This is a genomic window from Flavobacterium hibisci (genome assembly GCF_020026925.1).
Classification (GTDB): Bacteria; Bacteroidota; Bacteroidia; order Flavobacteriales; family Flavobacteriaceae; genus Flavobacterium; species Flavobacterium hibisci.
The window spans coordinates 115,344-173,014 of the sequence record NZ_JAIQDW010000003.1 but is presented as its reverse complement, the minus strand read 5'-3'; the positions used below and the strand labels follow the sequence as shown (position 1 = coordinate 173,014).

Below are 57,671 nucleotides of genomic sequence, written 5' to 3'. Positions count from 1 at the left end.
CAAGCATCAAATTTGAATTCTTCAATTGCATCCAAAAGTGTTGTAGTTTGCAAGCTGTTACGGCTTGAATATTTTCCAGTTTCTTCCACTACTTTTCCTTCATCAATGGCATCCTGAACATTACGAACGATTAATTCTAAGCCTAATTCTTCTACCAATTTATCTCTGAAAGCAATTGTTTCAGGGAAATTGTGTCCTGTATCAACATGTAATAGAGGAAACGGAATCTTAGCAGGGAAAAATGCTTTTTGCGCCAAACGTACTAATGTAATAGAATCTTTTCCGCCTGAGAAAAGTAAAACCGGTTTGTCAAACTGAGAAACAACTTCTCTAAAGATGTATATCGCTTCACTTTCTAAAGCATTTGTTTTTAATACTGAACTCATTTTTGATATTTTATTTGATATTTTATGTGTTTCAAGTTTTAGGTTTCAAGTTTCTTAAACCAGATCTAATACTTTCCACTTTTATTCTATTCTTTCGCTTCTTGCTTCTCTATTCTTTCTTAATACCGTGCAAACCACATTCTTTGTGACTTGATTCCCAATACCATCTTCCAGCCCTGATATCTTCTCCCGGAAAAATAGCTCTCGTACAAGGTGCACAACCGATACTTACAAAGCCTTTTTTATGTAATGCATTTTGAGGTACATTGTTTTCCTGTAAATAATCTTCAACTTCCTGCAAAGACCATTTTAATAACGGATTGAATTTAATAATATCAAAACCTCCATCATATTCAAACAGACTCAACTCTTGTCGGTTCTCGGATTGTTCTGCTCTCAAACCTGTAATCCAAACTGCATTTCCTGCCAAAGCTTTTCGCAACGGAACCACTTTTCGGATAAAACAGCATTCTTTTCTGTTTTCAACCGAATCGTAAAAGCTGTTTGGCCCTTTTGTTTTAAGCAAATTTTCAACAGATGCTGCTTCTGGAAAAAACACTTCAATTGGTCTTTTGTATTTTTTTAATGTTTTATGAAAAACATCATAAGTTTCCTGAAACAATCTTCCTGTGTCTAAAGTAAACACCGTAATATCTGTGTTACTTTTTGCAATTAAATCCGTAATTACCTGATCTTCCTGACCAAAAGATGTAGAGAAAATTACTTTTCCCGGATATTCTTCAGCCAGAAAAGCAAAAGTCTCTTCAATTGAAAAATCTTTCGTTTTATCTAACAGTGATTGTATAATTGTCGCACTCATAATTCTCTTTCCTTCCTAAAAAAAATTTACAATAATTTAGATAATGTTTTTAAACTCAACAAAATAATTAATATTCCTACTGCAATCATCATTGGTTTTCTTTTGATTTTGTTAACCAAATAAGCAGCTAATGGAGCAGCTAGAACACCTCCTAAAATCAATCCTATAATGATTTGCCATCCCGCAATTCCTCCGAAAAGCATAAATGTAATTCCGCTTGCAAATGAAACCGCAAATTCTGCTGCATTTACAGAACCAATAGTATAACGTGGGTTTCTGCCTCTTCCTAATAAAGTTGAAGTAACAATTGGTCCCCATCCGCCACCTCCTACAGAATCCATAAAACCTCCAAAAGTCGCCAGAATTCCTAATTTTTTCGTTTTCTTTTTAACGATACTTTTTCTTGAGGCTTTTCTAATGATTATCAAAGCCAAAACAATCATATAAACAGCAATAAACGGCTTTATAAAATCACCATCAATAACATCCGACAACAAATATGCTCCTGTTACGGAACCTAAAACACCAGGTATCAATAAGTTTTTTACTAGTTTTTTATTGATATTTCCAAATTTATGATGCGATATTGCAGATGCTCCTGTCGTAAACATTTCAGCTACGTGAACTCCTGTGCTACTAATTACAGGCGGAACACCATAAGCCAGTAAAAATGAAGTTGAAGTCGCGCCATAACCCATTCCTAAAGTACCATCTACCAATTGTGCAAATACACCGATAGCAAAAAAAACTAAAAACTCCTGATTAAAACCTCCCACAAATCCATCCCATGAAAACTCCGCATGGTGATTATAAATTAGTGTACTTAGCAAACCTATTAATAAAACAACAGGTATCCCTATCCATAATTTTTCTTTTATAGATGCATAAAATGTAACATCTGCATTACTAATTTTTAATTCTTTCTCCATAATTACTGGGTTTCCTTGCCAAAATCCATTACCCTATCGGGTTAGTAGATTGAAAAGCAAAATTACTACTTATTTCTAAATATCAAAACAATTCTTTAACTTTTTACACTTCTAAACTTCTTAAAATCAAATTTTAAGGATATTTTAATAGGTTAATAAATAAATTCAACAAATCTAAAATCATATATCGCTGTTTTTAAGACACATATACTTAAAATTATTTAAAGTTTCAAAGATACACTTTTAAAGCCTACCATTTCCATAGGATAATTATAAAATTGTTTCTATTTTTGCGCCAAACTTTTATTTATGGATTTTCAGATAGGTTTAGTTATTGCAGGTTTAGTTGTTGGCTTTGTAGTAGGCCTGACAGGTGTTGGAGGTGGCTCTTTAATGACACCTATTTTATTATATTTTGGTATTCCGCCAACAAAAGCCGTGGGTACCGATTTACTTTATGCGGCTTTTACTAAAATGGGCGGTGTATTTGTACATAATAAAAAAAGCAATATAAACTGGTCGATTACCGGATGGTTAACCTTAGGCAGTGTTCCGGCAGCCTTACTGACTTTATGGATCCTAAATAATATTAAAACTGATATTGAAACTGTGAATCAGGTTATTAAAAAAAGTTTAGGCTGGGCGTTACTTTTCACCTCTGTAGCTATTATATTTAAACAAAAGATATTAAAGTTTTCTCAAAAACATGCCGGCGATAAATTTCACAGCGAAAGCACCACTCAAAATATGCTAACCATAGGAATTGGCGTTTTGCTAGGCGCGACAGTAACTTTGACCTCTATTGGTGCGGGCGCATTGGGAACCGTTACATTATTTTTTCTTTATCCTTTATTGCCAACACCTCGATTAGTAGGAACTGAAATTGCGCATGCTGTTCCGTTAACATTAGTTGCAGGCGTTGGACATGCCTCAATGGGAAATCTGGATTTAATATTGTTAGGACAGTTATTATTAGGATCTCTGCCAGGAATTTTTATAGGAAGTATGCTGAGCGGCAAAGTTCCGGATCAATTTCTTAGAAACGCAATTGCAGTCATGCTTTTTTTAGCAGGATATAAATTGATTTTTTAGATTAAAACATTATATATAAAAAATGACCATTTCTGAAATTTTTAGAAATGGTCATTCTTTTATTATTAATTCTGTAAAATTAAAATGCAATATCTGCCAAAGAATTGCTTTCCAGTATTTTGAGTGTATTGTCACGAACTTCGGTCATCAGACGTCTTGCGGCACAAGTAGTCTCATCATCGCAATCATCGCATTTTTCATAAAAATTATGGCTTGCACAAGGCAACAGAGCTATTGGACCTTCCAGAATACGATAGACTTTTGCCATGCTGATGTCTTTAGGTTCTTTAATCAGATAATAACCGCCGCCTTTTCCTTTTTTGGCGCCCAAAAAACCAGAGTTTCTTAACAGCAACAAAATACTTTCCAGGAATTTAATTGAAATATGTTCGTTTTTGGCTATCTCAGCAATTTGAACCGGCTCATTATTTTCACGTCTGGCCAAATATGTCAAAGCTTTAATTCCGTATTTTGTTTTCTTTGAAAGCATTTTTAAGATTTAGATTGTAAACTGCTTTTAATTTTTTATTATTCGCTTAGCTAAATAAGCAGCCCACTTTTTTATGCATCAAAAATAAGCTTTTTAAATGGAAAAAAACATAAGGTAAAATGTTAAATACTACAATACCTATCAAATTACTTCTTTACTTCCAATTAAATTAAATTCATGAAATAACTTTACTTCATTTTCTAAATCTTTTTTGTTTACAACATAGGTATTAGAAATAGAGTCATGCCAGCCTCTGCTTCCTAAAAAGGAAAAGCCGTCAAAAGGAATTAACCGGCATAATGTTCTTTTAAGAATAATTCCGAACGAAGGTTTTTCTCCATTTTCATCTACAACAACAGTTCCTGTAATTAATTTACCCAAAGATCTTCCAAAAAGACCTTCAGTAAGTGAATAATAAAAAATAGAAATTACCACAAAAATCAATTGCCCTTCCCAATCACTCAAATTCCCCATCCACAATAAGAATTCATTTAAATCCAAAAGACTTGCCAGGACAGCAAAAATAAAAGACAAAGCAAAGATTAAAGCAATGATGACAACAATATCTAAAATATAGTTTAGAAAACGGCTTCCGCTAGAAGCTAATAATTTGTCATCAAGAATATAAGTAGAGTTACTCATGAGTTAGGTATTTGTTATTTGTTAGTATAAACTTCGTATAAAAAACAAAAATATACTTTTTGTAATAACAAACACTAAAATCAAATGACGATTTAATAGTAAAAATTACCATTAAAATCGTCATTTCTATAATTGAAATAATTACCTAAGGAATTCAAAATCAGGAAAGGGCTTGCTCTAAATCAGCAATAACGTCTTTTACTGTTTCCAAACCTACAGAAACGCGCACTAAACCTTCCGTAATTCCAACAGCTAGTTTCTCTTCCAAAGATAATTTGCTGTGTGTAGTTGATGCCGGATGAGTAACAATTGTTTTTACATCACCGATATTTGCTGAAAGTGAGCACAATTGAATTTTATCCAAAAATTTACGTCCTGCTTCGATTCCGCCTTTAATTTCAAATGCAATAATGTTACCTCCTAAAAGCATTTGCTTTTTGGCAATTTCATATTTTGGGTGTGATTTCAAGAACGGATATTTCACACTGTTTACATTTGGGTGACTTTCTAAAAATTCGGCAACTTTTAAGGCATTTTCGCAATGTCTGTCAACACGAACAGCCAAAGTCTCTAAACTTTTTGACAATACCCATGCATTAAACGGAGACATTGCCGGACCTGTATTTCTTGAAAACAAATATATTTTACGAATTAACTCCGCATCACCAACTGCAACACCTCCTAAAACACGTCCTTGTCCATCTATTAATTTTGTAGCAGAATGCACTACGATATGCGCTCCGTATTTAATTGGCTGTTGAATATATGGCGTAGCAAAACAGTTGTCAATTATTAAAATCAGATTATGTTTTTTGGCTATTTGCCCTAATAACTCTAAATCAATTACATCAACACCCGGATTTGTTGGTGTTTCAGCGTATAAAATTTTAGTATTTGGCTTAATAAAACCTTCAATAGTTTCCGGCTTGTTGATATCAAAATAGGTTGTTTCAATATTCCATTTTGGGAAATAAGTCATAAACAACGCATGAGTCGATCCAAAAACGCTTCCCGCAGAAACAATATGATCACCAGATTCCAGCAAAGCAGCAAAAGTGGAATAAATTGCAGCCATTCCGGTTGCGGAAGCATATCCTGCCTCAGCACCTTCCATAGCGCAAACCTTATCTACAAACTCTGTTGTGTTTGGATTACTGAAACGGGAGTAAATATTCCGTACTTTTTCTTCAGTGAAAGACGCTCTCATATCTTCTGCATCTTCAAATACAAAACTTGAAGATAAATACAAAGGGGTTGAATGTTCCTGATATTGCGATTTCTCTAAATGTGTTCTGATGGCCTGGGTTTCAAAACCAAATTCTTCTGTATTCATTGTGTGTTGTTTTTTGTTTTTTTGTTTCAGGTTTCAGGTTTCAGGTTTTAAAAACAGAAATCTTAACTAAAACAAGTCAATTATTTATGCGTAATCTGAACATTTTCTAATTATCTAATTGACTAATTATTTAATTTATAAAGCTTCGTTGTTCAAGACAACTTTGTATTTAATTGTTGCAGTCGGTTCAACTGTTTTGGCAACTGAACAGTATTTCTCGAAAGAAAGTTGCGCTGCTTTTTTTGCCTTTTCTGGATTGATTTCTCCTTCTAAATAAAAAACCACATCGATTTCTTTAAAAGGTTTTGCTTCTTCGATTTGAACTCTTGTTCCTTCAACCTCAGCATTAAAAGAAGTGATTTCCTGACGCTGTTTTTTTAAGATTGAAATCATATCGATAGCACTGCATCCTGCAACTCCCATTAATACCAATTCCATTGGACTTGCACCTAAGTCGCTTCCGCCAAATTCGGCTCTGCTGTCAACGTCAACTACATGTCCGCGTTCATTTTTTACTTTAAAATGAAATGCGTCATTTACTCTGTTTAAAGTTACTTTCATTGTGTTTTTATTTTTTTTGTTTTTTATTCAATACTATGTGATTGTCTTTATTAGCTGTTGTTATATTGAGCAAGAAGTACTAACTCCTGCTCTTTGATTATTATTCTTTACACTCTCCAAAACTTTGTTTTTCATTGAGACATCACAACAAATGTGTCTTAGATAAAAGTTATTAGAAAAATCTAAAACAGATAATCTTGGCGATCCTTTTACAGTTAAAGAAGTCAATTGATTTGACTCACAATGTAAATAATTCAAATCTTTCATCCCAATAACATTTAGATTTATTAGTTTATTTGAATGACAATATAAGGCCGTTATGGTATTTATTCCTGTAAGGTCTAAGGAGGTTAATTGATTAGAATAACAACTTAAATAAATTAATTTTTTTAACCCTTGAACATTCAAATCCGTTAATTCATTCTCAAAAGCCATTAAAAGCTCCAGACTTTCTAATCCTCTAAGATCTAAGCTTTTTAATTTATTTTCACGACAAGTTAAATCTCTTAAAGATCTTAAGCCCTTTAAATTTAAATTCTTTAATTGATTGGCACTGCAATCTAGATTGGTAAGAGAACTAAAACCATCAACATTCAAAGTTTCAATTCTATTATAACAGCATATCAATTTTTTTAAAACATCAGATTTCTCAATATTTAGAGAATTTAATTGATTTTCGGCACAAAATAAATTTTCTAAATTCACCAAACCTTTTATATTCAAACTAGTAAGCTTATTTGTTGAACAATCTAAATGTTCTAAAATTAAGCACTTTTGAATCTCTAATATTTGTAACTGATTATTATAACATTCTAGTTTCTTTAATTTTTCTAATCCATTTAGATTCAAAGAAGTCAACTCGTTGCCTATACATTTTAAGGCATTTAAATTCTTAAAGTTCTCAATCCCTTCCAGATTTGAAATGTTCGCATTTATAAGTACTAATTCAAAAACATCTTCAGCCTCATTAGCCTGAATTTCACCATCGTCATTCTGATCTATTTTTAGAGATTTATTATTTTTATCTTTCGCTATATAGCTCGAAGTCGATGATTCTAAAAGTTTTGCTTTAAAATTGGCATCAACAATTTTTATCTTTTGTGCAGAAACAGAAAAAAGGTTAAAAACTAAAACTAAAAAACAAAAAGATATTTTCATAATTATTTATTGGCTTCCAAATTAAATTCTATAAATCAATTACCCTTTATCCGATAATCTCAAAATATCTCCAAAAACTCCTCTCGCAGTTACCGCAGAACCTGCTCCGGCGCCCTGAATTACAATTGGTCTGTCTCCGTAAGATTCTGTGTAAATTTCGAAGAAAGAATCGGAACCTTTTAATCCTCCAAGCGCTGTGTCAGAAGGCACTGAAACTAATTTTACTTCCAGATTTCCTTTGTCATTTTGCAAATCACCAGACAATTCGCCAATGTATCTTAATACGTGATTTGGTTTTTGCTCAGCTTTAATTTTATCATAAATCGGGTCGAATTCTTTCAGTTTGGTTAAGAAATCTGAAACATTTCCTTCACGTAAATGTTCCGGAATTAAATTCTGAATAGAGATTTCTTCAAATTCATTCTGCAAATCTAATTCCCTTGCCAAAATCAATAATTTTCTTCCCACGTCATTTCCACATAAATCTTCACGCGGGTCAGGTTCAGTATAACCATTATCAATTGCCTCTTGTAAAATTTCGCTGAACGGAGCATTTTTCGCAGAGAAATTATTAAATAAATAGCTCAATGTACCAGAGAAAACACCTTTTATCTTAGTGATATTCTCACCAGAAAGATGCAGTAATTTTATCGTATCAATTAAGGGTAAACCTGCACCAACATTGGTTTCGTACAAATAGTTCTTTTGGTTTTCTGCCAGAACTTTTCTTAATTCTTTATAAAAACCATAACTCAGTGTATTAGCCACTTTGTTAGAAGAAATTAAATCGAAACTGCTTTCTGCAAACTTGATATAATTTTCTACAAATGAAGCACTTGCCGTGTTATCAATCGCAATTAAGTTCTCTAAATGGTATTTGTCTGCATAGTCAATAATATCCTGAATCGTATAATCAAGTCCTTTGTTCTGGATTTCATTTTTCCAGTCCGAAGTCAAACCATTTTTATCTAAAATTAGTTTTTTAGAATTTGCGATAGCAAAAACATTCAATTTAATCCCTTTACGTTTTTCGATGGCATCCGCCGATTCTAAAATTTGGTTGATCAAAGTTCCGCCTACTAATCCGTGACCAAAGACAGCGATATTAATTTTCTTGGAAACCCCAAAAATCTCTCCGTGAATTACGTTTAACGCTTTATTCAGTTCTGATTTTTTAACCACCAAACTCACGTTTTTGCCCGTAACGGTGTTGTTAAATAATATCGGAACAATTTTATTCTTGATTAAAGCGGTGTAAGGCTTATGAAAAGTACTCAAATCCTGTCCAATAATCGAAATAACTGAAACATTATCGGTTACTGTAATCTGGTTCACATCTTTCGAATAAAAGTCATTTTCAAATTCTTTCTCCAGTTCAACCATTGCTGTAGTTGCTTTATCAGTCGCCACAACAAGCCCGATTCCTCTTTCTGAAGAACCCTGCGAAATAATGCTTACACTGATATTGTTATCGCCCATTACTTTAAAAATTCGGGCATCAACTCCTGCCTTTCCAAGGAGTCCGCGACCTTCAAGATTTAAAAGGGAAACGTTTTCAAGAACCGAAAGTGTCTTGATTCCTTCTTTAGCCGAATCAGAAGTGATTAAAGTGCCGCGATTTTCATGATTGAATGTGTTTAGGATTCGAAGAGGAATATTTTTTTCCAACAAAGGAATAATCGTTTTGGCATGCAGAATTGTTGCCCCAAAATTGGCTAATTCATTTGCTTCATTGAATGATAAAAATTCGATTTTTTTAGCATCTTCAACTAAATCCGGATTTGCGGTATAAATTCCGTCAACATGCGTAAAGTTTTGTAATTCTTCTGCATTCAAATAATTAGCAATTAGGGAAGCCGTGTAATTACTGCCGTTTCTTCCTAAAGTTGTAGTGTCATTATTATTATTCGAACCAATAAAACCAGTTATGATATTCACCTTTTTATCGTGTTCTTTAAAATAATTAACCACATTTTTTTTGGAAAGCTGTTCCAAAGGCTGCGCATCACCAAATTTAGAATCTGTTTTAAGCAAATCCCTTGAATCGGTAAAATTTGCCGGAATACCTTTTTCTACCAAAATAGCGGTTAATAATTTAGCCGAAAGCAATTCGCCTTTAGACAAAATCTGATCTTTGATTTTGTTACTATAATCGCCAATCAGACTTACCCCTTCATAAAGTTTATCCAGAATGGTAAACTCTTCGGATAAATCAACCTGAGGATAATCTGAAATTTGGTAGGTTTTAAAATTTTCTAATAATCGTTTGTAGTCGCCGTTTTTAGCAGCAATTTTTAAAATATATTCCAGTTCATCTGTAGCGTTTCCTCTTGCAGAAACTACTACGGCAATTTTTTCGCCCTGATTTACTTTCTCGGCAATGATTGAGACAACTTTGTTAAGTCCTTCTCCGTTTGATAATGATTTACCACCAAATTTTAATATCTTCATTGTATCTTGTTATTATTTCTGCTAAAAAATAGCAGCAAGTAAATTATCTAATTGTTTGTACTCGATTAAAAAAGCGTCATGGCCGTGCACCGAATTTATTTCGCTGTAAAAAACATTTTCCTTGAACTTTTTTAATTCATTATAGGTTTCCAGATTTTCTTTTGGTGTAAAAAACAAATCTGAATCGATTGCAATAATGTGAATAGCTGCCGATGTTTTAGAGAGAAGCGTTTCAAAATCATCACTATTTCTCGTAATATCTATGGTTTTCAGCAACTGGTTCATCAGTTTATAAGAGGAAAGCTGATAACGTTGCTGCAACTTTTTACCATGATGTGCCAGCCAGCTTTCTATATTAAAAATCAAAAGATCCTGATTAATTGTGCGCTGAAATTTTTCTTTGAATGATTCTGGAGAACGATAACATAACATCGCATGAATTCTGGCATCTTCAATTGGTTTTGACGAATGGTTCAGGATTTGTTCCTGTAAAAAACAGTTGGCAATCATCCAGTCTGTCGATTTCCAGTCGGTTGCAATAGGAATTAATTTTTTGGTGATGTTTGGAGCCAATGCCAGCATTTCCCATGCAATTCCGCCACCAACTGACCCCCCTATAATAGCATAAAGCTGTTCAATATTCAAAGTTTCGATTCCCTTCAAAAAGATTCGGGCAACATCCCTTGCCGTAAAATCCTGATAATTTTCAATACTGAAAGAATCGCTTCCGTTACCCGGAACGTTAAAAGCTAAAACGGAATATTTAGTCGTGTCGATTGTTTTTCCTTCTCCAATTAAATCATTCCACCAGCCATTTTCACCAGTAACCTGCGCATTTCCTGTTAAGGCATGATTGACCAGAATAATGGGAGCACTGTGTAATGGCAAACCAAAAAGTGCAAAACTTAAGGGTAATGAATTATATAAAGCACCACTTTCAGTAGTGAAATCTTTTAATATGATAGGGTTTGGTATACTTTCCAATTTCAAATCTTTTATTTTTTGATTTGTATATGGAAATATTAGAAAGAAAGTCTAGAACGAAACTAGAAAAACTCTTATTGTTATCTTTCCACGTTGGGCGTGGTAGAATGCAGCACCTTCTTCGCTTTACCGAAGGGTTGCTAAGGATTCATCGGGTCTAATCCCTCGTCCTTTCTTTATAACATTTCAATACGTTTCTGAACTTAACGGTGCAAATTAACTACTAATTTCTTAAACAAACAAATTTATCTCAACAGATTCTTTCGCTTATTCAATATATCACAAACAAAAACTATTGTACGCAAAAAATTACCGAACAAAAATGCCCAGTAAAATTAAGCAGGTATTACCTATTTGAAATGCTTTTTATTTTAGATGAAAAGCGTTTCATTTTCTTTAGAATACATTAAAAACAATAAAGAGTCCGGATTTTTCTTTTCAGTTTTAGTATTGTTTTCAGTAACTCCAAATCTTGGATGTATCAATTCATTTTTTGGCGGCGGGTTATTTTTTTTAGTCCTTATGTTTTTCAATGTAGAAATCTTTTTTGCCAGGTAGTTCAAAGTGCTCATGATATTAGTGTTTAGTTTGTTTATTTATATTGAATTATTTTTTTCTCTTTTATTAAGTCTTTTAAAACAAAAGACCCTTTTGGTTTCAGATGCCAAAAGGGTCAAGTTATTTTAACTTACAATACTTTTGGAATCAACAGACGCATACACGAATAGCTGCGACACTGAACATCTTGTTCATCTGAAGGGACTTATTCATCTGTGATTTATTTGTTATTTTTAAAAATTCTAGCATTTGTCGTATAATTAAAAAAGCCTCTCAAAATATTTTGGGAGGCTTTGCTATATTTGATATTGTTCTTACAATTTTAAGCAATAGACACCCAAACGGTTTCTTTCGAAATGGCGCAAAACATTTTATAGGAATTAAACATATCTTCAGTAGTTTTTGGGTTTAACAAATATGCGAAAGTTTTTTTTATTTACCAAATATTTACGCACAAATTCAATAAAAAAACAATTTTTTAACGTTAAAAACATCTTACAAAAATTACATCGTTTGAAATCCACGTTAAAACTTACAAATTACTTCATTCGTTCATTAGCTTTCTCCATAAATCAGTCTTTCAAAGAACATTGTTATATGAATACCTTTCTAAATTATGCTTAAAAATGTAATTCAAAAAAAAATCACCTTTGGTAAATGAATACCAGAGGTAATTTTCAAACAAAAAACAAAAAAACTTTAATTTTTATTAAAGACTGTATTATGTGATTTGGCAACAGTTGCAAAAACGGTTTTCAAATCTGCAATTAAATCTTCTATATCTTCAATACCTACTGAAAGACGGATTAAATCTTTTGAAACTCCTGTTTCCAGCTGCTCTTCATCTGTTAATTGCTGATGAGTAGTACTGGCCGGATGAATAATAAGTGATTTCGTGTCACCAATGTTTGCCAAAAGCGAGAATAACTTTGTTTCATCAACAACTTGTTTGGCCGCTTCGTAACCTCCCTGCAAACCAAAAGTAATGATGCCGCTCTGACCTTCTGGTAAATATTCCTGTGCTAAATCATAATATTTACTCGATTTTAATCCCGGATAATTTACCCAGACCACCTGATCTTGTTTCTCCAACCATTCCGCTAAAGCCAACGCATTTTCGCTATGTTTTTTAATTCGGATTGGCAAAGTTTCCAGTCCCTGAAGAATTTGAAAAGCATTGAACGGACTCAAAGCTGATCCAAAGTCGCGTAATCCTTCAATTCTTGCTTTTGCGATAAAGGCTGCATTTCCAAGGGCTTCGTGATAAACCAATCCGTGATATCCGAGTGAAGGTTCTGTAAATTCAGGAAATTTTCCGTTAGACCAGTCAAAAGTTCCGGCGTCGATAATAACACCACCCAGTGAAGTTCCGTTACCTGAAAGATATTTCGTCAGTGAATGAATGACTATGTCTGCTCCGTGCTCAATTGGGTTTAACAAATAAGGAGTTGCGACTGTATTATCTACAATAAAAGGGACTTTGAAGTTTTTGGCTTCCGCAGAAATTGCTTTTAGATCTAATACATCTAATTTTGGATTTCCAAGTGATTCAACAAAAAATGCCCTGGTATTTTCTTTTGCCGCTTTTGTAAAGTTTTCTGCTCTTGAAGGATCTACAAAAGTAGTTGTAATTCCTAAACGCGGCAAAGTGACTTTTAAAAGATTATAGGTACCTCCGTACAAACTATTTGACGCTACAATATGATCGCCTGATTTGAGCAGAGTCAATAAAGTTGTAGCAATAGCTGCTGCCCCTGAAGCTGTCACGACTGCCCCGATTCCGCCTTCAAGCGAAGACAGTCTTTGCTCTAACACGTCATTAGTCGGATTATTTAATCTTGTATAAATAAATCCCGCCTCTACCAAACCAAATAAATTGGCAGCATGGTCCGAATTATTAAAAACATAGGATGATGACTGGTAAATTGGTACTGCTCTTGTCCCAGCGTTTTTAGTAACGTCATGTCCTGCGTGTAGTGCGTTTGTTGCGAATTTTTGTGTGCTCATGATTTCTTAGTTTTTTAGATTATTATTCTTATTTTTTATTATTATTTTATTGTAATTGATTTTTGGGATTGAATATATTAAATGAAAAGATTTTCATTTTCTGCAGAATACATATGCGCAAGAAGTGAATTTGCTTCATTAGAATACAACTTGCCTTTTTTCAAACTGAAATTTGATTTTTGATTTTGAACTATTCCAAGAATATTTTTGGGTTTAATTGATCTTAAGATTCTATATATAATTTTCATGATTTTTAATTTTAAATTAACGGAATAAAAAAAGCCCTTTCGGATGGTGGCCGAAAGGGCTATAGTAGGAACTATAACAAAGATTTATCTTTACTTTCAGCAGCAGCAGTGCAGGATACACATAGGCATCATACAACATATCATTATTTTATTTGCTACTGAATTACTCATTTTTATTTTATATTTTATTTTCTAGTTAAACTCAAAAAAAAACCTCTACAAATTGCAGAGGTCTTATTGTTATTTTTAGTTTTTTAATTCTAAACAATAGTGTACCCCTCGGAAGTTTCCGAGATCATGCAACACATTTTTTTAGTAATTAAATTCATTTCTCTTATTGTTTGTACTGCAAATTTGAGAACTTTTTTTCAAACCGCCAAACAAAAAGCAAATTAATTTCAATTACCCTATCAATTTAATATACTAATGTTAAATTTATATCTAAAAAAATAAAAAAAGTTGAACTTTAATTTGCAAATCAAAATGGTTTTGTACTTTTGCACGCGAATACAGAGGAAAAATTTGAACTGATTGCAACCTCTTCATAATGAAATGGTTCGTTATGAATACTGAAAAACAGATTTCGGTAGTAAAAAATGCTAAAGCAGAAACTCTTCTTTAGACATTTTCAGCAATTATTTTCCTCGCTTAATTTTAATTTAATACATTATTATGGCTTATTTATTTACGTCAGAATCTGTTAGTGAAGGGCATCCAGACAAAGTTGCAGATCAAATTTCGGATGCATTAATTGATAACTTCTTAGCATTTGATGCTGACTCAAAAGTTGCATGTGAAACTTTAGTTACAACTGGTCAGGTAATTTTGGCCGGAGAAGTAAAATCGAATACGTATCTTGATGTACAGCAAATCGCGCGTGAAGTAATCCGTAAAATTGGATATACTAAAAGTGAATATATGTTTGAGGCGAATTCGTGTGGAATTCTTTCAGCAATTCACGAGCAGTCTGCAGACATCAACCAAGGTGTTGACAGAGCTAAACCAGAAGAGCAAGGTGCAGGAGATCAGGGAATGATGTTTGGTTATGCAACTAATGAAACTGAAAACTATATGCCATTGGCGCTTGATCTGTCTCATAAATTATTACAGGAATTAGCTATTTTAAGACGTGAAAATAAGGAAATCACTTATTTACGTCCTGATGCTAAATCTCAGGTAACCTTAGAATACAGTGACGATAACAAACCAACCCGCATTGATGCAATTGTAATATCGACACAACATGACGATTTTGACGAAGAAGCTGCAATGTTAGCTAAAATCAAAAAAGATGTTATCGAGATTTTGATTCCTAGAATCATTGCTAAAAACCCGGAACACGCTCATTTATTCAACGATAAAATCAACTACCATATTAATCCAACAGGAAAATTCGTTATTGGAGGACCTCACGGAGATACTGGTTTAACAGGAAGAAAAATTATCGTTGATACCTACGGTGGAAAAGGTGCTCACGGTGGTGGTGCTTTCTCTGGAAAAGATCCAAGTAAAGTAGATAGAAGTGCTGCTTATGCAACTCGTCATATCGCTAAAAATTTAGTTGCTGCTGGTGTTGCTGATGAAATTTTAGTTCAGGTTTCTTACGCCATTGGAGTTGCTGAACCAATGGGAATTTTCATTGAAACTTATGGCACATCAAAAGTAAATTTAACTAATGGTGAAATTGCTAAGAAAGTAGAAGAGTTATTTGACATGCGTCCTTACTTTATCGAACAAAGATTAAAATTAAGAAACCCAATTTACAGTGAAACTGCTGCTTATGGACACATGGGACGTAAACCAGAAACGGTTACTAAAACTTTCTCTGCTCCAGGAGGAAATGAAAAGACAGTTACTGTTGAATTGTTTACATGGGAAAAACTTGATTTTGTAGATAAAGTAAAAGCTGCTTTTGGATTGTAAAATCAGATTATTCAGACTGACTTAAATCGCTAGATTCTTTTTAGTCATAAACATAAAAAACCCCGATTTCTAATTTTTAGATTCGGGGTTTATTTTTATGTGAATAAATCTAGAATTTCTATTAACTCTTTTTAGCCCTGATGGGAACGGCATCCTTTTTCTCGCTGCTGCCAGCGAGGAAAAGATATAGTGGACAGCAGGATTAGCTTCTACTACAACTACAAATTATATTTCATAGAAAAAATGATGTATCTCGGCTGGACTGTGTATTGAGAAACTCTTGTTGAGAACTGCGAAAAGTTGTCATCATTGAGATATTTGGTGTTTAACAAGTTGGTAGCTGCAATTTTATATTCCCATTTGCTGTTTTTCTTCTGATAAATCAAACTGGCGCTCAAAAAATCATATTCGTTATCAACTGATTTGTTTCCGTTGTAGTAATGATAGAATTCATACTCAGAAACGAAAGAAAAACTATCCAGAAAATAATAGTCTAATTTTGCAAACGGCTTATCGGTATAAAAAGTCGAGCCGCTGTATTTGTTGATCAGCATATTATAACCAAACTCAATATTGGGCAGATTTTTATAATTCGTAGAAGCTTTTATAGTATAACTTTGAGTAAAACTCTCTGTTGTTGCAGGCTCTCCATTTTGTCTATTATTGAATTTTGACCAATTAAGACTTGCAGTTGCTGAAGCTTTGTAATTTTTTAAAAATGAACGTCCATAATTTCCCATTCCGGAAAGGGTTTCGTCTGCCAAATTAGAATTATATGGTACTGATGACTGGTTTATTCCTTCGAAATCGGCTTCAGTTTTTATAGCATCTACTTTTCTGGTATAGGTTGCATTAGCAAAAATGTTCTCAAAATTGAACATATTATATTTGAAGTAGCGGAGCGAATGTACTTGCGAAGTTGCATTTTCGAGGGAACGATTTCCACGAAACAAACTGCTGTAATCTGACAGAACATAACCTTCAGCCAATTGATTGATATCTGTAAAATCATTAGTCAAAGAAAAATTATAAGTCAGTGTTTCTGATTTTTTGATTTGATATAAAGCAAAAAAATCAGGCAATATTTTTGTGAAGTTCTGCGAATAATCTGTACCTGATTGTGTGTTTGTCATTGTATAGGAATGCAGGCTGACACCGGGAGTCAAGGTAAATTTTCCGGCTAAAATCTTGTAATGAAATCCTAAAAAAGTATCATTAAAATTATAGTTCACATCATTATTATTTGACGGATCATTCAAATCATTTTTATCTCCGTTATCCAGAATCTGAAAAATGTGAGAGTTGAAATTTTGGTACGAATAGGTATTTCCTAATGTTATATTGATGTTGCTTTTTGGCGTCACCATATAATAGTAATCCAGCTTCGTATCCAGTTTATTGGTTTTTACAAAACGGTTCTGATTCAGATCATTTCTTTGCTGACCTGAAGTGTAACCCAATAAATCAAAAGGCTGTGTGCGTAAATTGGCATTATAAAAAGGGTTTTCGTCCTGATATAAATGCTGCATCTCAAAAGCAAAAATATTTTTGTCGCTTTGTGTGTAATACAAGCTCAGATTTTGATTTATAGAAGTCGGATCTTGTTTTTTGGCCGTAAAAATAGTTTCTGAACCTGGGATGTTATTCACGACCTGCTCACGAAGCAAATCAGCATTTTCTTCCTGTTTGGTCAGTTTGGTTAAAATATCATAATCAAATTGAAATTTATCATTGGGTTTATAAGTCGAGCTTAATTTAAAAAGTCCCAGATTATTCTTTTGATGCGTCTCTTCGTCTCTCTTTTGCTGATCTCCTGAAGCTAAAATTGTGGTTTGAGATTTCGTTTCTAAATCGGTTTTTGAGGTCGAAAGAATTCCAAAACCGCTAATATTCCATGCTTTATTTACAGAATAGGCGAAATTTGTGGCACCAAATTTAGTTTCAATTTCCTTTGCCCGATTATTTCTTAAAAGTGAAATTCCTACGTCATTGGACGAAACATTAAAATTGCTTCCGCCTTTTTTCATCATATTTTTAAATCCGCCTGTGAATTTAAAATAATCCTGTGCTGTCATTGGCAACTCTCCAATGTTATTAAAATTCGTAATTAAATTTATACTGTATTTTGGACTGTAATAAAACAATTTCGGATTGATTACATAACGACTATCGAGTTCTGCAACCCCAGTTCCTGCGGTAACATCACCAAACCAGAAGTTCTTTTTACCTTCTTTCAATTTAATGTTCATCGCTACATTATCCTGATCATTTTCAAGACCTTTTAAAGCGCTGACCTCATTATAATTTCTTAAAACCTGAATTTTATCAATGGCATCAGCCGGAATATTTTTGACTCCCAATTTGGTATCCCCATCAAAAAAGTCTTTTCCTTCGACCATTAATTTGCTGACCTTTTTCCCTTCTACTTCTATTTCTCCATCTGCATTTACCTCAACACCGGGTAGTTTTTTAAGCACATCCTCGAGTTTCCTTTCGGTTCCGGATTTAAAAGAATCGGCATTATAAACGATGGTATCACCTTTTATAGAAACCGGCATTTCACGGACAATTTCGACGCCTTCTAATTCAATTCCGGTTCCATCCAGAACTATGCTTTGAGATATATTTTCAGATTTGGTTGCAACGGATATTTCTTTAGATTTCATTCCCAAATAACTTACTTTTATAGTATAAGCCGTATTTGGTTTTAAGGTGAGCTGAAATTTCCCTTTATCATTGGTAATTCCGTACGAATCCATTGCTTTTGTACTATTATTTATAGCCATGATGTTGGCCATTTCCAGCGGATTTTTTTGGTCATCCTGAATAAATCCATCAAAGCGGACACTTTGAGAAAAACTCAAAGAAGTAAATAAAAAAGCTACGAAACAAAGTATTTTGTTCATTAATAAAGATGATTAAGATAAATATAAATTAGAACAGGTATTTTATCTCCCCATCATGGGTGGACCTCCTGCACGGCCACGATTCATTTCCCTAAACTCTTTCATCTTTTTTACAACTGTTTCGTCATACTCTTTCTGCGAAATTTCTTTTCCTTTGGATGGTGCTTTGATATCTGCTTTTTCTTTGGCATTCAAAACAATTTTTGAACACAAAATAGTGGTTGTCCCATCATTAACTTCTAAAATCAAACCCGGTAATCCCCAATAATTTTCCGGACCCTGATTAATTGGGATTTCAGGCGTGTACCAGGCTGTTACAATTATTTCCTTTGGGATTTCAAAACTGTCTTCAAAGTTGGTTTTTGTATCCCCGGATGTTTTTTTTGCGTCATCTTTTTTATCATCATTATTTTTAGGCCTGAAATTTCTAAAATCAGTTTGACTCGCTTCTTTTACAGCAGTTGCTTTGTAACAATTATACCCACCAATTTGTTTGGTTTCCTGTTCTAATTTCCAGTTTAATCTTGGCAGGGAATCTTTTACCAGAAATTCTTTACCCATGAATTCTTTATCGACCGCATAGGTTTTACTTTTAACATCTTTATAAAAAGTGCCGCCCCCGCCCATCATAGAGCTCATCATCATTCTCATTCCGCCGCCTTGCTGTCCGGGAGTTTCTAATTTTTCTTCTTCTTTGTAAATAGAAGCCGATTTATTGAAGTTTAGTATAAATGTTTTTTCTAACATTTGCTTCATTCTTTCTTCGATGCTTTTTTGCATTTCAGGTGTAATATCACGGTTTCCTGCACGCATTCCATCAAATTTAGGTGCCTGTGTTTTTGACTCATAAACAGCCATTCCCTGAAAATCTTTCTGCGCCTGTACCTGACTGAAAGCAAGTACTAAAAGCAAATAATATGGTAATTTTTTCATTGTTTCTTTTTTAAATTTTAAGTAAATCCGATAAAACTTACATTCAAATGTATTATTAATTTTAAAATACCAAAAGTTAAATATATCAATTGAGCCAGCCTATAGACAAAACAGCTTATTAATTAGACCATTAGAATGCCTAAAAGTTTAAAATCAAATACAATTAAAAAAGCATCTTGATGTAGTTTTTTGTAATTTGCACTTTAGAAATGCAATTAAAATGAGCAAAATACCAGGCATAATTTTATTTTTACTTTTTTTCTTCTGTTCTTTTTCGATTGTTTTGGGTCAGAGTTCAAAGAAAATCCCAACTCCTGTTTCCAATTTTACTACTGATGCTGATGATTTTTTAGGTTATGACTCTTTTGGATATTCTTATGAGATAAAAAATGATGTTTTCAGAAAAATAAAAGGAAACGAAATTTTTGAATATAAGAATATTTCATTGGGAAAAATCACAAAAGCAGATATTCTGAATCCGCTTAAAATTGTATTGTTTTATGAAGATTTCAACAGTGTGGTTTTGCTTGACAACCAATTAAATAAAATTTCGGAGATTAATTTTTCTCAAAATAATTTTCCGATTGTAACAAACGCCACCGGTATGTCAACACAAAATCAGTTATGGATCTACAATACCTTAAACCAGCAAATTGGTCTTTTTGATTATTTAAAAAATGAGTACAAAACTGTTTCAACACCATTAACAGAAAATATAAAATTTTATCAGACCGATTTTAATACTTTCTACTGGATTGATGAAAAAAACAATTGGTTTTTATGTGATATTTTTGGCAAAACCACCTCTTTAGGAAAAGTTTCTGACTTTGATAAAATACTGATTTTAAGCCCAAAACAATATATTTTCAGCAAAGCTAATTTGCTGTATTTTAAAGACATTCATAAGGATGGATCTGAAAGTGTTTATGAAATTGAATTACCGCAAAAATCATTACATAAATTCTATTGCAAAGACCAAATTTTATCTATTTTTACACCTAAAGAAATTACCAATTATAAAATCGTAATACCGTAATGCACATAGCAATAGCAGGAAATATAGGCGCAGGAAAAACAACTTTGACTAAATTACTGGCCAAACATTTTAAATGGGAGCCCCATTATGAAGATGTTGTTGACAATCCATATCTGGATGATTTTTACCATCAGATGGAACGCTGGTCCTTTAATTTGCAGATTTATTTCTTAAACAGCCGTTTTCGCCAGGTGCAGCAAATTCGGGAAAGTGGAAAAAAAATCGTTCAGGACAGAACTATTTATGAAGATGCTCATATTTTTGCTCCCAATCTATATTCGATGGGTTTAATGACTACCCGTGATTTTGAAAATTATACTTCTTTATTTGAATTAATGGAGTTATTGGTAAAACCACCTGATTTACTAATTTATTTAAGAAGTTCTATTCCGAATTTAGTTGGGCAAATCCACAAACGCGGACGCGAATACGAAAACTCTATTTCAATTGATTATCTGAGCCGCCTGAACGAAAGATATGAAGCCTGGATTCAGACTTATTCGAAAGGAAAATTACTGATTATTGATGTGGACAATATTAATTTTGTTGACAATCCTGAAGATTTAGGAAACATCATCAACAGGATTGACGCCGAATTGAATGGATTGTTTTAGGAATATACTTTAAGAAAAAAACAAAATGCCTCTGAGATTACGGAGGCATTTTTATTTTATTATTTCTTTTTTTTAACTAATGGCAGTGGCTTTGTAAATCCTTCCTGTAACTTATTGTCTCCATTAAATCGAATAAAGAAATTATTATTCACAATCTTTAACTCAAAAAACATCAATAAGGAGTAGGTTTAGTAAATGACTCCTGCGAAATAATAGCATCTTTCATGTCTATTTCAGTAGTTGCTGTTTTTAGTTTTATCGAAATTCCTTTTGTTTCCCTAGGTTTTGTATTTCGGTCTATTTCAATTATAAATTTGATTTTTTCTTCTGCTTTGATAGTCTCAAAAAGGGCCTTGGACTTTTTTTCATCAAAGAAAATATCACTTTCCATGCGTCTGTCATTAACATCATGCCAGACAATATTTATTTTTCGGGGAACTGCTCTTTCTTTTATTGGCATTACATTTCCATTTAAACTTAAAAAAATTGATTCGAACTCTCCATTAATATAATTAATTCCGATAGTCTCTACTTTGTCTTCTTTTTTAACAATTGGCGTAATAGGATATTTTTTAAAAAGAGTTTCCCAATATCCAAATGGGATTGTGCCGTTTTTAATCTGGTCTAATATGTCTTGTGGTAAATCTTCATTCATATAATTGACATATTTAGTAATGCCTTCTTTATCTTTCATTGTTTCATGCGCAATTCCCCAATCTACGGTTTTATCCTCATACGCCTGATACCTACCTACAATAATCATATTTGATTGACTAAATACATATAAAACAACCATTCCTCCAGGGAACAATCCTGCATTAATAACAAAATAATAATCTTTTACAATACCAACTTTTTTAGTTTCAACATCCCAGTAGGGTCTTTCATTACCGTTAATCATTAATGCTTCTATTTTTTCAGAATCCAGTTTAAAAATACCAGAATAACTTTTGTTTTCTGTATAGGAAAGCCATGTTATATCCAGTATTTTAGGGGCTATTCCGGTAGCTTCTCCGGACGAAGAACCATCATTGTCTCCTAAGTCCTCGCTGTTTATTATTCTGTTAAAAGGCATATAAACATAACCACTTTTGGGTTGGTCACTTAATAACAAATGCCCCGAAAATATTTCAGCAGGGTAGTTTTTAGGTGTACAAACAGCAGCTGTCCAATTATATTTTTTTTCTTCCATTTTATCTTGACATGAGATGAGCGTAATATTTAAAAACGCTGTTAGTATAAATAATTTAAAAGCTTTTTTCATATTCCTATCCTGAAATTATTTTTCGTTTTCTAATAATGTTACTTAGATTGTCCATCTGAGGTTCCATCCCTATGCCGTCCATACTGGCAGAACAATGCAAATATTTGTTACGTAAGTCTGGCAGCAAATAATAATCGGTGACTTTTGTATTAAAATCATCAATTTCCTGTTGGTTTTTCCATTCTTTTTTTCGTTTCGATTCTATTTGTTTTTTTGTATAAAATTTCATTTTAGATTTATTTTCAAAAGCATAAGCATCTATTCTTTCTTTAACTTTATTTAATTCTTTTGGAATCTTATAATCTTCATTGAGAATCTTATATTTCCATGGAATTTTATATTTCCGTTTTCCAAATTCTGCCATAAGGTGCAGAATTACAAAACTATATTTATTACTAAGAGTCCTTGTGCCTTTTAAATAATAAGGAACTAATGAAGGTAAATCTTTTAATTGATCAGGATTAAACCAACCCTGCTCCAGAACATATTTTTTTTCAGCTTCGATTATTGGGGCAGATTCTGTAAGTATTACAATTTCTTCTCCATTTTTATATCCACCGCCAATATCTGAGTGACAGCCCGGAAGTGTAAGCTCAATGCTGTTAGCTCCCGCACTGGCAATATTGGTAAGTGGGAAATTCTCGCGGTATTCATCTTCTGCGGTAAGGTGCACTGTAAACCCAACAGCAGGAATTTGTAGTGGTACTTTGTCAGCATCAATATCATCAAAAACATTACTGCCGTAAGAAGAAACTGTATCGTATAATCCTAAAAATCGTATTTTTATTCGATAGGGTTTTACTTTATACCCCAGCTCTTTAAATGCTTTGCCTAAATACCCCTGATTATAAGTATCTCTATCTTTGGGATTTTTTACCTTATACAATTCATTTACAAAAATACGGGCTGCTGTAGCACCGCGACTAAAACCAAAAATATCTACATACAAGGTACTTATATTTAGTTCTTTTTCTTCTTGCAATTTTTTTACAATATCCTGACATCCTTTTTCTACTTTTTCAAAAAGTCCTGTTTCCCCTGTGCCATATCCCTGACCTCGGGTAAAATCGCCGTAATAATCAAGTGTCCCATCTTCATTTTTATCCGGATTTTTAGTTCCGATTCCTTCTACATAAATAGAATAATAATGTTTTCCCTTCACATTTAAATAAGCATTTTCTAATCTGTCCACATTAGAATGATCGTTTCCATAACTGGTGTTTGACCCATCGTTACTTGACGCGTAGCTATTTTTTAATTCAGGATCCTTTCTCCTTCCCTCAATATTCTCTCTGTTGTTTGAAGTACCATCAAAGAAAACACCCAGATAAACATCATTTCTTTCTTTATTATCTTCTTTTGGTGGTTCAAATCTTGGTTTTCCAAATAGTATATTACTCATATATTAAGATTTATTACCTTTAATGTTTATCTTTTTTCCTGAAATTAATGTCAAATTTTCTTTTGTTGCCACTATTACTATTTTTTCAGCAGTTTCGTGCATAGTACCTGAAAAACTCGTGTGTGTATTTTTTATTATTACTTTTAAATTCTTTGCTGTTTTATTAATTGCCATAATTATTGTTTATTAAAAGAAATTTGATTTTTCGACACTATTTATTTCTACCGTTTTATTAGTACTTTCTAAAAGCATATTTTCTTTAGTACTAAAAATTGTTACTTCTTCGGCATGATGCGTCGATTCTAATGAACTTCGAATATATGTCTGTTCGATGATTTCTGTTTTGTTATTAGAACTTTCTATTATATCTCCACCGGCATTTTGTGTTAGGTCATTTCCTGCTGCCTGTACTATATCTTTACTTGCCTCAATTTCAACATCCTCACCTGCACTGACAGATACATTTTTACCTGCCTTAATGCTAACATTCTCACCAGCATTCAAAGTCAAATTCTTTCGCGCATTAACAGCAATATTTCCCTGACCATCCATTTTCCAGGTATTACCACTCGGATCTTCAATCAAAATACTTCCCTCTCCGTCGTTCAAAATAAATTTGATTCCCGAACGTGTGTGGATCGCTTTTACATTATTCTGACCATCTGCATAACCGCTGGATTGGCTTCCGTTATACTGTGTTCCCAAAACATACGGATTCTGTGCATTGTCGCCTTCAAAACCTACTAAAACTTCTTCACCGATTTCAGGAATAAAGTAAAATCCTTTTCCGGAACCTGAATGTGGCTGTATCATTCGTAGCCACTCACTTGAATTGTTTCCGCCTGCCCAGTTGAACCGTACTTTTACACGTCCTAATCCTTCCGGATCGTTGTTGTCTTTTACTTTCGCTGGCTGTGTTTCGGCTTTGGCAAATACATGTACGTCTGTATAATGTGGGGCTGCAACGTCTGCCGGAATAGCCTTGAAATTACAGGAATAGTTTCCGTGGACCTGAGAAATGTGTGTTACTTCTGTCACAATCAGTTCGTGTTCTACAGTCTGGTTTATGATGCTGAAAACCTGTCCAAGTCCTAAAGGAAAATAAGATATTCCGCTGTAATAAACACTATTGGCGTCGCTGCCTGCGGTCTGCAGTCTGACCATTTCCTGGATTTCTTCGCTGCTTTGGGCATTGGTGGTGTAAGCTCCATTGTTCAAATCGTTTTGGGCAACGGTTCCCTGGTTATGCCCTACAACGGAAGAAAAACTGTCTTTGCTTCCCGAAGATGTTCTTGCTGCCGAATTACGAATATTGGATGCCCCATTGTAATCATACCCTCCCAAAGAAATTTTATGGGAAGCCATGTTGGTCTGGATTTTAAATCCATGCAGCGAAGACCCGTTGATGAGTTTTATTTTGCTGGTTTTGGTCTGTCCGAACTGCATCCGCATTCCGTCAAAATAAAACCATTGGCCGTATCGGCTGGCCAATCGTTTCAAGAAATCAAAATTGGTCTCATTGTACTGGGCCAGGTATTTGAATTCCTGAAGATACGTGGATTTTATAGCATCTCTTTCGTAAATTCTCCCGGACCTTCTGCTAAAATATCCAGCACGATATCATTCATGCCCCTTTGCTGGTAGGTCCTTGACTTTTTCATATCGTCCAGAACAATAGTGTGGCTGATCCCTTTGACATGCAATCCTTCGGGGCTGCCGTGAAGATCTACAGAGGAGAGTTCTGTTATGATTCCTTTGCTCATCAACCTGATTCCGGTAAGACTTTTAAAGGTAAAGATAACTTCATCCCCAAGATACGTTCGCAATGCCTTTGCCTGATCTGCAGGGTTTATGATCGCCTTTCCTGTGTATTGCCAAACAAAAGAAAAATGATGGTGATCGGCCATCTTTTGTGACAGTTCTAAATTATGATAAACGACGTTTTGGGTAAAGCTCCCTATGCTGATATGTACCTGTTCTGAAAAATGTCCCATAAGTGATTTGGCGAATATATTAAGTAAGAATTTTTTCTCAAAAATAGACTTTAAAACTAATTTCACAAATGTTCTGTCGATATTTTTGTAAATATTTTACTTCACAAATAAATTACCGTGTTTTCTAAAAAAAGAAAGAAACATATAGTCATAAAAAAACATCCAAAATCAAGTTTATTTTGGATGTTGGAATGTTCTGCTTACTTATAAAACCGCACAAAGCAAGATTATAACACTATATACTCATTAAAAACCCAATTAGATTTTCTTTTTTATTTAACCCAAGTTTTTTTCTTAACCGGTATCTGGCCAATTCGACTCCTCCATTGGATATATTCATGATTTCGGCTATTTCTTTAGTGGACATATTCATGAGCAGATAAGTTGATAAATCCAATTCTCTGGGAGAAATTGTTGGGTATTTTTCTTTTAATCTTTTTAGGAAATCAAAATGTACATTCTTAATATGCTTTTCTAAATCTTTCCAGCTTTTATCCGTATTTACTTCTTTTACAATACTTTTATGGAGCTTATTAAATTCAGATTTCGTGGCATCATCTAATATGTTTGTATCAATATCTTTTAGTTTGCTTATTATGCTATTCAGGGTTTTATTTTTCTTTACGACCTGTAAAGAGTTATTTACCAGCTCTTTGTCTTTTGCCAGAATCTTAATTTGAAGTTTGTCGTTTTTTAATTTTTCAATTTCTTTTTCTAGCTCATGCTGCTCCTGTCTTATTTTAGATTCCTTTTCCAGGTATAAACGTCTTTGCTCAATGGTTTCATAGTATTTATTTTTTCTGATCTTTAGTTTAATCCTGTTCGAAATCACATATATACCAACAGAAATTAAAAGCAAATAGGAAATATAAGCTAAAAAATGCCTGTACCATGGAGGTGAAATCGTAAATTTGACCTGATCTATTTCTGAAACTATACCAAAACTGTTTTTGGCTCTTAATTTCATTGTATAATTGCCTTCCCTTAAATTCGTATATTCTTTAATTGCAACAGAAGACCAGCTGCGCCAGGTATCTTCAAAAGGTTCTAATTTATAAGAATAAGTAACATTTTCCTGATTTTCGAACACAGGCGAAGAAAAAGTAAACTTAACACGATTGTCACTATAAGACAAATTAAACAGTTTGTCAATTGTTTTTAGATTCCCCGTTATAATAGTATCTCCCGGAAAAGAAAAACTTTCTATAAAAGCAGTTGGTTTTGTTATAAATGTATTCGGAATTGTAGCGTCATAGTGTGTTAATCCATCGGTTAGTCCAATGAAAATATTTTTGGAGTCAATTCTGTTTATTGATATATAGCTGTTGACCAGATTCCCCGTTAAATTAGAGAATGGCGCTTCTTTTCTAACGTATTTTTCATTGTCTGATTTTTCTAATACGCCAAGAGACTGATTGAATGAATACCATAAATTTCCTTTAGAATCCTGAATTAAGGTATTAATTAGCGGAATATTTTTAAAAAGACTGCTCATTTTTCTGTCTTCAAAAAAATCATCCTGATCTTTAGAAAATCTGTAAAAATGATTTTTTGTCTGAAAATAAATTTTATTATTAATTAATTGCACACTTTCAATTCCTTTATTGACTACAGATATCCGGGTATGTTTTTTTATCGATTCAAATTTCTTCAGATCATCAGAAAGTCCCATCTGATATAAGTAGGGACTTTTTCTGAACCATACATAATCATTGTCCAATTCGACTTCGAAAGTACTGGTGGTTTCATCAAAACCCTGAACCTGATTTATAAACTCAGCGCTGTCTGATCCAATTTTAAAAATTGAAAAACCATTATAATGCTCTCCGATGGCATATTCAGGATGTCTGGGTATCTGTTTCAATCCAAAATATCCTCTGGTATCCAGTATTTTTGACACCTTATTATTTTCTATCACTAAAGCGCCGCTATTGCTGGAACATACTAAAACATTATTTATAACCTGAATATTCCATGCCTGAGCTATTGTTCCCTCGACCCTGTTAAAAGGTTCATCACTAAATGGAGTATTCCAGGAATGATAAAATAACCCCTGATTGGTTGCCACATACAATTTATTCTGATGCAATACAGATGCGTAAACTGTACCTATATTATAACTATAATCAAAATAGGTAAAAGGCGAATTTTCATTAATAAAGGTTATTCCGTTATCAAGTCCCAGCCAAAGATTATTTTTATTATCAACAAATGAAGTGAGTATCGTATTGTTTTGAAGTCCTTTTTGGCGATTAAGATGCTGAATTATATTTCCTTTCAAATCGCAAATTATTACACCACTTAAAACAGAATTTAGAACGATAAATTTATTTTTTATAATTGCTCCGCCAAGAGAAGTATTCTTTTTTATAAAACTATTTGCTTCATTATTCCATTCTGTTATGCTGTTAAAATCATAAACAAAAAGGCCTTTTTCGAGGGTAGCCAAAAGAATCTTGTTGTCAGGCAACGGAAACATGGCCCAAATCTCTTTATCATTTAGAACCTTTGTGCCTTTTAAAGAATATAATTTTTGATTTTTATATTCTAAAATTCCCAATTCCTTATCCTGAAAGTAAAGACGGTTCTTTACTACAAAAGAAAACTGAAACTTTCTTGGTGCATTTAGAACTTTAATTTTGTTGTTTTTGTAAAAAAGTGCTTTAGTAAAAGATTGGAAAATTACTTCTCCTTTAAAAATATGAATTCTCCATATTAAATTTATATCCCTTGCATGTTTGGGACTAATTAGCTTGGAAAGTGAGTAATATTTCAAATCTCCCTTATTCCCTGATTTAAAATAGCCAAATTCATTGTTCCCACCAACAAAAATTCTTCCTGTACCATCTATTTTCAAACTCCTTATTGCAGTATTATTTGGTAAAAAATATGTACGCCACGTAGAACCATCAAATTGAATCAATCCGCTATTATTTGCGAAATATATATTGCCATTTTTATCCTGATCGATACTCCAGTTTTGCGTTCCTCCTTTATATTCTGTTCGTTTATAATTTTTAAAATTAGGAGTTCCAATGTTTTTTACCTGGCTAAAACTGTTGAAAGCAAGCAGAAATAGAAATGTGTACAAAAAACAACTTAACGATTTCATATTTTTTAAACCCTTTTGTTATGAATAATGTATTTAATTGTAATTTTTACATTTATGCTAAATACGTAATTACAATAAAAACTATATACTAATGATTTATTTCAGTTTTGATAAATGTAGTGTTTTTTTATGATAATTAACATTATTATAACAATCCAACTAGTTTTTCAAATATTTGTAAATCAATTATTTAAAATTAATATGATGTGTTTTTGTAAAGTATAATTTTATAGTTTGATGTGTTTTTGTAATGATATTTAATTATAAAAATTTGGAATTTTAACTTTATCATTGCATCAAATAACTAATTAATTAACCAAAATTTTTAGAAAAATGAAATTAACAAAATTACTTCTTTTTTGTTTTTCGTCTTTATTGTTTTCAGTTATCGCAGTCGCTCAGGATATTACGGTAAATGGAAAAATTAACGATGAAAGTGGATTGCCCGTCCCGGGAGCAACAATTTTAATTAAAGGTACTAACAAAGCAACTGCATCTGATTTTGATGGAAAGTTTCAGATTAATGCTCCTTCTAATGGAACATTGACAATATCTTTTGTGGGATATAATACAATAGAAGAGGTTGTAAATGGAAGAACTAAAATTGAAATCAGATTAAAGCCTGAATCACAAAACTTAAATGAAGTTGTAGTGGTAGGATACGGAACGCAAAAGAAAAGTGGTATTACAGGTGCAATATCTTCAATAAAAGCAGAGCAAATTGCCACTTTATCAGTTGGTTTGTCAACACAGGTATTGCAAGGGCAAGCTGCCGGTGTAACTGTTATGGCACAATCTGGCGCTCCGGGAGCTGGGGCTAAAGTTCGTATCCGTGGAGCAGGATCAAATGGTAACTCAGACCCTATTTATGTGGTTGACGGGATGCGAACCGGTAACATCGATTTCCTTGACTCTAATGATATCGAAAAAATAGAAATATTAAAAGATGCTGCATCTGCTGCTATTTATGGAGCTGACGGAGGTAATGGAGTTGTAATGATTACAACTAAAAAAGGTAAAGCAGGATCAATGAAAGTTACTTATAGCAATCAATTTGGTTTTCAGTCTTTGAGAACAAAATTAGAAATGATGAATGCTGATCAGTACGTTAAATGGATTGATGAAACAAAACCTCCGGGTAACAGACCAAATGTAGCAGACTGGGAAGGCAAAAAAGGAACAGACTGGCTTGATGAAGCAGCTGAAGATGCAGCACCAATGCAGCACCACACACTTCAGCTTGCAGGAGGAAATGAAGTTTCGACTTTTTTAATTTCAGGCAACTTTTTTACTCAGGATGGGATTTTTGGAGGAGATAAAACCAATTTTAAACGTACAACCGTTAGAGCTAACTCCAACCACAAAGTAAGCAAATATTTAGAAGTTGGAGAAAATTTCTCTCTTTCGGTAAACAAACGTAAAGCTTTTACTGAGGATGACAGTTTCAACGGTATCATGAATCACGCCATGTTAATGGATCCTTTGACACCAGTATTTTATCCTAACGGAACAGCGTTGCCACAGCACGTTCAGGATGCATTGGCGTCAGGTAAAGTACTGATCAAGAATGAAAACGGAGAATATTATGGTATCTCGGAATATATTGATGGAGAAATAGCAAATCCAATTGGACAAATTGCAATTGACCATGGCTTAAGCCAGGAAACCAAAATTATTGGTAATGTATATGCCAATATCAAACCTTTTGAAGGATTTGTTTTTACAACACGTTACGGAATTGAGCAGGCATTCAACAATTATGATGACTGGTCTCAAAAAGCATGGTGGAATTCTACTAAAGAAAACACTACGAATTCTAAAACTTATAATCAGGGAATTTTCAAAACATGGTTATTTGAAAACTTCGCAACTTACACCAAAACAATCGGTAAGCATGAATTCTCTGCTATGATAGGTATGTCTGCTCAGGACACTGAATACCGCTATTTGAATACACGTGCATCTGGTATGATTAAGGAAGGGGATCAATGGGCACCTGTTGGTGAAACTCCTGTAACGGGAACGATATCCGGTAATATAACACCATCATCCATGAATTCTTATTTTGGACGTCTTACGTATTCATTCGATAATAAATATTTATTTCAGGCTTCTTTAAGAAATGATAACTCTTCACTTTTTGCACCTGACAAACGTGCCGGATATTTCCCTGCAGTATCTGCCGGCTGGATCATCTCTAATGAATCATTTTGGGGAACTGAAACTGTAAATCATTTAAAATTAAGAGCATCATGGGGTCAAAATGGTTCTACATCTAATATTGCTGCAGGCCAATGGCAGGCATTCATTACCAAAGATGGTTTAAAATATCCGGATGCATTAGGCAATTATCATACTGTAGGTGAACTTAAAGCATTACCTAACGAAGACATTACCTGGGAAACTACGGAACAAACCGATTTAGGGTTTGATCTACGAGCCTTTAATAATCGATTATCATTTGGTTTTGACTATTATAAAAAAGTCACAAAAGATTTATTAACTCCTTCATCCCCACCTTTATCAACTGGTTATGCCGCTCCTTATGCTAATGCAGGTGATGTAACCAACAAAGGATTTGAAATTGAAGCAGGATGGAGAGAATCCGGACGTAAATTCAACTACGGAATCAACTTAAACCTGACTACAATTAAAAACGAAGTTACGTATTTAAACCCATTGCTTACAAGAGTTGATGGGGCAAACCTGCCAGTATTAGGAACTGTAACTTCTTTCGAATTAGGAAAACCGGTTTGGTTTTTCAGAGGATATAAAACAGATGGTATTTTCCAGAATCAAGCCCAAATTGACGCTTATAAAACAGCTTTAGGAAATGTTTCTACATGGAACCCAACTCCTGGTGCGCCTATAGTTGTTGATACGAATGGTGACGGTGATATTACAGATCAGGATAAAACATACATTGGCGACCCTCACCATGATGTAATAGTTTCAACCACTATAGATTTTGAATACAAAGGATTTGATCTTAAAATTTTTGCTCAAGGTGCTTTTGGAGGAGAAAACTTCTTAGCACTGGCGAGAGTTGACAACCCGGCTTCTAATCGCCCTTCATTCTTTTATACAGAAAGATGGACAGGAGAAGGAAGTACGAACAGCTTTCCAAAAGCATCTTATAGCGATCCAATCATTTATACAAGTGATTTAATGGTTCAGGATGCCTCCTATGTAAAAATCAAACAAATCCAATTCGGATATAATTTTAAATCAGAATTATTAAGCCAGATAAAAGTGAGCAACCTGAGACTTTACGTTTCATTGGATGATTACTTCACATTTACAAAATACAAAGGTATTGACCCTGAAGTAGGAAGTTTTTCAAATAACTCACAAGGTATTGACAGAGGTTTGTATCCAAATGCAAGCCGTATCATGACAGGATTATCAGTATCATTTTAATTCAAAGACATAAATAAACAACGATGAAAAAATTAATATATAAAATATCATTATTTGCAGGATTAGCAACTGTGCTGATTTCCTGTGCAGACGATTTCTTAGATAAGCCGGTGTATGGGGTTTTGGCTGCTGATGATTATTTCAAAACCGAAGAAGAACTTCAGGAAGGCGTATTTGCATGTTATGATGTGCTGCAATGGGCATATACTACAGACTGGAATTCTATGTATGTTGTAAAATCATTTCCGGCAGACGAAACACACGCAGGTGGAGGTTCAGATGGTGACCAGCCATCATACCAACAACTGGATGACTTTTCATATACAGCTGAAAACAAACCAATTGAACATTCTTTTAAAACCATGTATTTTGGCATTATGAGAGCTAATGCTGTTATTAATATAGCCGTAGGAGATACACCTGCCAAAGTTCAGATGATAGCCGAAGCCAAAGCCTTAAGAGCCTTTTTTTATTTTGAATTGGTTTCAATGTGGGGAGGAGTTCCATTACGATTAGCTCTTCCGGGTGCATCTGAGTTTGCGCTTGAAAAATCGACTCCTGAACAAATCTATGCCCAAATACACAAAGATTTAGATGAAGCTATTCCAAACCTGCCTAAAAAAAGTGAATATTCACCCGAAATGCGTTTTAGAATGTCAAAAGGGACAGCGCAGGCGATAAAAGGTAAAGCTTATTTATATCAAAAAAAATATCCTGAATCAGCTGCTGCATTTGAGGATGTAATAACTTCAACTGAGTACGACCTTGCCCCTGATTATTCCAAATTATTTTTAAAAGAATCTGAATACGGCTTAGAATCTTTATTTGAAGTTGGTTATAATATTACCGGGTATGATTGGGGTAATTTTCAATGGGGAGGAAACCGTTCAATGGAAAACAATATCAACTGGCAGTTAATGGGACCTAGAGGAGATTACTATACTACAGGAACTTCAGGACTCCTGCCAGGTTGGGGCTTTAACTATCCAACAGCCAAAATGGCTCAGGCATTTGATGCAGAAGGTGATGTCATTAGAAAAAATGCTTGCATATTATCAGTTGCCGATCTTAGAACAAAATATGGCGGAGACTGGATAGTAGATAAAAATCTTGATTGGACAGAAGCACCGCCGGTTTGGGGAATGGAAGGTTATTTCAGACTTAAATATGGTTCCTTAAAGTCTGAAACAGTTGCAAGTCCGGGTGTTGCTGAACTAAACTATGGAACAAATATTAGATTAATCAGGTATGCAGATGTTCTTTTAATGGCAGCAGAAGCGAATCTTTTAGCAGGAAATGTTTCAACTGCACAAGGCTATTTTACTAAAGTTCGTGACAGGGTAGATTTACCGGTTAAAACTGTAACTCTCGACGCAATTAAAACTGAAAGAAGATTAGAATTAGCATTTGAAGGATTCAGATTTTTGGATTTAATTCGTTGGGGTGATGCTGCAGCAGTACTTAAAAACCAAGGATTTAAGAAGAATGGTAATTTTGCTGAAAAACATAACTTATATCCAATTCCTTCTGCAGAAATTCTTAACAATAGCAAAATGACGCCAAATCCAGGTTGGGGTAACTAAGCGGCTAATAAGAAAGTTCATTGCTGAAAAAGCACTGATTACTTCTATTAGGTTAAAAATTCTAAAACAAAAAGGCAATTAATACTATTCGGGAGAATAAAATATTGCAATAAAAATGTATTCATTGAATCGTGAATCATTTGAAGTTAAGTAAGTTAAGTTTGGTTGTTAGAATAGCCCATATTCTTGAGTGATTATGGGCTATTTTAAAATCATTTTAAAGAATTCAAAAAAAGGACATTATGCCTGATTCTTATATTATTAAAACATATGCAATGAAAAAAATTGGCTTTGTTATTACTTGTTTATGTTTATCTTTTTCTGTTTATCCACAACAGAAAAAACCAAAGCAGACAAAAGAATTTACTACAAATAATAAAACCATCACAGTGTACACCACTGCTGATAATACAAAATTAAGGTTAACCCCTACAGATAATTTAAAATTCACACCTTCTAAACAACCTGTAGAAACTGAAATTTCAGTTTTTGTAGAACCTTCCAAAAGGTTTCAGACCTTTATAGGAATCGGAGGAGCTATTACAGATGCAAGTGCCGAAATATTTGCGAAACTTTCAAAAGAAAAACAAACTGAATTCCTAAACGCTTATTATGACACTCAAAAAGGAATAGGCTATTCATTACTAAGAACAACGATACAAAGCTCTGATTTTAGCAGTGGAAGCTATTCTTATATCAAAGAAGGCGATACCGAATTAAAAACTTTTTCTATTGACCACGATAAAGAATTTAGAATTCCATTAATCAAACAAGCCATAAAAGCTGCCGGAGGAAAAATTCCCGTCTATGCAACACCTTGGTCACCTAACGCTTTCATGAAAAGTAATAAAAGTGTACTTAAAGGCGGAAAATTATTGCCGGAATTTTACCAGCCCTGGGCTAATATGTATGCCAAATTTATAAAAGAATACGAAAAAGAAGGTATTCCAATCTGGGCGACTTCTGTACAAAATGAGCCTATGGCAACCCAAACCTGGGAATCCTGCCTGTACACTGCTGAAGATGAGAGGGATTTCCTGAAAAATTTTCTTGGACCAACATTAAAAAAAGAAGGCTTAGGAAATGTCAAAATTATTGCATGGGACCATAACCGCGATTTAATGGTACAAAGAGCAAATGTGATTTTTTCAGATCCCGAAGCTTCAAAATATGTTTGGGGAATGGGCTTTCACTGGTACGAAACCTGGACCGGTGCACAGCCGATGTTTGAAAATGTAGCAAGGGTTCATGAAGCCTATCCGGATAAAAAATTAATATTTACCGAGGGTTGTATCGAAAGATTTGATGCTTCAAAATATCAGTTCTGGCCAAATGCAGAAAGATATGGAACTTCTATGATTAATGATTTCAATAACGGAACCGTGGCCTGGACCGACTGGAATATTCTATTAGATCAGTTTGGCGGACCAAATCACGTTGGTAATTTTTGCTTCGCCCCTATTCATGCTGATACCACAACTGGTGAATTAATTTATACACCGTCTTATTATTATATTGGTCATTTTTCTAAATTCATTCGCCCAAATGCTGTTAGGGTAAGCACATCGGTAAGCAGAAGTCATTTGTCCAGCACCTCATTCTTAAATAAAGATGGAAACATGGCCACTATCATAATGAATCATACCGATAATGAAATCACGTATAATTTAATTGTGGCAACTGAAAAAACAGTAGTAAAAATACCTGCACATGCAATACAGACTTTAGTTTATTGATTATTTATTTAGTCCTTATGTCATTAGCCATATAAAAAATACAATGAAACAACAACCCAATTCTAAAATCAGACTGCTTAAGATTCAAATAGTAAAATAGAATTTACAAGCTTTAAGCTTATGATTAACGTTTTTTTAAAAGATGGATTTTTTTCAGCAGAGCTTAAAATGGTAGCTTTGGAGAATAAAAATTTTTAATATGAAAAAGATACACATTGTTATTCTGTTATTAATGCTTCTTTTTGCAAGCTCTTCATTCTATGCTCAGAATTTAAAAATGATGAGTTATAATATCCGTTTGGACGTTGCTTCAGACGGAGAAAATGCATGGCCAAACCGAAAAGATTATTTTACTTCTCAAATCCGGTTTTACAGTCCCGACATTTTAGGAGTTCAGGAAGCTACCCCTGGTCAGGTTGTTGATATTGCTTCCGCATTGCCGGAATATAGTAAGTTTGGAATAGGGAGAGAAGAGAATGAAACGGGTGAAGCCTGTACTATTTATTATAAAAAAGAGCGCTTTAAAGTAGAACAAATAAATACATTTTGGCTTTCAGAAACACCAAATGTTGTCTCAAAAGGCTGGGATGCCGCATGCAACAGGATATGCACCTATGCACTTTTCAAAGATTTAAAAACAAAGAAATCATTTTGGGTTTTTAATACACATCTGGATCATGTGGGCAATGAAGCCAGAGTGAAAGGAGTGCAGCTGATTCTTTCTAAAATGAAAGAGATAAATGCTAAAAATTATCCGGCATTTTTGATGGGTGATTTTAATTCAGAACCCAATACAAATCAGATTGCAGAAGTAAAAAAAGAAATGGATGATACCCAAGACGTTTCAAAAGAAAAACCTTTTGGCCCTTCGGGAACATTTAATGGTTTTAAGCATAATGAGCCTGTTACATTACTAATAGATTACATATTTGTTTCTAAAAATAGCAGATTAAAAATTCAGAAACATGCCGTTTTAAGTGATTCAAAAGATTTAAAATATCCTTCGGACCATTTGCCTGTTTATATTGAAGTGAATTAAAAAACTGCTATTTCCTTCATCAGAATAAAATTTACAACAAACAATTAATCTCAAAACTTAAAAAAAATTATATACAAGACAGTACAAAGAATAAAACAATGTATTTCATGAAAAAAATAACAACAATGACCCTGTTGATGATTTCCATTTTTGCGATGGCCCAGCAACAGACAATAGATCAAAAGGTAAATGATTTATTGAAAAAAATGACACTGGAAGAAAAAATAGGTCAGCTTAATCAGTACACAGGAGATAATCAGGCAACCGGGCCAATTACAATTAATCCAAACAAGCAAAACGAAATTAAGCAAGGTTTAATTGGTTCGATGCTAAATATTATCGGGACAAAATATACCAGACAATATCAGGAGCTGGCAATGCAATCCCGTCTTAAAATTCCGTTGTTATTTGCTCAGGACGTTATTCACGGATACAAAACCACGTTTCCAATTCCGCTGGCAGAAGCGGCAAGCTGGGATTTAGCAGCTATTGAATTAGCAGCAAGGGTTGCGGCAACAGAAGCTGCGTCAAGCGGTATTCACTGGACATTTGCCCCAATGGTAGATATTGGGCGTGACCCGCGTTGGGGAAGAGTAATGGAAGGTGCCGGAGAAGATACTTACTTGGGTTCTAAAATTGCGTATGCGAGAGTAAAAGGATTTCAGGGGAATAAATTAGGAGATTTAAACTCGGTTATGGCTTGTGTTAAACATTTTGCAGTATATGGAGCCGCTACTGGCGGAAGAGATTATAACTCTGTTGACATGAGTGAAAGAATGCTGTGGGAAACTTACCTCCCTCCTTTTAAAGCGGCTTTAGATGCCGGAGCGGCAACATTTATGAATTCATTTAATGACCTAAACGGCATTCCGGCAACAGGAAATGTACATTTGCAAAGAGATATCTTAAAAGGAAAATGGAACTTTCAGGGCTTTGTAGTTTCTGACTGGGGATCCATTGGCGAAATGGTGGCTCACGGTTATTCTAAAGATCTTAAAGCTGCTGCCTATTCAGCCATTACCGCAGGAAGCGATATGGATATGGAAAGTAATGCCTATCGTTATAATTTAGCCGAATTGGTTAAGGAAGGAAAAGTTTCTGTTGATGTAATCGATGATGCCGTAAAACGCATTTTGCGCAAGAAATTTGAATTAGGATTATTTGATGATCCTTACCGATACTCTGACGGCAAAAGAGAGACAAAAGAACTGAACAATCCTGAAAACAGAAAAGCAGCACTGGATGTAGCTAAAAAAAGTATTGTTTTGCTAAAAAATGAAAACGAAACTTTACCCCTTTCTAAAAACTTAAAAACGATTGCCTTCATTGGCCCAATAGTCAAGGAATATAAAGCCAATATGGGATTCTGGGCAGTAGAATTACCCGAAGTAAATTATAATAAATGGGTGGTTTCGCAATGGGATGGTATGCAAAATAAAGTAGGTAAGAATACGAAATTACTGTATGCGAAAGGCTGCGAAGTTACCGGAGACAATAAAGATGGTTTTGCCGAAGCAATTGTAACTGCAAAACAAGCTGATGTGGTAATTTTAAGTATTGGTGAAAAACACGATATGAGCGGAGAAGCAAAAAGCAGAAGTGATCTGCATTTACCAGGAGTTCAGGAAGATTTGGTAAAAGCAATGATTGCGACCGGAAAACCTGTGGTAATTTTAGTAAATGCAGGAAGACCTCTTGTTTTTAATTATACTGCTGATAATGCACCGGCTATTCTATATACCTGGTGGTTAGGAACCGAAGCAGGAAATGCAATTGCTGATGTTTTATTTGGAGATTATAATCCGTCTGGAAAACTGCCAATGACTTTCCCAAGAGAAGTGGGACAAATTCCAATTTACTATAATCATTTCAGTACAGGAAGACCTGCTCCTGATGAAGATGCGAAAGGATATGTTTCCTCGTATATCGATTTAAAAAACTCGCCTAAATTTCCTTTTGGTTACGGGTTGAGCTATACAAAATTTGATTATTCAGGTTTGAAATTATCTTCAGTAAAAATAAAAAGCAATGAAAACATAAAAGTATCATTTCAATTATCAAATGTCGGAAAAGTGGCTGGAGAAGAAGTGGTTCAGTTATATATTAAAGACAAATTTGGTTCAGTTGTCAGACCCATTTTAGAATTAAGAGATTTCCAGAAAGTAAAATTAAAGGCCGGAGAATCTAAAACTATTGAGTTTACAATTGACAAAGAAAAGCTTTCTTTCTACAATGATAAATTAGAATGGAATGCTGAACCAGGAGATTTCGAAGTTATGATTGGAGCTTCATCAGCAAATATTAAACTAAAATCTGGTTTTGAGTTATTAGAGTAAATGCCTCCAATTCGAGGCATTTTTTCTTTTAAAATACTGTTTTCTTCCTATTAACTATATGTTCTATTTTTCTTTCCAGTAATCAACATCTGGCTTACTTAATGGCTCTTTGCCTTTTTCCCATTTTTGGAATACAAAACCAAAAGACAAAATGTTATAATTTTGGACAAAGAACACTATCCTAAAACGTTTTTCGTTTCCTGTCTTTCGTAGGCTCCATACCAAGAGAACCATTATCTGCCGACCAGTGTAAATATTGATTACGGAGTTTTCTTAAATCTTTTTGCTCATTTATTTCCTGCTGATAAGCCTCATATCGCTTATCTCCGGCTTTTACCCCTTCGTACTTTTCATGAATTTTGCCATACCATTTAAATTTGTAAGGTTTTGCATCACCAAAAACATAAGCATGCAAACGTTTTTTTACCCGAACCAGCAATGGGTTATTTGAAATACTATAATTGTCAATTACTAATTTTATTTTATCAAAAGAGACATTTTGTAATATTGCAGCTTCTGCCATTAAATGAAGTGGAATATAACTATATGTGTTTTTTAAATTTCGTGTCCCTTTTAGCTCATATTGAGGGCCAAAAAAAGACATTTCCAGTTGATCTTCTAAATACCAAGAATTATTTACGAGCTTCTCTGAAAGCTTTTTTAAATTTTCTTTAAAATTTTTCTCAATAATTTCAACTACTTCTTCACCATCGTTATAACTTCCTCCAATATCTGAATGTACACCAGGAAATTCTTTTTCTTTTCCAACCCTGGTTTTAGTTAGTGAAAAATTGTTTCTATGCTCATCTGTAGCAACAAAATGCAGTACTGTTTTAGCCTTAGCTAAATTATGTAACTCAATTTCAGTAGTATCATTATCAAAATCAGGTGTTGGGCTAAATGATGCAGAATAAGATGATACTGTATCAAAAAGACCCAAAAAACGTACTTTTACCAAACCAACCTTAATATTATTTTTTGCTAAATAATACCCTAAATACCCACCTTTGTTTTTAAATTTTACAGATAAGGGATAAGGTTTCTTACTTATTTCATCCAGAAAAACCCTGGCCGCCGCTGCACCACGACTAAAACCAAAAACATCTAAATAGAGTATTGGGATTTCTTTGTCCTTCGAGCCTAATTCCACTAACTTTTTGACCAATCCTTTACAACCTTCTTCTACCTTACCGAGAATTCCGGTACCTGCAAAAATAAAACCAGTACCAAAACCAGCTCCTAATACAGAGTCAGCTTTTTCAGTCTCAGTACCAATTCCGTCTACATAAACTACCTTATTTTTATCATAAGCATCGCTAAGTCTTGCCACATTAGACCAGGCATTGTAGTAACTACTGCTCTTCTTATCTTTTCCATATTTTCTATACGCCTCTGCAGAGATCTTTTCTTTTTCTGTTAGTTTTTCGCCTCTTGCCCTTTTATCATAGTATTCTTTTGCTTTGGTATTGTTCTTATTGTTATTAGTTCCGTCAAAAAAAACACCAATAGTTAAATCCTTCTTTTTCCCCTCTTTTTTAGGTGGATTATAATCTCCAAATATGATACTCATAATTAGTCGTATTTACCTGAATCCTGACAAAATTGATTCAAATTATATTTTTTTTCTTCTTGCTTTATGTAAAAATCAGTAACCCAGCTATCATCTTCAGTTTGCGTAGGGTCAATTTTTATGACCATTTCAGCAGATTTGTTTTTGTCAATATGCTCTTTAAATAATTTTCTGATTTCATTTTTATAAAAATCTACAGGCATTTGATCATCAACTCTTTCATCTTGAAGGTATATATTCCAGAACTCTATGTCTTTAGTAAAAGCGATTCTCGATACAAACTTTTGCTGTTTTTTACCATTTCCAACAGTCCAGAAAATTTCAATCATAAACGGGATTGCTCTTTGCTTTTGCTCTATCGGTCTATCATAAGGGTCTTCTTTTTCTCCGTTGCACATTTTCATATATACCGAAATTATTTTGCATCCTTCAGGCAGAATAACCTTGGGTTTCCAAAGGTATTTTTCCCGGTAACTTTCATATACTTCAGCAGGAGGATAACCATATTTATTGAGTTGTTCCTCTACATATTTAGAAATAACGAAATCATTTTTTAATCTATCTTTTGAATAATCTTTCCTAAACATATATTTTTCGTCCTCGGTAATCACTCTTGGATCTATCGTAGTTTCGTGCGCCTGAAAACGGGCTACTTCTACCTGTATACCTGCCCCAGCTATCCATACCACAACCATTCCTTTTGGAGCCAACCCAATATTTATATAGGTATAAGGTTCCGTTACGACTTCATCTCCTGTTTTTGAATAGATTCCTTCCTCAAAAAGCTGTTTTATTTTCTCTATAGGAAGCTCGCTATCAATAGTATAAAACTTATTATCTACATAAGATAGCCATGTTAAATCTATCCTTTCTGGCAATTCAGCTTTTATATCAGTATCACCTGTAGCACCACCCCAGCCACTATTACTAAATCCTCCCATATGGCTAAAAAAGTAGCCACCTACAGCTCCTGTATATACTTCGACTGGGTATTCTCTTGGTGCAGAAATAGCTGCAGACCATTCGTATTTTTTCTCTATAAATGAATTCATTATTATTACTAATATAGTTATCACTATTATTATGATGAAACAGAACAAGATGTTATATTTTTTCATGCTATTTTTTCTCACCATTTATCATTATTTTTTTACCACTTACTAAATTTAAATCTCCATTTGTGGCTTCCAGATTCAATTTATTAGCTTTTTTTTCAATTCTGCCACCTACGTTTAACAGATAAGTATCTGTTACTTCTATTTTAATACTTTTTGCCTGTTTTGTAATTGCCATACATTTTTAATTAAAAAAGATTTGATTTTTCTACACTATTAAATAAAATTTGTTTTCCGCTTTGTATCGACATATCCTTCTCGTGGCTTTGAAGACTAATTTCGGCAGCAATCTCGTTTGAAACATCAGAAGTTCTGCTAAAATCTTTTTCGACAATTTCACTCCTGTTATCTGATTGTTCAACAATATTCCCATTTGCATTAATAATTACATCATTCCCTGCACTTTGTAAAATATCTTTACCTGCATCAACATCAACATCCTCTCCTGCACTAACAGAAACATTTTTACCTGCTGTAATACTGATATTCTCCCCTGCATCAAAGGTCAGATTTTTTGGCGCACTTACATTAGTATTCCCTTTCCCATCCATAAAATATTTATTCCCGCTAGGATCTTCAATCAAAATACTTCCATCACCATCGTTCAAAATAAATTTGATTCCCGAACGTGTGTGGATCGCTTTTACATTATTCTGACCATCTGCATAACCGCTGGATTGGCTTCCGTTATACTGTGTTCCCAAAACATACGGATTCTGTGCATTGTCGCCTTCAAAACCTACTAAAACTTCTTCACCGATTTCAGGAATAAAGTAAAATCCTTTTCCGGAACCTGAATGTGGCTGTATCATTCGTAGCCACTCACTTGAATTGTTTCCGCCTGCCCAGTTGAACTGTACTTTTACACGTCCTAATCCTTCCGGATCGTTATTGTCTTTTACTTTCGCTGGCTGTGTTTCGGCTTTGGCAAATACATGTACGTCTGTATAATGTGGGGCTGCAACGTCTGCCGGAATAGCCTTGAAATTACAGGAATAGTTTCCGTGGACCTGAGAAATGTGTGTTACTTCTGTCACAATCAGTTCGTGTTCTACAGTCTGGTTTATGATGCTGAAAACCTGTCCAAGTCCTAAAGGAAAATAAGATATTCCGCTGTAATAAACACTATTGGCGTCGCTGCCTGCGGTCTGGAGTCTGACCATTTCCTGTATTTCTTCGCTGCTTTGGGCATTGGTGGTGTAAGCTCCATTGTTCAGGTCGCTTTGGGCAACGGTTCCCTGGTTATGTCCTACAACGGAAGAAAAACTGTCTTTGCTTCCCGAAGATGTTCTGGCTGCCGAATTACGAATATTGGATGCCCCATTGTAATCATACCCTCCCAATGAAATTTTATGGGAAGCCATGTTGGTCTGGATTTTAAATCCATGCAGCGAAGACCCGTTGATGAGTTTTATTTTGCTGGTTTTGGTCTGTCCGAATTGCATTCGCATTCCGTCAAAATAGAACCATTGGCCGTGTCGTCTGGCCAATCGTTTCAAGAAATCAAAATTGGTTTCATTGTACTGGGCCAGGTATTTGAATTCCTGAAGGTAAGTCGATTTTATAGCATCCCTTTCATAGAATTCTCCCGGACCTTCTGCTAAAATATCCAGCACGATATCATTCATGCCCTTTGCTGGTAGGTCCTTGACTTTTTCATATCGTCCAGAACAATAGTGTGGCTGATCCCTTTAACATGCAACCCTTCGGGGCTGCCGTGAAGATCTACAGAGGAGAGTTCTGTTATGATTCCTTTGCTCATCAACCTGATTCCGGTAAGACTTTTAAAGGTAAAGATAACTTCATCCCCAAGATACGTTCGCAATGCCTTTGCCTGATCTGCCGGGTTTATGATCGCCTTGCCTGTGTATTGCCATACAAAAGAAAAATGATGGTGATCGGCCATCTTTTGTGACAATTCTAAATTATGATAAACGACGTTTTGGGTAAAGCTCCCTATGCTGATATGTACCTGTTCTGAAAAATGTCCCATAAGTTATTGTTGATATATTAAGTAAGAATTTTTTCTCAAAAATAGACTTTAAAATTAATTATCCAAATATATTTCGCTATAACTTATACGTATTTTATTACATATGAAAAACTACATAAATCAACCCAATTTAAAATACAAAAAAACGCTGTAAAACAAAATCTTACAGCGTTGATGATTCTATGAATCCAAACTTCATATTTAACATACTCAATAAATTTCTACATCATTCATATTTTAAAGTTTATTTCGCCGCTTCAACTTTAGCTTTCACCTCAGCTTCAGTTCCTTCAAAAACTTCAGTAGTTGTTTTGCCATTTTCGGTTTTTGTTACAGTTCCAACCGTAATACCATTTACAGTAGACAAATTAACCTCAACTCTTTTTTTCTCGTATTTACTGGTATCAAAACAATCTGTTTTTTGGTATTTCCCTTTTGCATCAAAATGAGCCAGGCACTTTGCAGTTTCTTCTGCAGAACAGCCTTTTTCTTTGCACATTTTAATACATTCTTCTTTGGTCATTCCTGACATATCTCCGCATTTAGAAACTCCGCCTGCATGCATCTCCATTTTACAACAGGAAGCTTTTCCTGCCATATCTGATGGCGCATGTCCGTCACCTAAAATTGGCGCAATCACCAATCCAATCAAACAAGTGAGTTTAATTAAAATGTTCATTGAAGGTCCTGAAGTATCTTTGAATGGATCACCAACTGTATCTCCGGTTACCGCTGCTTTATGAGCATCAGAACCTTTATACGTCATTTCTCCATTGATCATTACTCCTGCTTCAAAAGATTTTTTAGCATTGTCCCAGGCACCTCCGGCATTGTTTTGAAAAACAGCCCAAAGCACTCCTGAAACCGTAACTCCGGCCATATATCCTCCCAGCATTTCAGCAATTAACTGATTGTTATCTGCATAAACTAATTTTCCTAAAAGTACAATTGCAATCGGGAAACCAATAGTCAATATTCCAGGCAGCATCATTTCGCGCAAAGCGGCTTTCGTAGAAATCTCCACACATTTTCCGTATTCAGGTTTACCAGTTCCTTCCATAATCCCCGGAATTTCTTTGAACTGACGACGAACCTCGTACACCATATCCATTGCTGCTTTTCCGACAGAATTCATTGCTAATGCAGAGAAAACTACCGGAATCATTCCACCGACAAATAACATCGCTAAAACTGGTGCTTTAAAAATATTAATTCCGTCAATTCCGGTAAAAGTTACATAAGCTGCAAATAAGGCTAATGAAGTTAAGGCTGCCGAAGCAATTGCAAAACCTTTTCCTGTTGCTGCAGTTGTGTTTCCTACTGAATCTAAAATATCGGTTCTGGTACGCACTTCTTTTGGCAATTCACTCATTTCGGCAATTCCACCAGCATTATCAGAAATTGGTCCGAAAGCGTCAATCGCCAATTGCATAGCGGTTGTTGCCATCATTGCCGAAGCAGCCAGCGCCACTCCGTAGAATCCTGCCAAAGCATAAGAAATCCAAATTGCTACAGCAAACAAAATAACAGTTGGAAAAGTAGAAATCATTCCGGTTGCCAAACCAGCGATTACATTTGTTCCAGCTCCTGTTGAAGATTTCTGAACAATTGCCAAAACTGGTTTTGTTCCTAATCCTGTGTAATATTCTGTTACTGATGAAATGGCGCCTCCAACCACTAATCCGACTAATGTGGAGTAAAAAACACGCATGGAAGAAATTTGTTGTGCTCCTTCTCCAAAGAATTCCATTGTCATTACTTCGGGCAACATATGTTTTACCAAAAAGAAACAGGCTATTGCTGTTAAAATAATCGAAATCCAGTTTCCTATATTTAATGCTTTCTGTACTTGTGCTTCTTTTGCATTATCATCTGATATTTTTACCACTGTAGTTCCAATAATGGAGAATAAAATTCCAAAACCGGCAATTGCCATTGGAAGCAAAATTGGACCAATTCCGCCAAAAGCGTCATTAATACTTCCGCCCATATCTTTTATAACATAATTTCCAAGAACCATGGCAGCTAAGACTGTTGCTACATACGACCCGAACAAATCGGCTCCCATACCAGCCACGTCTCCTACATTGTCTCCAACGTTATCTGCAATTGTTGCCGGATTACGAGGATCATCTTCCGGAATTCCTGCTTCTACTTTACCTACTAAATCAGCACCAACATCGGCAGCTTTGGTATAAATTCCACCTCCGACACGTGCAAACAAAGCGATTGATTCTGCACCAAGTGAAAATCCTGCCAAAGTTTCTAAAACAACAGTCATTGTTTCAGTATCTTTCCAAACACCGTCTGAAAATAAATTAAAGAAAATTATAAAGAAAGCCGTCAAACCTAAAACAGCCAAACCGGCAACTCCCAACCCCATTACAGTTCCGCCTCCAAAAGAAACTTTCAAAGCCTGAGGCAAACTGGTTCTGGCTGCCTGAGTGGTTCTAACGTTTGTTTTGGTTGCTATTTTCATACCTATATTACCTGCATAAGCTGAAAATAATGCCCCGAAAATAAATGCAACTACGATTAATAAATGTGTTTTTACACCCGGGATAAAAGTAATTCCTGCCAAAGCTAAACTGGCAATAATTACAAAAATGGTCAATAGTTTATACTCGGCTTTTAAGAAGGCTAAGGCTCCTTCGTAGATGTAATCTGAGATTTCTTTCATCTTACCATCGCCGGCATCTTGTTTTAAAACCCAACTCCTTTTTATTCCCATGAAAAGTAATCCTAGAACTGCCATTACAATAGGCAGGTAAATCATAAATGCATTCATATTTATTGGTTTTTGGTTAATAGTCAACAAACTAACTAAACGAATTTAAACAAAAAAGCAATACTCTTAACGGAGTATTGCTTTTTTTACAAAATATGATGCCTAAAATTATTTAATACTAAATAATCCTTCTGGTTTGTTTTCAATCTGATTAAAACGGTCTGTACATTCTTTAATAATTGCGAATGCCTCTTTTACATCTCCCCATCCTTCTACATCAACTTTTTTGTTTTCAAGATCTTTATAAACCTGGAAGAAATGCTCGATTTCTTTCAATAAGTGTCCGTTGATATCTGAAAGATCATTTAATGAATTCCAGATTGGATCTGAAACTGGTACACAAATAATTTTTTCATCTGGTCCTTTATCATCTGCCATGTGGAAAACCCCAATTGGCTTCACTTCTATCACACATCCTGGGAAAGTTGGTTCGTTAATCAAAACCAATACATCAAGAGGGTCACCGTCCAGGGCTAAAGTTTCTGGAATAAATCCGTAATCTGCCGGGTACATCATTGAAGAGAATAACATTCTGTCAAAACGCATTCTTTTGATTTCAAAATCGTACTCATATTTATTTCTGCTTCCTCTTGGTATTTCGATTAAAACATCGAAAGTTGTTAGTTTGTCTGCGGTCATTTTCTTTTTTTATTATATCTATAATTTGGATGCAAAAGTAACCCAAAGAATCCTTTTTTACAATGAAAAAAATGCATTAATCTATATACTTTATTCATTATTTAATATACTTTCCTTATTATATAACAGATAGTTAATATGTAATCTTACGATTTCGTTTATTTAAGTAATAATGCCAAAGCAGATAGGTTGCATAAGATCGATACGGACTCCACTCTTGAGTATAGATTTCCATTTCGCCTTTGTCATGAATATTAAATAATTCTTTGATTGTATTGACTATTGCAATATCGCCTAAAGGAATTAAATCCGGCTCCTGCAGACAGAACATTAAATAGATATCGATTGTCCAGTTTCCGATACCTTTTAACTTAATGAGTTCTTCGCGGACTTGTTTTGCTGATTTTGAAGCCAAGTTTTCAATGTCTAATTCTTTATTTAAAACTGCTTCCGCTAAAATCTTAATGTATTTTGTCTTTTGACGGCTGATCCCGAGATTTCTGAACTCTTCATCCGGCAAAACTGCCATGGTTTCGGGATTACAAATTGTATAATTCTTGATTTTTAAAAATGTGGCTTTCGCCGAATCTATAGAAACCTGCTGTTCAAGTATTAACAACACTAAAGTTTCGAAGCCTTGTGGTCGTTTTGGGATTGATGGTAATCCGTACTTTTCGATTATTTCCCGAAATATTGGATTTTTAGTTACTAAAAAGTCAATAGCTTCTTGCATAACGTAATTTTTTTTTAGCCCCGATAGCAGATGAAATCCTTTTATTTTTTTCTTTAAAAAATAAAAGATTGAAACGGATAGCGGGATTAGCTTCTAAAAATAAATAAAATAATGACTCTATAAAAAAGCCAAATTGCTAAGTGTAAATTCCTAGCAATTTGGCGTATGTAAAATTTAAATTATTTTAGAAATAGAAACCAAAGGATCCTTTTACGGCAAATTTAGCAGCATCGGGCATATTCAAATAATTTCCTCTCCATGAAAAATCAATTCTGAAAACTTTAAAGATATTTCCAATTCCGGCATTATATTCCCAATACACTTTTTCAGGTGCATTATACGGAAGACCGGAAGCGTTTATGGCTCTGTTTTCATCAGAAATTGTTCCGTGGACGGCTCTCACTCCTATAAATTCTCTCCAGTTCAGTTTTCTCATGAATGGGATTCTGGCAAATATTCTTCCTCCAAAATCATGATTCCATTGTAATGTTGTGTATTGATCTGTAACAAATTCGTAGAAATTCAGGTTGCTAAAAGTATTTTCAATCGTAAAATACGTCTGGTTACCCGGAATTACACTCATTAATCCTAACGGAATTGTACCAAAAGTTTTTCCTGTTTCAAGTGTGATATTTGTTCTTCCTAGCGGTCCTATAATAATTGGCTGTCTGTAAAACAACTGTACTTTTTCATAAGCAAAATCACTATTCATAACTCCTTTTAGACCATAACTAAAGTTAACGAAGAAATGGCTAAATGGGCTGTCAACAAGATCTCTTTCAACTCCATAACCAATTGTTTTACGATTTGGCATAAACTCAAACTGAATGTTAGCCTCAGATTGCGTAACCTTACTTTCAACCACACCAGCCGGATTTGAAACAGATGGCAAAGTTTTATAATAGTCTAAACTAAAGGTCTGCGATGCCGATTCTAATGTTCGATATGAAAAACCTGCAGAAACTATAAAATTTTTCTTAGCTTCCATTTCAATAGAAACGTTACTCAGATTAATATTGGTCAATTTTCCGTTGCTTCCAGTTGTAAACAACGCCGAAGAAGCAAAACTGCGTCCTAAAACATCATTTGTTGTGGTTAAACTAGCTCCGATTTGTTCGATATCACGTCTGTTTCCTCCAGAAATAATTAATCTGTTTTTCTTATCCAGCATCCATTTCCCTGAAACCCCATATTTGAATTTATTATCATCAAAACCATAAGCGGTATAAGCTTGTATACGCCATGGATCATTAGGTCCAAAATAAGTTCTTCCTCCTACCCTGAGCCTCAAACCCTCGACTTCATTATAACCAAAAGTCGAAAAAATAGGACCATAATCGAAATTCTTGAATTCGACATAACCACTCCCTAAAATGGAAACCAGACTATACAGCTGTTTAAATCTCTTGACAGTCTGTAAAGTGTCCAGCATTTTATAAATACCCTGTTCGTCTTTATTTAGTTTTTCAAAACGATTTTCTTCCCAAAATTCATCTGGTCGTTCATAAACAGCATTATCTATAAAATTAACTTCTTCTTTATAAAATTTCTCCGGTTTCTGAATATTGAATTTATGATTTCTATATAAAGTTGTTCGTTTTCCATAAACTCCTTTTGATTTTTCCTTTTTGTTTAAAGCAAAATCAGACATCATATAATCGCGGGTTAAAAGGAAAACGGAATCGTTTTCTACTTCAAATTCCTGCTCAATATAAATATCTTTTACCCAGTTAATATTGGCACTTTTAGTAACTCCCATATTAATTTTTTTGATGGCAAAAGTGGAATCGTTGACCCAGAAATCTCCTTTAAAAGTTAATTCATTTTTACGCCTTGGATAGAAAACAATATTATAACACCATTTTTTGTCAATAAAAGCACTGTCTTTCAAAACATAGTTATACACATCAATTCCGGTTTTTGAAAGCGGACTTGTAAAACTTTTATCAAAAAACTTAAGGTGATTGTCGTAAATATTATAGTCCGAATAGAGGTCTTTTACGAAAGATAAAATTTGTTGGTTCCCATTGAAACCTGACATTTTATTTCCGGATAAATTTTCTTTTACTTTTTTTAATTTATTATCTCCGTAAACATCATAAACGGATTCGTTGATAAAAATTGGCAGATAGGTTTTTCCGGTAACATCAGAAGTATCCACATGTTCAAAGACAAACTCCATTCCTTTGAAAAGCTTGTTTTTCATAAAAGCACTGTCAATCGTATTCATATCGAATTCAACTTTTTCGTACTTCTGCATTTGATACTGATTGAATTGATAAAGACCGTTTTTTCGTTTTCTTTCCCAGATCTTTCTCAAAATATCCAATGCCGGATTATTCTTTTTTGAAGTTTTACCTGTAAAAATAACCACTTCATTAAGTGCTTCAGGTTCGCTTAAGACAATTTTAAAATTATAATTTACTGCTTTTTCCAAAGGAACTTCCTTATCTGAAAATCCTGCTGAAGTGATTAACAAAGCGGTATACGTATTTGGGGATTCTAAATAAAAACGTCCGTCTTCATTAGAAACTATTCCCGTATTTGAACCCTTAAAAACCACATTTGCAAACGGAACAGGCTGATTGGATTTGTCCAAAACAATTCCACTCACTTTAGTTTGCGCAAAAACATGGTTTGCTAAAGCAAATACAAAAAACAGGCTGAGTAAAATTATTCTTTTCATATTCCGGCAAAAAAAAACTTCATCAATTAACCAATGAATGATGAAGTTTTTATGAGTATGTATGTATTATTATTTGTACATTACTTTTTTTACTGCTTTCACTACATCACCTGCATTAGGCAACCAGTCTTTCAGTAAAACAGGTGAATAAGGTGCAGGAGCATCAGCAGTTGTAATACGCTGAATTGGCGCATCAAGGAAATCGAAAGCCTGCTCTTGTACAATATAAGTGATTTCAGATGAGATACTTGCGAATGGCCATGCTTCTTCTAAAATTACCAAACGGTTTGTTTTTTTAACTGATTTTAAGATCGCTTCATTATCCATTGGACGAACAGTTCTTAAATCGATAACTTCACAAGAGATTCCTTCTTTCGCTAATTCATCAGCAGCGATAAAAGCTTCTTTGATGATTTTTCCGAAAGAAACGATTGTTACATCAGTACCTTCACGCTTTACATCAGCAACTCCAATTGGAATTACATATTCTCCGTCCGGCACTTCTCCTTTATCACCATACATTTGCTCAGATTCCATAAAAATTACAGGATCATTGTCACGAATGGCTGATTTTAAAAGTCCTTTTGCATCGTAAGGAGTTGAAGGAACGATAACTTTAAGACCCGGAGTGTTTGCAAACCAGTTTTCTAAAGCTTGTGAGTGAGTCGCTCCTAATTGACCTGCAGAAGCAGTTGGTCCACGGAAAACGATAGGCACATTAAACTGTCCACCTGTCATCTGACGCATTTTAGCAGCGTTATTTATAATCTGATCAATACCAACTAAACAGAAGTTGAAAGTCATATATTCTACAATTGGTCGGTTACCGTTCATTGCAGATCCTACTGCAATTCCTGTAAATCCAAGCTCAGCAATTGGAGTATCGATTACTCTCTTTTCACCAAACTCAGCAAGCATTCCTTTTGAAGCTTTGTATGCTCCGTTGTATTCTGCAACCTCTTCGCCCATTAAATATATGGATTCATCGCGACGCATTTCTTCGCTCATCGCTTCGCAAATGGCCTCTCTAAATTGTATTGTTCTCATAGTTGTATGTTATATTCTTTTTTCTGATGAGCAAAAATAAATATTTTAAATAACTTAAAAGCATAAATTGAATTTAAAATAACAGTAACTTCTCTTTCTTCTTTCACTTTTAACTTTTTAAAATTTATTGTGATATTTACAAAATAGATATAGCGCCACTTTTATTGATTAAAAAATATTTCATAAAATCCCATTTTATCTGATTTATCCTAAAACATTCAAAAATCTTTTTTATGTTATTTCGAGAAAGAACATTAATTAGCTATCATTAAGCATTCTATATACCTTAAAAAAATAAAGTTCTCTAAAAACCAATACTATCAATAAAGTTTTGATTTTATTTTTTCACGAAAGTATCCCAAAAACCAGCAATTTCCGAAATCGTAATAGTTTTAAAAAATATTATGCATGCATAGTATAATTATTCCAAATTAAATTCTAAATTTGTAAAAGCATATTATAAATTCAAAATATATACTTATGAAAATATTGGTTTGCATCAGCCATGTGCCTGATACTACTTCAAAAATTAACTTCTCCAATGGTGATTCAGAATTTGATACCAATGGTGTACAATATGTAATTAATCCTAACGATGAATTTGGTTTAACCCGTGCTATCTGGTTTCAGGAACAACAAGGAGCAAATGTAACGGTTGTAAATGTTGGTGGTCCGGATACAGAGCCGACTTTACGTAAAGCTTTGGCAATTGGCGCAAACGAGGCAATTCGTGTAAATGCAAACCCAACAGACGGTTTTTTTGTTGCTAAACAATTGGCTGAAGTAATTAAAAATGGCGGTTACGACTTAGTAATTGCAGGAAAAGAATCTTTGGATTACAACGGCGGAATGGTTCCTGGTATGATTGCCGGAATTTTAGGTTATAACTTTTTAAATTCCTGTACAGCTATTACTGTTGAAGGAAACAATGTAAAAGCTGTTCGCGAAATTGACGGAGGAAAAGAAACGGTAAGTACTACTCTTCCTTTAATTATTGGAGGTCAAAAAGGTCTTGTCGAGGAAAAAGATTTACGTATTCCAAACATGAGAGGAATCATGACAGCAAGAACAAAAGCGCTTACCATTCTTGAACCAGTTGATGCAGCTGTTAATACAAAAGCTGTAAAATTTGAAAAACCAGCTCCTAAATCTGCTGTAAAATTAGTGCCTGCAGATAATTTAGATGAGTTAATCAATTTATTACACAACGAAGCGAAAGTAATCTAGTATTGAGTGTTCAGTTTGAAACCTGAAACTTGAAACTAATAACCTTTAAACAAAAATATCATGTCAATATTAATATATGCAGAATCTGCAGAAGGAAAATTTAAAAAAGTCGCTTTCGAATTAGCTTCTTACGCTAAAAAAGTAGCAGAATCATTAGGAACTACGGTTACAGCTTTGACTGTAAACATCAGCGATGTTAGCGAATTAGCAAAATACGGAGTTGACAAGGTTTTAAAAGTAAACAATGATAAATTAGCTGGTTTTAATGCTAAAGCTTACGCTGATGTTATTAAACAAGCAGCTGAAAAAGAAGGCACGAAATTAGTTTTGCTTTCTTCAACTACAGATAGTATTTACCTTTCGCCATTGGTTGCTGTTGCCTTAGAAGCTGGTTTTGCTTCAAATGTGGTGGGATTACCGGTTAGTACTTCACCTTTTCAGGTAAAAAGAAATGCTTTTTCAAACAAAGCTTTCAACATTACAGAAATCAGTACAGATATAAAAGTTCTGGGGCTTGCAAAAAACTCTTATGGCATTTTTGAAAGTGCAGGATCTGCAACCGAAGAAGATTTTAATCCTTCAATTGGAGATAATGATTTTGGTGTAAAAGTAGATTCTGTAGAAAAAGTAAGCGGAAAAGTATCAATAGCTGATGCAGACATTGTAGTTTCGGGAGGACGCGGATTAAAAGGTCCTGAAAACTGGGGATTGATAGAAGATTTAGCTGCAGTATTAGGCGCTGCAACGGCATGTTCAAAACCGGTTTCTGACTTAGGATGGAGACCTCACAGCGAACACGTTGGACAAACAGGGAAACCAGTTGCTACAAACTTATATATTGCTATAGGTATTTCAGGAGCTATTCAGCATATTGCCGGTATCAACTCATCAAAAGTAAAAGTAGTCATTAACAGCGACCCTGAAGCCCCATTTTTTAAAGTAGCAGATTATGGTGTCGTAGGAGATGCTTTTGAAATCGTACCACAATTAATTGAGAAACTAAAGGCTTTTAAAGCGCAACATTCTTAATTTAAAAATTCTCTATAAAAATATAGCTGCCTAAAAATAAGATAATCGTATCTTTGTTTAGGTGGCTTTTTTGTTCCATATTTTTTGATTAAAATTGCACCTTTATTTTTCAGTCAAAAAAAGTATTAAATAGAGGCGCTAAGTGCCTTTTTTACAAACACATATGAGTCTAGTAAAATTATCCATAAAGGGAATATCATACAGTCAAACTCAAAATGGCGCTTATGCCTTAATTTTGAACGAAGTGGATGGCGAAAGAAAATTACCAATTGTTATTGGTGCTTTTGAAGCCCAATCAATTGCTATTGCCTTAGAAAAAGAGATTAAACCTCCCCGCCCATTAACGCATGATTTATTTAAAAATTTCGCCGAAAGATTTGATATAGTGGTAAAACAGGTCATTATACATAAACTTGTTGACGGTGTTTTTTATTCAAGCTTGATATGCGAAAGAGACAAAATCGAAGAAATTATTGATGCCAGAACATCTGATGCTATTGCATTGGCGTTAAGATTCAGCGCTCCAATATTTACTTATAAAAACATTTTAGATAAAGCCGGAATTTACCTGAAATCAAGTACTGCAGAAACCGATCCCGGCACACAGGAAATTGATGATGTACTTTCTAATCCTGAAACGTTTGGTCATGAAGAAGAAACAAATCAGTCCGGAGATGTTTATGCCAAACACAGCTTACAAGAATTGAATGAATTATTGGATCAGGCAGTTTTTCAGGAAGATTATGAAAAAGCCGCTAAAATTAGAGACGAAATCTCCAGAAGATAAAATTCATAGATGTTTGACTTTAGATTTCAGAATTAATTATTTAGATTTTATAAAATGAAACAATACTTAGATTTAGTAAAACACGTTTTAGAAAACGGCAATCAAAAAGGAGACCGAACCGGAACAGGCACTAAAAGTGTTTTTGGATACCAGATGCGTTTTGATTTAAGTGAAGGTTTTCCAATGGTTACTACTAAAAAACTGCATTTAAAATCTATCATTTATGAATTACTTTGGTTTTTAAAGGGTGATACCAATATTAAATACCTTCAGGATAACGGAGTAAAAATATGGGATGAATGGGCTAATTCTAATGGTGATTTAGGCCCCGTTTACGGACATCAGTGGCGCAATTGGAATAGTGAAGAAATTGATCAAATCTCAGAATTAATCACTGAATTAAAAACGAACCCGAATAGCCGCAGAATGCTGGTTTCTGCCTGGAACCCTTCTGTTTTACCGGATACGAAGAAATCTTTTGAAGAAAATGTAGCCAATAATAAAGCTGCTTTACCACCCTGCCATGCTTTTTTTCAATTTTATGTTTCAAGTCCCAATACCGAAAAAGGAGAAACAAAAGGAAAACTTTCGTGTCAGTTGTACCAGCGAAGTGCTGATATCTTTTTAGGAGTACCTTTCAATATTGCTTCTTATGCATTATTGACTATGATGATTGCTCAGGTTTGTGATTTAGAATGCGGTGAATTCATTCATACTTTTGGTGATGCACATATTTATAACAATCATTTCGAGCAATTGGAATTACAATTGACTCGTGAACCAAAGCCATTACCAAAAATGATTTTAAATCCAGAGATCAAAAACATTTTTGATTTTGATTATACTGATTTCACTCTTGTTGACTATAATCCACACCCTGCCATAAAAGGTAGCGTTGCTGTATAAAAACAAAAATCCGCTTGAATTGAAGCGGATTTTTTATACTATTAAAACGCTATTTTCACTTCCTGCAAAATCATTCCATCTGTAAGAATCTGCTTCCGGATCATTGATATATAGCCCGTCAACCACATACTTAAACTCATAAATTGCATCTTTTACTAAGTCATAAGTGGCCTTAAAAGTTCCGTTTTTCAGTTTGCTTAATGTTCCCTCTTCTATGTTCCAGTTATTAAAATCCCCAACTACAGCGACGGAATTAGCATCTTTCGCCTCAATTGCAAATGTTACTTTACAAACCGGTTTCGTTTTTATAAATTGCTTTTTCAAAGACATAACTGTTTCATTTTTAGATTTATACCTTCAAAGTTCGCAAATTCATCTGATTAATCAATACGTACCCTGTATGATTTATGATTATAGCAACCAGAAATATATTTTTTACACTATCGATAATTTCAGGCTTTTTAATTTATAAATTCGGATTTTAAGCCGATTTTGAATCAAATATTATTTATTCAAAATAGCGATTTTTCAAAATAAATTATAACTTTATGATCTTATTTTGAATAAATTATGGAAAAAGAAGTACATGAACAATATGAGTATGCTCGTAAAAGAATCAGACAGAAAAAAGCTTTATATTTTCATTTTGTTCTTTTTTTGTTAGGAAGCTTATTTTTATTTGTTGCTAATCGTTTTTTTGGTTTTAGTATTGGAACAGAACAAAATTGGTGTACATGGATCATTACTTTATGGTTTTTTATCTTTATTTTGCACTTCATAAAAATCTACATTACAGATCGATTTATGAATAAAAAATGGGAAAGAGAGCAGATTGACCGATTGGTTGCACTTCAGCAGAAGAGAATTAATCAATTAGAGTCCTCTATCAATGATAATCCTGAAAATAAAATTTAGTCTTTAACACACTATGCTTATAATGATAGCGGCTGTTGCCGAAAACAATGCCCTGGGAAAGAAAAACAAATTAGTCTGGCATCTCCCAAACGATTTTAAAAGATTCAAATCGCTTACTACTAATCACCATATTATAATGGGAAGAAAAACTTTCGAAAGCTTCCCAAAACCATTGCCTAACAGAACGCACATTGTTATATCACGACAAGAAAATTATAACCCGGGAGGCTGCATAGTGGTTGACAGCATTGAAAAAGCGATTGCGATGTGCCCCGAAAATGAAGATTCATACATTATAGGAGGAGGCGAAATTTACACGCTTGGATTACAATATGCTGATATAATTGAAATAACACGTGTTCACCACACTTTTGAAGCTGATGCTTTTTTCCCTATAATCAATGAAAGGGAATGGCAACTGGTAGAATCCGAAGCCAACTCTAAAGACGAAACCCATCTTTATGATTACACCTACGAAACATACATTAAAAAATAAAAAAAAACATCCTCAAAAATTGAGGATGTTTTTTTTAAAATCAAATGATTAGAGCAATGACCTACTCTTGAAACAATATTTGATAACATAAAATAAAAATTACAAATATTAAAAATACCCCTGAAAGGAATATAATAACATTTGATATTTTTTGAGAGTACATCTCAAAAAAACCCTTAATACCAAATACCACGAAGGTACTAAAGGCAAAGAAAATTAAAATTTCCAAAAACAAATTTAATCCTAAGAACGTATTTTGCACTTTAAATATAATACTGCTCTCAAAAACAGTACTTTCAAAACAGCTTACAAGAACAAATGAGATGCTAAGCGCAAGGAGCACCCACTTGATTTGGGTCATTGTATCTCTATTTATCATTGAAAAAATATTAACATTTTTACAAGTGCTAAATTCACCAATAAATACTTTACCTACAATACCCACTTTTAGTGATTTTACAAAATAATATTAATATCTAAAAACATTCAATCCTAATTAAGAAACACAATTGCAGTTAAATACTTTATGTTATATTTGCGTAAATAAAAAAAATGTCTGAAAAAATAACTCCGTACAAAAACTCAACTTTAGGCAAAAAAGAACAGGTTGCACAAATGTTTGACACTATATCAGGAAACTACGATAATTTAAATCGTGTGATTTCATTTGGAATAGATGTAAAATGGCGCAAAAAAGTATTAAAAATAGTTTCTGATTCAAAGCCAAAAGTCATACTTGATATTGCTACCGGAACCGGGGATCTGGCAATTTTAATGGCACAA

General features: G+C 34.0%; 47 protein-coding genes and 1 riboswitch (2 of these 48 cut by a window edge). Of the genes, 16 read left to right on the top strand and 31 right to left on the bottom strand.

Features of this window, described 5'->3' with window-relative positions:
- From cysD to K8B81_RS04740, 3 genes are all read right to left on the bottom strand, one after another.
- Positions 1 to 386, bottom strand: partial view of a sulfate adenylyltransferase subunit CysD gene (cysD, locus tag K8B81_RS04750; protein WP_163397979.1) — the beginning only. The gene continues 514 nt to the left of window position 1, outside the view; 386 of the gene's 900 nt are visible here — the first part of the coding sequence; the start codon lies at positions 384 to 386; its stop codon lies beyond the left edge, outside the window.
- A 109-nt stretch (positions 387 to 495) separates the two neighbouring features.
- Positions 496 to 1,206, bottom strand: a complete 711-nt coding sequence (locus K8B81_RS04745; RefSeq protein WP_223679345.1) for a phosphoadenylyl-sulfate reductase — start codon at positions 1,204 to 1,206, stop codon at positions 496 to 498.
- A 26-nt stretch (positions 1,207 to 1,232) separates the two neighbouring features.
- Positions 1,233 to 2,135, bottom strand: coding sequence for a sulfite exporter TauE/SafE family protein (locus tag K8B81_RS04740; RefSeq protein WP_223679343.1), 903 nt, complete (start codon positions 2,133 to 2,135; stop codon positions 1,233 to 1,235).
- Between the two features lie 309 nt (positions 2,136 to 2,444).
- On the opposite strand from K8B81_RS04740, the gene K8B81_RS04735 reads away from it, so the two are divergent.
- A complete protein-coding gene (locus K8B81_RS04735; protein WP_223679341.1) occupies positions 2,445 to 3,227 on the top strand; it encodes a sulfite exporter TauE/SafE family protein in 783 nt (260 codons plus the stop codon).
- A gap of 79 nt (positions 3,228 to 3,306) precedes the next feature.
- On the opposite strand, the gene K8B81_RS04730 is transcribed toward K8B81_RS04735, so the two are convergent.
- The 9 genes from K8B81_RS04730 to K8B81_RS04690 form a co-directional block, all read right to left on the bottom strand.
- The gene (locus tag K8B81_RS04730) at positions 3,307 to 3,717 is read right to left on the bottom strand and encodes an RrF2 family transcriptional regulator (protein ID WP_110305759.1); all 411 of its coding nucleotides are present in this window, start codon (positions 3,715 to 3,717) and stop codon (positions 3,307 to 3,309) included.
- A gap of 141 nt (positions 3,718 to 3,858) precedes the next feature.
- Positions 3,859 to 4,359 carry an RDD family protein gene (locus tag K8B81_RS04725; RefSeq protein WP_223679339.1) on the bottom strand — a complete coding sequence of 167 codons (501 nt, stop codon included), beginning with the start codon at positions 4,357 to 4,359 and terminating at the stop codon, positions 3,859 to 3,861.
- A 160-nt stretch (positions 4,360 to 4,519) separates the two neighbouring features.
- The gene (locus K8B81_RS04720; protein WP_223679337.1) at positions 4,520 to 5,692 is read right to left on the bottom strand and encodes a trans-sulfuration enzyme family protein; all 1,173 of its coding nucleotides are present in this window, start codon (positions 5,690 to 5,692) and stop codon (positions 4,520 to 4,522) included.
- Between the two features lie 135 nt (positions 5,693 to 5,827).
- Entirely contained in the window at positions 5,828 to 6,253 is a 426-nt protein-coding gene (locus K8B81_RS04715) for an OsmC family protein (protein ID WP_026728534.1), read from the bottom strand.
- A gap of 60 nt (positions 6,254 to 6,313) precedes the next feature.
- Entirely contained in the window at positions 6,314 to 7,411 is a 1,098-nt protein-coding gene (locus K8B81_RS04710; protein ID WP_223679335.1) for a leucine-rich repeat domain-containing protein, read from the bottom strand.
- A 39-nt stretch (positions 7,412 to 7,450) separates the two neighbouring features.
- Entirely contained in the window at positions 7,451 to 9,862 is a 2,412-nt protein-coding gene (thrA, locus tag K8B81_RS04705; protein ID WP_223679333.1) for a bifunctional aspartate kinase/homoserine dehydrogenase I, read from the bottom strand.
- Positions 9,863 to 9,883: 21 nt separating this feature from the next.
- Positions 9,884 to 10,846 (bottom strand): alpha/beta fold hydrolase, encoded by a 963-nt coding sequence (locus K8B81_RS04700; protein ID WP_223679331.1) that lies wholly within the window; start codon positions 10,844 to 10,846, stop codon positions 9,884 to 9,886.
- A 77-nt stretch (positions 10,847 to 10,923) separates the two neighbouring features.
- Positions 10,924 to 11,031: riboswitch (SAM riboswitch) on the bottom strand.
- A gap of 186 nt (positions 11,032 to 11,217) precedes the next feature.
- Entirely contained in the window at positions 11,218 to 11,418 is a 201-nt protein-coding gene (locus K8B81_RS04695) for a hypothetical protein (RefSeq protein WP_223679329.1), read from the bottom strand.
- Positions 11,419 to 12,103: 685 nt separating this feature from the next.
- The gene (locus K8B81_RS04690; RefSeq protein WP_223679327.1) at positions 12,104 to 13,411 is read right to left on the bottom strand and encodes an O-acetylhomoserine aminocarboxypropyltransferase/cysteine synthase family protein; all 1,308 of its coding nucleotides are present in this window, start codon (positions 13,409 to 13,411) and stop codon (positions 12,104 to 12,106) included.
- A gap of 920 nt (positions 13,412 to 14,331) precedes the next feature.
- Between K8B81_RS04690 and metK the strand changes: the two genes are divergently transcribed.
- Positions 14,332 to 15,582 (top strand): methionine adenosyltransferase, encoded by a 1,251-nt coding sequence (gene metK / locus K8B81_RS04685; RefSeq protein ID WP_223679325.1) that lies wholly within the window; start codon positions 14,332 to 14,334, stop codon positions 15,580 to 15,582.
- Between the two features lie 218 nt (positions 15,583 to 15,800).
- Here metK and K8B81_RS04680 read toward each other — a convergent pair whose 3' ends face one another.
- Positions 15,801 to 18,488 carry a carboxypeptidase-like regulatory domain-containing protein gene (locus K8B81_RS04680; protein WP_223679323.1) on the bottom strand — a complete coding sequence of 896 codons (2,688 nt, stop codon included), beginning with the start codon at positions 18,486 to 18,488 and terminating at the stop codon, positions 15,801 to 15,803.
- Between the two features lie 42 nt (positions 18,489 to 18,530).
- On the bottom strand, positions 18,531 to 19,421 hold the full coding sequence (locus tag K8B81_RS04675) for a GLPGLI family protein (RefSeq protein WP_223679315.1): 891 nt from the start codon (positions 19,419 to 19,421) through the stop codon (positions 18,531 to 18,533).
- Between the two features lie 220 nt (positions 19,422 to 19,641).
- Between K8B81_RS04675 and K8B81_RS04670 the strand changes: the two genes are divergently transcribed.
- Complete coding sequence (locus tag K8B81_RS04670; protein ID WP_223679313.1) at positions 19,642 to 20,457, top strand: hypothetical protein; 816 nt, start codon at positions 19,642 to 19,644, stop codon at positions 20,455 to 20,457.
- Positions 20,457 to 21,071 carry a deoxynucleoside kinase gene (locus tag K8B81_RS04665; protein WP_223679311.1) on the top strand — a complete coding sequence of 205 codons (615 nt, stop codon included), beginning with the start codon at positions 20,457 to 20,459 and terminating at the stop codon, positions 21,069 to 21,071. The genes K8B81_RS04670 and K8B81_RS04665 overlap by 1 nt, the downstream gene beginning before the upstream one ends.
- Positions 21,072 to 21,243: 172 nt before the next feature.
- Here K8B81_RS04665 and K8B81_RS04660 read toward each other — a convergent pair whose 3' ends face one another.
- From K8B81_RS04660 to K8B81_RS04635, 6 genes are all read right to left on the bottom strand, one after another.
- Positions 21,244 to 22,263 (bottom strand): DUF2931 family protein, encoded by a 1,020-nt coding sequence (locus K8B81_RS04660; RefSeq protein WP_223679309.1) that lies wholly within the window; start codon positions 22,261 to 22,263, stop codon positions 21,244 to 21,246.
- 76 nt (positions 22,264 to 22,339) lie between these two features.
- The gene (locus K8B81_RS04655) at positions 22,340 to 23,737 is read right to left on the bottom strand and encodes a T6SS phospholipase effector Tle1-like catalytic domain-containing protein (RefSeq protein WP_223679307.1); all 1,398 of its coding nucleotides are present in this window, start codon (positions 23,735 to 23,737) and stop codon (positions 22,340 to 22,342) included.
- Between the two features lie 3 nt (positions 23,738 to 23,740).
- On the bottom strand, positions 23,741 to 23,911 hold the full coding sequence (locus K8B81_RS04650; RefSeq protein WP_223679305.1) for a hypothetical protein: 171 nt from the start codon (positions 23,909 to 23,911) through the stop codon (positions 23,741 to 23,743).
- A gap of 12 nt (positions 23,912 to 23,923) precedes the next feature.
- Positions 23,924 to 25,270, bottom strand: coding sequence for a type VI secretion system Vgr family protein (locus K8B81_RS04645; protein WP_262902682.1), 1,347 nt, complete (start codon positions 25,268 to 25,270; stop codon positions 23,924 to 23,926).
- A 29-nt stretch (positions 25,271 to 25,299) separates the two neighbouring features.
- Positions 25,300 to 25,644: a hypothetical protein gene (locus tag K8B81_RS04640; protein ID WP_223679303.1), complete on the bottom strand. Its 345-nt coding sequence runs from the start codon at positions 25,642 to 25,644 to the stop codon at positions 25,300 to 25,302.
- A gap of 322 nt (positions 25,645 to 25,966) precedes the next feature.
- Positions 25,967 to 28,843, bottom strand: coding sequence for a helix-turn-helix and ligand-binding sensor domain-containing protein (locus tag K8B81_RS04635; RefSeq protein WP_223679301.1), 2,877 nt, complete (start codon positions 28,841 to 28,843; stop codon positions 25,967 to 25,969).
- Between the two features lie 333 nt (positions 28,844 to 29,176).
- Here K8B81_RS04635 and K8B81_RS04630 point away from each other — a divergent pair, with 333 nt between their 5' ends.
- From K8B81_RS04630 to K8B81_RS04610, 5 genes are all read left to right on the top strand, one after another.
- A complete protein-coding gene (locus K8B81_RS04630; protein WP_223679300.1) occupies positions 29,177 to 32,263 on the top strand; it encodes a SusC/RagA family TonB-linked outer membrane protein in 3,087 nt (1,028 codons plus the stop codon).
- Between the two features lie 23 nt (positions 32,264 to 32,286).
- Positions 32,287 to 33,846 (top strand): RagB/SusD family nutrient uptake outer membrane protein, encoded by a 1,560-nt coding sequence (locus tag K8B81_RS04625; protein ID WP_223679298.1) that lies wholly within the window; start codon positions 32,287 to 32,289, stop codon positions 33,844 to 33,846.
- A gap of 275 nt (positions 33,847 to 34,121) precedes the next feature.
- Positions 34,122 to 35,582 (top strand): glycoside hydrolase family 30 protein, encoded by a 1,461-nt coding sequence (locus K8B81_RS04620; protein ID WP_223679296.1) that lies wholly within the window; start codon positions 34,122 to 34,124, stop codon positions 35,580 to 35,582.
- Positions 35,583 to 35,781: 199 nt separating this feature from the next.
- Positions 35,782 to 36,621: an endonuclease/exonuclease/phosphatase family protein gene (locus K8B81_RS04615; RefSeq protein ID WP_223679294.1), complete on the top strand. Its 840-nt coding sequence runs from the start codon at positions 35,782 to 35,784 to the stop codon at positions 36,619 to 36,621.
- A 107-nt stretch (positions 36,622 to 36,728) separates the two neighbouring features.
- Positions 36,729 to 38,957 (top strand): glycoside hydrolase family 3 N-terminal domain-containing protein, encoded by a 2,229-nt coding sequence (locus tag K8B81_RS04610; protein ID WP_223679293.1) that lies wholly within the window; start codon positions 36,729 to 36,731, stop codon positions 38,955 to 38,957.
- A 181-nt stretch (positions 38,958 to 39,138) separates the two neighbouring features.
- Here K8B81_RS04610 and K8B81_RS04605 read toward each other — a convergent pair whose 3' ends face one another.
- The 10 genes from K8B81_RS04605 to K8B81_RS04560 form a co-directional block, all read right to left on the bottom strand.
- Positions 39,139 to 40,527, bottom strand: a complete 1,389-nt coding sequence (locus K8B81_RS04605; RefSeq protein WP_223679291.1) for a T6SS phospholipase effector Tle1-like catalytic domain-containing protein — start codon at positions 40,525 to 40,527, stop codon at positions 39,139 to 39,141.
- A gap of 2 nt (positions 40,528 to 40,529) precedes the next feature.
- A complete protein-coding gene (locus tag K8B81_RS04600; protein ID WP_223679289.1) occupies positions 40,530 to 41,579 on the bottom strand; it encodes a DUF2931 family protein in 1,050 nt (349 codons plus the stop codon).
- Between the two features lie 67 nt (positions 41,580 to 41,646).
- The gene (locus K8B81_RS04595; RefSeq protein ID WP_223679287.1) at positions 41,647 to 41,820 is read right to left on the bottom strand and encodes a hypothetical protein; all 174 of its coding nucleotides are present in this window, start codon (positions 41,818 to 41,820) and stop codon (positions 41,647 to 41,649) included.
- 10 nt (positions 41,821 to 41,830) lie between these two features.
- Complete coding sequence (locus K8B81_RS04590) at positions 41,831 to 43,270, bottom strand: type VI secretion system Vgr family protein (RefSeq protein WP_223679285.1); 1,440 nt, start codon at positions 43,268 to 43,270, stop codon at positions 41,831 to 41,833.
- Complete coding sequence (locus tag K8B81_RS04585; RefSeq protein WP_223679274.1) at positions 43,267 to 43,635, bottom strand: hypothetical protein; 369 nt, start codon at positions 43,633 to 43,635, stop codon at positions 43,267 to 43,269. The genes K8B81_RS04590 and K8B81_RS04585 overlap by 4 nt, the downstream gene beginning before the upstream one ends.
- A gap of 244 nt (positions 43,636 to 43,879) precedes the next feature.
- Positions 43,880 to 46,423, bottom strand: coding sequence for a sodium-translocating pyrophosphatase (locus K8B81_RS04580; protein WP_223679272.1), 2,544 nt, complete (start codon positions 46,421 to 46,423; stop codon positions 43,880 to 43,882).
- A 108-nt stretch (positions 46,424 to 46,531) separates the two neighbouring features.
- Positions 46,532 to 47,062, bottom strand: coding sequence for an inorganic diphosphatase (locus K8B81_RS04575; RefSeq protein WP_025571590.1), 531 nt, complete (start codon positions 47,060 to 47,062; stop codon positions 46,532 to 46,534).
- Positions 47,063 to 47,195: 133 nt separating this feature from the next.
- Positions 47,196 to 47,795: a DNA-3-methyladenine glycosylase family protein gene (locus K8B81_RS04570; RefSeq protein WP_025571589.1), complete on the bottom strand. Its 600-nt coding sequence runs from the start codon at positions 47,793 to 47,795 to the stop codon at positions 47,196 to 47,198.
- A gap of 184 nt (positions 47,796 to 47,979) precedes the next feature.
- Entirely contained in the window at positions 47,980 to 50,481 is a 2,502-nt protein-coding gene (locus tag K8B81_RS04565) for a DUF5686 and carboxypeptidase-like regulatory domain-containing protein (RefSeq protein ID WP_223679270.1), read from the bottom strand.
- A gap of 69 nt (positions 50,482 to 50,550) precedes the next feature.
- Positions 50,551 to 51,528 carry a pyruvate dehydrogenase complex E1 component subunit beta gene (locus K8B81_RS04560; protein ID WP_025571585.1) on the bottom strand — a complete coding sequence of 326 codons (978 nt, stop codon included), beginning with the start codon at positions 51,526 to 51,528 and terminating at the stop codon, positions 50,551 to 50,553.
- A 480-nt stretch (positions 51,529 to 52,008) separates the two neighbouring features.
- Here K8B81_RS04560 and K8B81_RS04555 point away from each other — a divergent pair, with 480 nt between their 5' ends.
- The 4 genes from K8B81_RS04555 to K8B81_RS04540 all read left to right on the top strand — a co-directional run bounded on the left by K8B81_RS04555 (position 52,009) and on the right by K8B81_RS04540 (position 55,477).
- A complete protein-coding gene (locus K8B81_RS04555) occupies positions 52,009 to 52,755 on the top strand; it encodes an electron transfer flavoprotein subunit beta/FixA family protein (protein ID WP_025571583.1) in 747 nt (248 codons plus the stop codon).
- A 60-nt stretch (positions 52,756 to 52,815) separates the two neighbouring features.
- The gene (locus K8B81_RS04550; protein WP_223679268.1) at positions 52,816 to 53,784 is read left to right on the top strand and encodes an electron transfer flavoprotein subunit alpha/FixB family protein; all 969 of its coding nucleotides are present in this window, start codon (positions 52,816 to 52,818) and stop codon (positions 53,782 to 53,784) included.
- A gap of 163 nt (positions 53,785 to 53,947) precedes the next feature.
- The gene (locus K8B81_RS04545; protein WP_223679266.1) at positions 53,948 to 54,571 is read left to right on the top strand and encodes a bifunctional nuclease family protein; all 624 of its coding nucleotides are present in this window, start codon (positions 53,948 to 53,950) and stop codon (positions 54,569 to 54,571) included.
- Positions 54,572 to 54,625: 54 nt separating this feature from the next.
- Positions 54,626 to 55,477 carry a thymidylate synthase gene (locus tag K8B81_RS04540; protein WP_223679264.1) on the top strand — a complete coding sequence of 284 codons (852 nt, stop codon included), beginning with the start codon at positions 54,626 to 54,628 and terminating at the stop codon, positions 55,475 to 55,477.
- A 33-nt stretch (positions 55,478 to 55,510) separates the two neighbouring features.
- On the opposite strand, the gene K8B81_RS04535 is transcribed toward K8B81_RS04540, so the two are convergent.
- On the bottom strand, positions 55,511 to 55,807 hold the full coding sequence (locus tag K8B81_RS04535; RefSeq protein ID WP_025571577.1) for an isoamylase early set domain-containing protein: 297 nt from the start codon (positions 55,805 to 55,807) through the stop codon (positions 55,511 to 55,513).
- A 240-nt stretch (positions 55,808 to 56,047) separates the two neighbouring features.
- Here K8B81_RS04535 and K8B81_RS04530 point away from each other — a divergent pair, with 240 nt between their 5' ends.
- The 3 genes from K8B81_RS04530 to ubiE all read left to right on the top strand — a co-directional run.
- A complete protein-coding gene (locus tag K8B81_RS04530) occupies positions 56,048 to 56,392 on the top strand; it encodes a 2TM domain-containing protein (protein ID WP_025571575.1) in 345 nt (114 codons plus the stop codon).
- Between the two features lie 13 nt (positions 56,393 to 56,405).
- Positions 56,406 to 56,888, top strand: coding sequence for a dihydrofolate reductase (locus K8B81_RS04525; RefSeq protein ID WP_025571574.1), 483 nt, complete (start codon positions 56,406 to 56,408; stop codon positions 56,886 to 56,888).
- Positions 56,889 to 57,440: 552 nt separating this feature from the next.
- A protein-coding gene (ubiE, locus tag K8B81_RS04520; protein WP_223679263.1) for a bifunctional demethylmenaquinone methyltransferase/2-methoxy-6-polyprenyl-1,4-benzoquinol methylase UbiE crosses the window boundary here: on the top strand, positions 57,441 to 57,671 show its 5' end (the start). Its footprint extends 501 nt past the window's final position; the window shows 231 of its 732 coding nt (coding positions 1-231); it begins with the start codon at positions 57,441 to 57,443; its stop codon lies off the right edge, out of view.

What these genes read in the sequence shown, in the direction of transcription:
- K8B81_RS04740 (WP_223679343.1), bottom strand. Translation starts at nt 2,135, where the DNA reads ATGGAGAAAGAATTAAAAATTAGTAATGCAGATGTTACATTTTATGCA.
- K8B81_RS04535 (WP_025571577.1), bottom strand. Translation starts at nt 55,807, where the DNA reads ATGTCTTTGAAAAAGCAATTTATAAAAACGAAACCGGTTTGTAAAGTA.
- metK (WP_223679325.1), top strand. Translation starts at nt 14,332, where the DNA reads ATGGCTTATTTATTTACGTCAGAATCTGTTAGTGAAGGGCATCCAGAC.
- K8B81_RS04655 (WP_223679307.1), bottom strand. Translation starts at nt 23,737, where the DNA reads ATGAGTAATATACTATTTGGAAAACCAAGATTTGAACCACCAAAAGAA.
- K8B81_RS04650 (WP_223679305.1), bottom strand. Translation starts at nt 23,911, where the DNA reads ATGGCAATTAATAAAACAGCAAAGAATTTAAAAGTAATAATAAAAAAT.
- K8B81_RS04555 (WP_025571583.1), top strand. Translation starts at nt 52,009, where the DNA reads ATGAAAATATTGGTTTGCATCAGCCATGTGCCTGATACTACTTCAAAA.
- K8B81_RS04715 (WP_026728534.1), bottom strand. Translation starts at nt 6,253, where the DNA reads ATGAAAGTAACTTTAAACAGAGTAAATGACGCATTTCATTTTAAAGTA.
- K8B81_RS04660 (WP_223679309.1), bottom strand. Translation starts at nt 22,263, where the DNA reads ATGGAAGAAAAAAAATATAATTGGACAGCTGCTGTTTGTACACCTAAA.
- K8B81_RS04585 (WP_223679274.1), bottom strand. Translation starts at nt 43,635, where the DNA reads ATGGGACATTTTTCAGAACAGGTACATATCAGCATAGGGAGCTTTACC.
- K8B81_RS04590 (WP_223679285.1), bottom strand. Translation starts at nt 43,270, where the DNA reads ATGAATGATATCGTGCTGGATATTTTAGCAGAAGGTCCGGGAGAATTC.
- K8B81_RS04570 (WP_025571589.1), bottom strand. Translation starts at nt 47,795, where the DNA reads ATGCAAGAAGCTATTGACTTTTTAGTAACTAAAAATCCAATATTTCGG.
- K8B81_RS04720 (WP_223679337.1), bottom strand. Translation starts at nt 5,692, where the DNA reads ATGAATACAGAAGAATTTGGTTTTGAAACCCAGGCCATCAGAACACAT.
- K8B81_RS04600 (WP_223679289.1), bottom strand. Translation starts at nt 41,579, where the DNA reads ATGAATTCATTTATAGAGAAAAAATACGAATGGTCTGCAGCTATTTCT.
- K8B81_RS04725 (WP_223679339.1), bottom strand. Translation starts at nt 4,359, where the DNA reads ATGAGTAACTCTACTTATATTCTTGATGACAAATTATTAGCTTCTAGC.
- K8B81_RS04595 (WP_223679287.1), bottom strand. Translation starts at nt 41,820, where the DNA reads ATGGCAATTACAAAACAGGCAAAAAGTATTAAAATAGAAGTAACAGAT.
- K8B81_RS04605 (WP_223679291.1), bottom strand. Translation starts at nt 40,527, where the DNA reads ATGAGTATCATATTTGGAGATTATAATCCACCTAAAAAAGAGGGGAAA.
- K8B81_RS04580 (WP_223679272.1), bottom strand. Translation starts at nt 46,423, where the DNA reads ATGAATGCATTTATGATTTACCTGCCTATTGTAATGGCAGTTCTAGGA.
- K8B81_RS04575 (WP_025571590.1), bottom strand. Translation starts at nt 47,062, where the DNA reads ATGACCGCAGACAAACTAACAACTTTCGATGTTTTAATCGAAATACCA.
- thrA (WP_223679333.1), bottom strand. Translation starts at nt 9,862, where the DNA reads ATGAAGATATTAAAATTTGGTGGTAAATCATTATCAAACGGAGAAGGA.
- K8B81_RS04735 (WP_223679341.1), top strand. Translation starts at nt 2,445, where the DNA reads ATGGATTTTCAGATAGGTTTAGTTATTGCAGGTTTAGTTGTTGGCTTT.
- K8B81_RS04630 (WP_223679300.1), top strand. Translation starts at nt 29,177, where the DNA reads ATGAAATTAACAAAATTACTTCTTTTTTGTTTTTCGTCTTTATTGTTT.
- K8B81_RS04625 (WP_223679298.1), top strand. Translation starts at nt 32,287, where the DNA reads ATGAAAAAATTAATATATAAAATATCATTATTTGCAGGATTAGCAACT.
- K8B81_RS04640 (WP_223679303.1), bottom strand. Translation starts at nt 25,644, where the DNA reads ATGGCCGATCACCATCATTTTTCTTTTGTTTGGCAATACACAGGAAAG.
- K8B81_RS04635 (WP_223679301.1), bottom strand. Translation starts at nt 28,843, where the DNA reads ATGAAATCGTTAAGTTGTTTTTTGTACACATTTCTATTTCTGCTTGCT.
- K8B81_RS04730 (WP_110305759.1), bottom strand. Translation starts at nt 3,717, where the DNA reads ATGCTTTCAAAGAAAACAAAATACGGAATTAAAGCTTTGACATATTTG.
- K8B81_RS04560 (WP_025571585.1), bottom strand. Translation starts at nt 51,528, where the DNA reads ATGAGAACAATACAATTTAGAGAGGCCATTTGCGAAGCGATGAGCGAA.
- K8B81_RS04695 (WP_223679329.1), bottom strand. Translation starts at nt 11,418, where the DNA reads ATGAGCACTTTGAACTACCTGGCAAAAAAGATTTCTACATTGAAAAAC.
- K8B81_RS04530 (WP_025571575.1), top strand. Translation starts at nt 56,048, where the DNA reads ATGGAAAAAGAAGTACATGAACAATATGAGTATGCTCGTAAAAGAATC.
- K8B81_RS04565 (WP_223679270.1), bottom strand. Translation starts at nt 50,481, where the DNA reads ATGAAAAGAATAATTTTACTCAGCCTGTTTTTTGTATTTGCTTTAGCA.
- K8B81_RS04620 (WP_223679296.1), top strand. Translation starts at nt 34,122, where the DNA reads ATGAAAAAAATTGGCTTTGTTATTACTTGTTTATGTTTATCTTTTTCT.
- K8B81_RS04680 (WP_223679323.1), bottom strand. Translation starts at nt 18,488, where the DNA reads ATGAACAAAATACTTTGTTTCGTAGCTTTTTTATTTACTTCTTTGAGT.
- K8B81_RS04670 (WP_223679313.1), top strand. Translation starts at nt 19,642, where the DNA reads ATGAGCAAAATACCAGGCATAATTTTATTTTTACTTTTTTTCTTCTGT.
- K8B81_RS04675 (WP_223679315.1), bottom strand. Translation starts at nt 19,421, where the DNA reads ATGAAAAAATTACCATATTATTTGCTTTTAGTACTTGCTTTCAGTCAG.
- K8B81_RS04665 (WP_223679311.1), top strand. Translation starts at nt 20,457, where the DNA reads ATGCACATAGCAATAGCAGGAAATATAGGCGCAGGAAAAACAACTTTG.
- K8B81_RS04615 (WP_223679294.1), top strand. Translation starts at nt 35,782, where the DNA reads ATGAAAAAGATACACATTGTTATTCTGTTATTAATGCTTCTTTTTGCA.
- K8B81_RS04610 (WP_223679293.1), top strand. Translation starts at nt 36,729, where the DNA reads ATGAAAAAAATAACAACAATGACCCTGTTGATGATTTCCATTTTTGCG.
- K8B81_RS04710 (WP_223679335.1), bottom strand. Translation starts at nt 7,411, where the DNA reads ATGAAAATATCTTTTTGTTTTTTAGTTTTAGTTTTTAACCTTTTTTCT.
- K8B81_RS04690 (WP_223679327.1), bottom strand. Translation starts at nt 13,411, where the DNA reads ATGAGCACACAAAAATTCGCAACAAACGCACTACACGCAGGACATGAC.
- K8B81_RS04545 (WP_223679266.1), top strand. Translation starts at nt 53,948, where the DNA reads ATGAGTCTAGTAAAATTATCCATAAAGGGAATATCATACAGTCAAACT.
- K8B81_RS04525 (WP_025571574.1), top strand. Translation starts at nt 56,406, where the DNA reads ATGCTTATAATGATAGCGGCTGTTGCCGAAAACAATGCCCTGGGAAAG.
- K8B81_RS04745 (WP_223679345.1), bottom strand. Translation starts at nt 1,206, where the DNA reads ATGAGTGCGACAATTATACAATCACTGTTAGATAAAACGAAAGATTTT.
- K8B81_RS04550 (WP_223679268.1), top strand. Translation starts at nt 52,816, where the DNA reads ATGTCAATATTAATATATGCAGAATCTGCAGAAGGAAAATTTAAAAAA.
- K8B81_RS04540 (WP_223679264.1), top strand. Translation starts at nt 54,626, where the DNA reads ATGAAACAATACTTAGATTTAGTAAAACACGTTTTAGAAAACGGCAAT.